Annotated in this window: 56 protein-coding genes (1 of these 56 only partly in view); 24 read left to right on the forward strand and 32 right to left on the reverse strand. The window is 62.6% G+C overall.

Translation table 11 applies throughout. From position 1 onward, the window contains the following. The 4 genes from MON38_RS20500 to MON38_RS20515 all read right to left on the reverse strand — a co-directional run. A protein-coding gene (locus tag MON38_RS20500) for a hypothetical protein (RefSeq protein WP_241938021.1) crosses the window boundary here: on the reverse strand, positions 1-144 show its beginning. Its footprint begins 336 nt before the window's first position; only the first 144 of its 480 coding nucleotides appear in the window; it begins with the start codon at positions 142-144; its stop codon lies beyond the left edge, outside the window. A 136-nt stretch (positions 145-280) separates the two neighbouring features. Continuing rightward, complete coding sequence (locus MON38_RS20505) at positions 281-1,144, reverse strand: sigma-70 family RNA polymerase sigma factor (protein WP_241938022.1); 864 nt, start codon at positions 1,142-1,144, stop codon at positions 281-283. A gap of 149 nt (positions 1,145-1,293) precedes the next feature. Beyond that, positions 1,294-1,920, reverse strand: coding sequence for an RNA polymerase sigma factor (locus tag MON38_RS20510; RefSeq protein ID WP_241938023.1), 627 nt, complete (start codon positions 1,918-1,920; stop codon positions 1,294-1,296). 281 nt (positions 1,921-2,201) lie between these two features. Further along, positions 2,202-2,513 carry a hypothetical protein gene (locus MON38_RS20515; protein WP_241938024.1) on the reverse strand — a complete coding sequence of 104 codons (312 nt, stop codon included), beginning with the start codon at positions 2,511-2,513 and terminating at the stop codon, positions 2,202-2,204. 233 nt (positions 2,514-2,746) lie between these two features. Between MON38_RS20515 and MON38_RS20520 the strand changes: the two genes are divergently transcribed. The 4 genes from MON38_RS20520 (at position 2,747) to MON38_RS20535 (ending at position 6,546) form a co-directional block, all read left to right on the forward strand. Further along, the gene (locus tag MON38_RS20520; RefSeq protein ID WP_241938025.1) at positions 2,747-3,592 is read left to right on the forward strand and encodes a chromate resistance protein ChrB domain-containing protein; all 846 of its coding nucleotides are present in this window, start codon (positions 2,747-2,749) and stop codon (positions 3,590-3,592) included. 97 nt (positions 3,593-3,689) lie between these two features. Further along, positions 3,690-4,139: a chromate resistance protein ChrB domain-containing protein gene (locus MON38_RS20525; RefSeq protein ID WP_241938026.1), complete on the forward strand. Its 450-nt coding sequence runs from the start codon at positions 3,690-3,692 to the stop codon at positions 4,137-4,139. A gap of 48 nt (positions 4,140-4,187) precedes the next feature. Next, positions 4,188-5,231, forward strand: a complete 1,044-nt coding sequence (locus MON38_RS20530; RefSeq protein WP_241938027.1) for a DUF1259 domain-containing protein — start codon at positions 4,188-4,190, stop codon at positions 5,229-5,231. A gap of 127 nt (positions 5,232-5,358) precedes the next feature. Further along, a complete protein-coding gene (locus MON38_RS20535; protein ID WP_241938028.1) occupies positions 5,359-6,546 on the forward strand; it encodes a chromate transporter in 1,188 nt (395 codons plus the stop codon). A gap of 368 nt (positions 6,547-6,914) precedes the next feature. On the opposite strand, the gene MON38_RS20540 is transcribed toward MON38_RS20535, so the two are convergent. The 3 genes from MON38_RS20540 to MON38_RS20550 all read right to left on the reverse strand — a co-directional run bounded on the left by MON38_RS20540 (position 6,915) and on the right by MON38_RS20550 (position 8,642). After that, a complete protein-coding gene (locus tag MON38_RS20540) occupies positions 6,915-7,133 on the reverse strand; it encodes an antitoxin VbhA family protein (RefSeq protein ID WP_241938029.1) in 219 nt (72 codons plus the stop codon). A gap of 174 nt (positions 7,134-7,307) precedes the next feature. Further along, positions 7,308-8,141: an alpha/beta fold hydrolase gene (locus tag MON38_RS20545; RefSeq protein WP_241938030.1), complete on the reverse strand. Its 834-nt coding sequence runs from the start codon at positions 8,139-8,141 to the stop codon at positions 7,308-7,310. 39 nt (positions 8,142-8,180) lie between these two features. After that, positions 8,181-8,642 (reverse strand): hypothetical protein, encoded by a 462-nt coding sequence (locus MON38_RS20550; protein WP_241938031.1) that lies wholly within the window; start codon positions 8,640-8,642, stop codon positions 8,181-8,183. A 277-nt stretch (positions 8,643-8,919) separates the two neighbouring features. On the opposite strand from MON38_RS20550, the gene MON38_RS20555 reads away from it, so the two are divergent. The 4 genes from MON38_RS20555 to MON38_RS20570 all read left to right on the forward strand — a co-directional run bounded on the left by MON38_RS20555 (position 8,920) and on the right by MON38_RS20570 (position 12,675). Beyond that, positions 8,920-9,213, forward strand: coding sequence for a hypothetical protein (locus MON38_RS20555; RefSeq protein ID WP_241938032.1), 294 nt, complete (start codon positions 8,920-8,922; stop codon positions 9,211-9,213). A gap of 54 nt (positions 9,214-9,267) precedes the next feature. Next, the gene (locus MON38_RS20560; RefSeq protein WP_241938033.1) at positions 9,268-11,835 is read left to right on the forward strand and encodes a PAS domain-containing sensor histidine kinase; all 2,568 of its coding nucleotides are present in this window, start codon (positions 9,268-9,270) and stop codon (positions 11,833-11,835) included. A 23-nt stretch (positions 11,836-11,858) separates the two neighbouring features. Further along, on the forward strand, positions 11,859-12,278 hold the full coding sequence (locus MON38_RS20565) for a response regulator (protein WP_241938034.1): 420 nt from the start codon (positions 11,859-11,861) through the stop codon (positions 12,276-12,278). A gap of 73 nt (positions 12,279-12,351) precedes the next feature. Then, entirely contained in the window at positions 12,352-12,675 is a 324-nt protein-coding gene (locus MON38_RS20570) for a circadian clock KaiB family protein (RefSeq protein WP_241938035.1), read from the forward strand. A 125-nt stretch (positions 12,676-12,800) separates the two neighbouring features. On the opposite strand, the gene MON38_RS20575 is transcribed toward MON38_RS20570, so the two are convergent. From MON38_RS20575 to MON38_RS20655, 18 genes are all read right to left on the reverse strand, one after another. Beyond that, a complete protein-coding gene (locus tag MON38_RS20575; RefSeq protein WP_241938036.1) occupies positions 12,801-14,078 on the reverse strand; it encodes a type II toxin-antitoxin system HipA family toxin in 1,278 nt (425 codons plus the stop codon). Between the two features lie 4 nt (positions 14,079-14,082). After that, positions 14,083-14,406 (reverse strand): helix-turn-helix domain-containing protein, encoded by a 324-nt coding sequence (locus MON38_RS20580; RefSeq protein ID WP_241938037.1) that lies wholly within the window; start codon positions 14,404-14,406, stop codon positions 14,083-14,085. Between the two features lie 450 nt (positions 14,407-14,856). Next, complete coding sequence (locus MON38_RS20585; RefSeq protein WP_241938038.1) at positions 14,857-15,117, reverse strand: hypothetical protein; 261 nt, start codon at positions 15,115-15,117, stop codon at positions 14,857-14,859. 66 nt (positions 15,118-15,183) lie between these two features. Continuing rightward, positions 15,184-15,771, reverse strand: coding sequence for a nucleotidyl transferase AbiEii/AbiGii toxin family protein (locus MON38_RS20590; RefSeq protein WP_241938039.1), 588 nt, complete (start codon positions 15,769-15,771; stop codon positions 15,184-15,186). A gap of 82 nt (positions 15,772-15,853) precedes the next feature. Further along, positions 15,854-16,630, reverse strand: a complete 777-nt coding sequence (locus tag MON38_RS20595) for a DUF6577 family protein (RefSeq protein WP_241938040.1) — start codon at positions 16,628-16,630, stop codon at positions 15,854-15,856. Between the two features lie 53 nt (positions 16,631-16,683). After that, positions 16,684-16,983, reverse strand: coding sequence for a hypothetical protein (locus tag MON38_RS20600; protein WP_241938041.1), 300 nt, complete (start codon positions 16,981-16,983; stop codon positions 16,684-16,686). Between the two features lie 395 nt (positions 16,984-17,378). After that, positions 17,379-17,963 carry an AraC family transcriptional regulator gene (locus MON38_RS20605; protein WP_241938042.1) on the reverse strand — a complete coding sequence of 195 codons (585 nt, stop codon included), beginning with the start codon at positions 17,961-17,963 and terminating at the stop codon, positions 17,379-17,381. A gap of 9 nt (positions 17,964-17,972) precedes the next feature. Continuing rightward, entirely contained in the window at positions 17,973-21,194 is a 3,222-nt protein-coding gene (locus tag MON38_RS20610) for an efflux RND transporter permease subunit (RefSeq protein WP_241938043.1), read from the reverse strand. A 3-nt stretch (positions 21,195-21,197) separates the two neighbouring features. Beyond that, entirely contained in the window at positions 21,198-21,926 is a 729-nt protein-coding gene (locus MON38_RS20615) for a hypothetical protein (protein ID WP_241938044.1), read from the reverse strand. A gap of 26 nt (positions 21,927-21,952) precedes the next feature. Then, positions 21,953-22,456: a YybH family protein gene (locus tag MON38_RS20620; RefSeq protein WP_241938045.1), complete on the reverse strand. Its 504-nt coding sequence runs from the start codon at positions 22,454-22,456 to the stop codon at positions 21,953-21,955. 18 nt (positions 22,457-22,474) lie between these two features. Further along, the gene (locus tag MON38_RS20625) at positions 22,475-23,620 is read right to left on the reverse strand and encodes an efflux RND transporter periplasmic adaptor subunit (RefSeq protein ID WP_241938046.1); all 1,146 of its coding nucleotides are present in this window, start codon (positions 23,618-23,620) and stop codon (positions 22,475-22,477) included. Positions 23,621-23,632: 12 nt separating this feature from the next. After that, on the reverse strand, positions 23,633-24,256 hold the full coding sequence (locus MON38_RS20630) for a hypothetical protein (RefSeq protein ID WP_241938047.1): 624 nt from the start codon (positions 24,254-24,256) through the stop codon (positions 23,633-23,635). A gap of 1 nt (position 24,257) precedes the next feature. Continuing rightward, positions 24,258-25,502 carry a TolC family protein gene (locus tag MON38_RS20635; protein ID WP_241938048.1) on the reverse strand — a complete coding sequence of 415 codons (1,245 nt, stop codon included), beginning with the start codon at positions 25,500-25,502 and terminating at the stop codon, positions 24,258-24,260. Positions 25,503-25,608: 106 nt separating this feature from the next. After that, a complete protein-coding gene (locus MON38_RS20640; protein WP_241938049.1) occupies positions 25,609-26,166 on the reverse strand; it encodes a heavy metal-binding domain-containing protein in 558 nt (185 codons plus the stop codon). Positions 26,167-26,252: 86 nt separating this feature from the next. Next, the gene (locus MON38_RS20645; protein ID WP_241938050.1) at positions 26,253-26,972 is read right to left on the reverse strand and encodes a DUF305 domain-containing protein; all 720 of its coding nucleotides are present in this window, start codon (positions 26,970-26,972) and stop codon (positions 26,253-26,255) included. Positions 26,973-27,025: 53 nt separating this feature from the next. Then, entirely contained in the window at positions 27,026-27,985 is a 960-nt protein-coding gene (locus tag MON38_RS20650) for a heavy metal-binding domain-containing protein (RefSeq protein WP_241938051.1), read from the reverse strand. Positions 27,986-28,050: 65 nt separating this feature from the next. Further along, positions 28,051-28,182 carry a hypothetical protein gene (locus tag MON38_RS22780; RefSeq protein WP_277881587.1) on the reverse strand — a complete coding sequence of 44 codons (132 nt, stop codon included), beginning with the start codon at positions 28,180-28,182 and terminating at the stop codon, positions 28,051-28,053. Positions 28,183-28,314: 132 nt separating this feature from the next. After that, positions 28,315-28,794: a hypothetical protein gene (locus MON38_RS20655; protein WP_241938052.1), complete on the reverse strand. Its 480-nt coding sequence runs from the start codon at positions 28,792-28,794 to the stop codon at positions 28,315-28,317. A gap of 403 nt (positions 28,795-29,197) precedes the next feature. On the opposite strand from MON38_RS20655, the gene MON38_RS20660 reads away from it, so the two are divergent. The 13 genes from MON38_RS20660 to MON38_RS23045 all read left to right on the forward strand — a co-directional run bounded on the left by MON38_RS20660 (position 29,198) and on the right by MON38_RS23045 (position 40,002). Then, on the forward strand, positions 29,198-31,543 hold the full coding sequence (locus MON38_RS20660; protein WP_277881588.1) for a heavy metal translocating P-type ATPase: 2,346 nt from the start codon (positions 29,198-29,200) through the stop codon (positions 31,541-31,543). A gap of 35 nt (positions 31,544-31,578) precedes the next feature. Further along, the gene (locus MON38_RS20665; protein WP_196956808.1) at positions 31,579-31,956 is read left to right on the forward strand and encodes a cupredoxin domain-containing protein; all 378 of its coding nucleotides are present in this window, start codon (positions 31,579-31,581) and stop codon (positions 31,954-31,956) included. A gap of 5 nt (positions 31,957-31,961) precedes the next feature. Then, positions 31,962-32,588, forward strand: coding sequence for a helix-turn-helix domain-containing protein (locus MON38_RS20670; protein ID WP_241938053.1), 627 nt, complete (start codon positions 31,962-31,964; stop codon positions 32,586-32,588). 112 nt (positions 32,589-32,700) lie between these two features. After that, the gene (locus MON38_RS20675) at positions 32,701-33,330 is read left to right on the forward strand and encodes a DUF305 domain-containing protein (RefSeq protein ID WP_198979045.1); all 630 of its coding nucleotides are present in this window, start codon (positions 32,701-32,703) and stop codon (positions 33,328-33,330) included. 72 nt (positions 33,331-33,402) lie between these two features. Further along, the gene (locus MON38_RS20680; RefSeq protein ID WP_241938054.1) at positions 33,403-33,717 is read left to right on the forward strand and encodes a DUF6122 family protein; all 315 of its coding nucleotides are present in this window, start codon (positions 33,403-33,405) and stop codon (positions 33,715-33,717) included. Between the two features lie 48 nt (positions 33,718-33,765). Further along, the gene (locus tag MON38_RS20685) at positions 33,766-34,074 is read left to right on the forward strand and encodes a phosphoribosylpyrophosphate synthetase (RefSeq protein ID WP_241938055.1); all 309 of its coding nucleotides are present in this window, start codon (positions 33,766-33,768) and stop codon (positions 34,072-34,074) included. Between the two features lie 57 nt (positions 34,075-34,131). Continuing rightward, entirely contained in the window at positions 34,132-35,151 is a 1,020-nt protein-coding gene (locus tag MON38_RS20690; RefSeq protein WP_241938056.1) for a DUF4396 domain-containing protein, read from the forward strand. Positions 35,152-35,249: 98 nt separating this feature from the next. Further along, complete coding sequence (locus MON38_RS20695; RefSeq protein WP_241938057.1) at positions 35,250-36,500, forward strand: hypothetical protein; 1,251 nt, start codon at positions 35,250-35,252, stop codon at positions 36,498-36,500. A gap of 57 nt (positions 36,501-36,557) precedes the next feature. Further along, positions 36,558-38,411: a DUF4209 domain-containing protein gene (locus MON38_RS20700; RefSeq protein ID WP_241938058.1), complete on the forward strand. Its 1,854-nt coding sequence runs from the start codon at positions 36,558-36,560 to the stop codon at positions 38,409-38,411. Continuing rightward, positions 38,412-38,984, forward strand: a complete 573-nt coding sequence (locus tag MON38_RS20705) for a hypothetical protein (RefSeq protein WP_241938059.1) — start codon at positions 38,412-38,414, stop codon at positions 38,982-38,984. 2 nt (positions 38,985-38,986) lie between these two features. Then, positions 38,987-39,331 carry a hypothetical protein gene (locus MON38_RS20710; RefSeq protein ID WP_241938060.1) on the forward strand — a complete coding sequence of 115 codons (345 nt, stop codon included), beginning with the start codon at positions 38,987-38,989 and terminating at the stop codon, positions 39,329-39,331. Positions 39,332-39,484: 153 nt separating this feature from the next. Next, a complete protein-coding gene (locus MON38_RS20715; RefSeq protein ID WP_241938061.1) occupies positions 39,485-39,793 on the forward strand; it encodes a helix-turn-helix transcriptional regulator in 309 nt (102 codons plus the stop codon). Continuing rightward, complete coding sequence (locus tag MON38_RS23045) at positions 39,787-40,002, forward strand: HipA N-terminal domain-containing protein (RefSeq protein ID WP_422388759.1); 216 nt, start codon at positions 39,787-39,789, stop codon at positions 40,000-40,002. Before MON38_RS20715 ends, MON38_RS23045 begins: the two co-directional genes overlap by 7 nt. Positions 40,003-40,210: 208 nt before the next feature. On the opposite strand, the gene MON38_RS20720 is transcribed toward MON38_RS23045, so the two are convergent. The 4 genes from MON38_RS20720 to MON38_RS20735 all read right to left on the reverse strand — a co-directional run bounded on the left by MON38_RS20720 (position 40,211) and on the right by MON38_RS20735 (position 47,535). Next, a complete protein-coding gene (locus MON38_RS20720; RefSeq protein ID WP_241938062.1) occupies positions 40,211-43,081 on the reverse strand; it encodes a T9SS type A sorting domain-containing protein in 2,871 nt (956 codons plus the stop codon). 88 nt (positions 43,082-43,169) lie between these two features. Then, positions 43,170-46,325, reverse strand: a complete 3,156-nt coding sequence (locus MON38_RS20725) for a T9SS type A sorting domain-containing protein (RefSeq protein WP_241938063.1) — start codon at positions 46,323-46,325, stop codon at positions 43,170-43,172. 254 nt (positions 46,326-46,579) lie between these two features. Further along, entirely contained in the window at positions 46,580-46,738 is a 159-nt protein-coding gene (locus MON38_RS20730; protein ID WP_241938064.1) for a hypothetical protein, read from the reverse strand. A 29-nt stretch (positions 46,739-46,767) separates the two neighbouring features. Further along, the gene (locus MON38_RS20735) at positions 46,768-47,535 is read right to left on the reverse strand and encodes a replication initiation protein (RefSeq protein WP_241938065.1); all 768 of its coding nucleotides are present in this window, start codon (positions 47,533-47,535) and stop codon (positions 46,768-46,770) included. A 1,559-nt stretch (positions 47,536-49,094) separates the two neighbouring features. On the opposite strand from MON38_RS20735, the gene MON38_RS20740 reads away from it, so the two are divergent. Then, positions 49,095-49,304: a helix-turn-helix transcriptional regulator gene (locus tag MON38_RS20740; RefSeq protein ID WP_241938066.1), complete on the forward strand. Its 210-nt coding sequence runs from the start codon at positions 49,095-49,097 to the stop codon at positions 49,302-49,304. 325 nt (positions 49,305-49,629) lie between these two features. Here the strand turns inward: MON38_RS20740 and MON38_RS20745 are convergent, their stop codons facing one another. Continuing rightward, entirely contained in the window at positions 49,630-50,877 is a 1,248-nt protein-coding gene (locus tag MON38_RS20745) for a replication initiation protein (protein ID WP_241938067.1), read from the reverse strand. A 1,545-nt stretch (positions 50,878-52,422) separates the two neighbouring features. Between MON38_RS20745 and MON38_RS20750 the strand changes: the two genes are divergently transcribed. Then, on the forward strand, positions 52,423-53,460 hold the full coding sequence (locus tag MON38_RS20750) for a replication initiation protein (RefSeq protein WP_241938068.1): 1,038 nt from the start codon (positions 52,423-52,425) through the stop codon (positions 53,458-53,460). A 120-nt stretch (positions 53,461-53,580) separates the two neighbouring features. Here MON38_RS20750 and MON38_RS23050 read toward each other — a convergent pair whose 3' ends face one another. After that, positions 53,581-53,868 carry an HNH endonuclease gene (locus MON38_RS23050; RefSeq protein ID WP_422388760.1) on the reverse strand — a complete coding sequence of 96 codons (288 nt, stop codon included), beginning with the start codon at positions 53,866-53,868 and terminating at the stop codon, positions 53,581-53,583. 851 nt (positions 53,869-54,719) lie between these two features. Here MON38_RS23050 and MON38_RS20755 point away from each other — a divergent pair. After that, complete coding sequence (locus MON38_RS20755; protein WP_241938069.1) at positions 54,720-55,904, forward strand: SH3 domain-containing protein; 1,185 nt, start codon at positions 54,720-54,722, stop codon at positions 55,902-55,904. Positions 55,905-55,949: 45 nt separating this feature from the next. Here MON38_RS20755 and MON38_RS20760 read toward each other — a convergent pair whose 3' ends face one another. Further along, positions 55,950-56,417, reverse strand: coding sequence for a 3'-5' exonuclease (locus tag MON38_RS20760; RefSeq protein WP_241938070.1), 468 nt, complete (start codon positions 56,415-56,417; stop codon positions 55,950-55,952). Positions 56,418-56,434: the final 17 nt, after the last annotated feature.

A 56,434-nucleotide genomic window follows, 5' to 3' on the forward strand; every position in this document is an offset into this window, starting at 1 on the left:
TGGCAGGCCCGGCAGGTGCAGGTGTTCGCCGCCCTCGTGCAGCTCATGGGCCGCGGCCACCGCCGGCCCCAGCAGCGCGCTCCCGAACACGACCAGCAGGGTCGTGGCGATGAGGCGGATGGAGGCGAGGTGGAAACGGAACATCGAGGCAAAGGTAAAGCCGTCTACGCGCTCCAATTTCTTTTGGTTAAATCGGCCCATCATTGCAATTAGCCAGGCCGGGTTCTTGTGCCATCGTGGAGGGCAGCGACCCCATCGGCCATCAGGCAGCCCGCCGCCGCTAGCCCAGGTACGGTTTCAGGGCCTTCGAACGCGTGGTGTGCTTGAGGCGGCGGATGGCCTTTTCCTTAATTTGGCGCACCCGCTCGCGGGTCAGGCTGAACTGCTCGCCAATCTCCTCCATCGACTGCGCGCCTTGTCCGTTCAGCCCGAAGTAGAGCGTCACGACGTCCGCTTCCCGCCGGGTCAGGGTCGAGAGGGCCCGCTGCACCTCCCGGCGCAGGGAGTCGTGCAGCAGGCCGGCATCGGGGCTGTCGGCATCCTCGTTCTCCATTACATCGAGCAGTCGGTTTTCCTCGCCCTGCACGAAGGGTGCATCTATCGAGACGTGGCGGCCCCCGACTTTCATCGTGTCCGTGACCTCGGCGGTGCTCAGCTCCAGCATTTCCGCAATTTCGTCGGCCGAAGGCTCGCGCTCGAATTTCTGCTCCAGCTCCGAGAAAGATTTGCTGATTTTATTGAGCGAGCCCACCCGGTTCAGGGGCAGGCGCACGATGCGGCTCTGCTCGGCCAGGGCTTGCAGGATGCTCTGGCGAATCCACCACACGGCGTAGGAAATGAACTTGAAGCCCTTCGTCTCATCGAAGCGCTTGGCCGCTTTAATCAGCCCCAGGTTGCCCTCGTTGATGAGGTCGCCCAGGGTCAGGCCCTGGTTCTGGTACTGTTTGGACACCGACACCACGAAGCGCAGGTTGGCCTTGGTCAGCTTTTCGAGGGCCATCTGGTCCCCTTCGCGGATGCGCTGGGCCAGCAATACTTCCTCGTCTATCGACACCAGACTCACTTTGCCAATCTCCTGGAGGTACTTGTCCAGCGACTGGCTTTCGCGGTTGGTAATCTGCTTGCTGATTTTGAGCTGTCTCATGCGCTAACGCTACTACTTATTCTGGTTTCAACGTGGGGAAGGACCCGCTCCCGGCGCTTCGCGCTGCGGCAGGGTCCAATGGGTATCAAGATGCCGGCCGGCGGAAAGGTTCACGGCGCGGGCAAAGTCCCGTTCTACTTCGGCGAGGGTTAGAGCGCGCCCTGATTTTTCTGGGCCAGGTTCAGCAGGAGCTCCCGGGCCTTATGCAGTTGGGCTTTGACTGTGCCCAGCGGGGCCTGAAGCTCCACGGCTACTTCCTCGTAGGTTAACTCGTCAAAATAGCGCAGGCGCACCAGCTTCTGGTATTTAGGGGGCAGGTGCCCGACCAGCTGCTGGACACGCTCGATGCGCTGCTGCCGGATGTAGACCTCCTGGGGATTCAGCTCCGGCGAAGCCACTTCGAGCAGCATTCCGTCGCCGTTACCCAGCTGCATCTCGGTGCTCAGGGACAGCGTTTTCAGCCGGCGCTTGCGAATAAAGTCAATGCAGTGGTTGGTGGCGATGCGGAACAGCCAGGTGCTGAAAGCGTAGTCGGCGCGGTAGCGCGCCAGGGACTGGAAGGCTTTGGCAAAGACTTCCTGCGTGAGGTCGTCGGCATCGTCGGCGTTATTGACCATCCGCAGTACCACGTGGTAGAGCGACTTGCGGTAATTAGCCAGCAGGCCCTCGTAGGCTTTGGCGCTGCCCGCCAGCGCCGCCTCAATCAGGACCAGGTCCCGTTGCGCCCGGGCTGAAAACTCGCGTTCGGTATCCGGGCTTGTTGAATCCAGGGGCATGGTCAGGAAGCGGTGAAGTGAGGATTGATTAACGTGGGCGCGTAGCTTTTCCGGCGGTTGGGAAGCCGCTGCTTGGTCGGGCGGCTGGTTACCTCACGGAGGCAGTCGGCGGGGGATATGGAGAAAGGCGCTGGTCAGCTGTTTGGGCCGCGCCAGTCCTGAGCGGGCTCAGGGGTTCAGCTCCCGCTGATTAACAGGCAGGGCAAGGGGAGGCGCTACTGCTAATGGGGATAGGGCGACCGGTTTTCGAACCACCGGGCGGAGCGCTCTCAGGAAAGTGATTACAGCGCCAGGGCGACGCCGGCGCGCAATTCATCCCCCGCGACGGACCGGGTGTACTCCGGCCGGCCGTTGCGGGACAGGGACAGCACCAGGCGCGCCGCGCCGGGCCGGGGGCAGCGGCTGGTGACTTGCAGACTGGTGCCGTTGGCAAACTCCAGGGTCAGGTTCGTGGCCTCCGCCGTGGGCCGGGGCCGGGCCACCACCCGAACCGGCGCGAACGGCCGGGCCGCTTCCAGGGCCGTGCCCAGGTAGTGGACCGCCAGGGCCTGGCAAATGGCATCGCCCGACACTTGGCTAAGCTCAGTGCGCAACTCTTGTAAAAAGGAGGTTTCGTTGGGCATAAAGGCAATGGGTGGCGTTGACGAAGTGCAAGCACAGTGCCAAAAACCGGAAAGCGTCGCGCTGAACCAGATTTCGACGGCGCTTCAGTGCGCCCAGTTGTTGCTTTTGCGGCGCCGGCCGGCCCGGGAAGTCAGCGGCAATCGTTCTACTTTAGCCCCGGGACCGGGTGAGGCCGGCCCCGGTGATTTTCGATACCCTCCCTATGCAATGGATAACCCGCGAGCGGCCCAAGATTGACCGCCTGGCCTGCCCCTGGCTCATTCTGCGGTTCATCGACCCGGCCGCCGAAATTCTCTACGTGCCCACCGCCGAGGTCGTGCCCACCGCCGAGCGCACCGGGGCCATTCCCTTCGACGTGCCGGGCGTGGAGTTCTCGCACTACGGCGCGGACTGCACCTTCGACTACTTCCTGAAAAAGTACGCCCTGACCGACCCGGCCCTGCTCGCCATGGCCCCCATCGTGCGCGGGGCCGACACCGATAACCACGCCCTGGCCCAGCAGGCGGCCGGCCTGTGGGCCATCTCGGCCGGTCTGGCTCACAACATCACCGACGACCAGCAACTGCTGCAGCAGGGCCGGGTGCTCTACGATGCCCTTTACACCTGGGCGGAGCAGCTACAGGGTCAGCCCCACACCCAGCAGCCCGAGGAGCAGCTGCTGGTGCAGGTCTACACGGCCTACCTGCAGCGCACCCAGGACAAAAATGCCCCGCCGCCGGCCTGGACGGCGCAGCTGCGCGAGCTGATTCAGGACCACCTCGATACCAACCTGAGTTTGCGCCTGACCGAGGCCGCCGACGCCCTGCAAGTGAACCCCAGCTACCTCTCGCGCGAGTTTGCGCGCTACTTTGACGACCTGAGCTTTGGGGAGTACATCCGCAAGCTGCGCATCGAAAAGGCGTTGCAGCTGCTCGACACCACCGCGTATTCCATGGGCGAAATCGCCTACCTCACCGGCTTTTCCGACCAGAGCCATTTCACGCGCATCTTCAAGCAGCACACGGGTCAAAGCCCGGCCGCTTACCGCAAAAAGCGACCGGGCAGGTAAAAATTATACCAACGGGAAAATCCGTTCTATTTTTCCGGCGGCGGGCCGCGTAGCATTGCAGTCAGCATCGGTGTCATGCCCCCGGTGCTGACAAGCCATGAAATGGATAACCCGCGAACGTCCGAAGATTGACCGCATCGCCTGCCCCTGGCTGATTCAGAACTTTGTCGACCCGGCGGCCGAATTCCTCTTTGTGCCCCCGGAGCAGGTGCTGGCCCAGGCCGCCGCGCTACCGGCCATTGCCTACGACATCGCCGGGGCCGACTACACCCATGAAGGAGAGTCCTGCACCTTCGACTACATTTTAAAAAAGCATCGGCTCACCGACCCGGCCCTGCACCAGCTGGCCCGCATCGTGCGCGGGGCCGACACCGACCGCTTCGAGCTGGCTCCGCAGGCGGCCGGGCTCTGGGCCATTTCCGCCGGCCTGAGCTACAACTGCGCCGACGACCACGAGCAGTTGGCCATCGGCCTGAAGCTTTACGACGCGCTCTACAGCTGGGCGCGGCACGTCCCCGCCGAGCGCCACACCTGGACCCCGGGGTGAGCCCGGCGGCCGGATTATTCTTAATCGCAACTACGTAACTCCCCACCCATGAACCACGCCATTTCCCGCCGCGACGCCCTGCGCGCCACCGCCCTGCTGGGCGCTACTTCCCTGCTGAGTGTCGACGACACCCTGGCCGCCGTGGCGGTCCCGGCCGCGGGTAAAACTCCCGCCCTGAGCGCGGCCGACCAGGCCGCCATCGACGCGGCGCTGGGCAAGAAGGGCACTTACAACGAGGCCCAGGCCACCCACCTCATTGGCCTGCCCCGCAACGACCTCAAAGTGAAAATCAAGGGTGAGCCGGTGCCCATTGCCTTCGGCTTCGGCGGCTGGGTGGCCATCAAGCATACGCTCGACGGCAAGTCGGCCATGCTCATGAGCGACACCGTGCTGCTGGAAGCGGAAGTGAACCCGCTGATATCGGCCGCTTTCGCCAACGGCCTCGAAATCGGGGCCATCCACAACCACTTTTTCTACGAGGAGCCGCGCATCTTCTACATGCACGTCATGGGCATGGGCAGCCCGGCCGAACTGGCCCGCAAGTTCGCGGCCACGCTCAAGGACTCGAAGCTGCTGCCAGCTAACCAGCCCGCGCCCAGCGCCCCGGCCGCCGCGCAGGCGGGCAACAACGCCACGCCGGCCGCCGGCCCGCCCACCGGCAAGGAACTGTTCGACCTGCCCGCGCTGGATGCCGTGGTGAAGTACCCCGGCGTCGTCAACGGCCCCACTTACAAGTACACCGTGGGCCGGGCCGACCTGCAGTCGGTCATGATGAACACGGAGATGACGGCGGCCATCGGCCTGAATTCGTGGGCGGCCTTCGCCGGCAAGCAGGACGACGCCCACATTGCCGGCGACATCGCCATGCTGGAGCACGAAGTGAATCCGGTGATTAAAGCCCTGCGGGCCCATAACCTGGAAGTGGTGGCCGTGCACAACCATATGCTGGGCGACACCCCGCGCATGATGTTCCTGCACTACTACGGCCGGGGGCCGGCCGCCCAGCTGGCGCAGGGCTTCCGCGCCGCGCTCGACCAGCTGGGCAAGGGCAAAGGGGCCGGCATGAGCGGCATGGAAGGCATGAAGCACTAGCCAATCTCCCTTCAGACCAGGACACTGCATCCCCCGCTTTCGGCCGGGGCTGGGAAGCTGCGTGCCGTTTTTTTGAGCCAGCTGCTTATGGCCCTGCGTTAAGATTCTGCAAGAAAAGACTTTATCTATGGAAACCGTTACTACTGCCGTTGCACCCGCTCCCGCCTACCGCCTCGGAGACTTGATTCGCTACTTCCTGCGGCTGGGCAGCCTGGGCTTCGGCGGCCCGGTGGCCCTCATCGGCTACATGCACCGCGACCTGGTGGCCGAGCGCGGCTGGATAAGCGAAGGCGAATACAAAGACGGGTTGGCGCTGGCCCAGATTGCGCCCGGTCCGCTGGCCGCGCAGCTGGCCATCTACCTGGGCTACGTGCACTACCGCCTGTTGGGTGCCACGCTCGTGGGCCTGGCTTTTGTGCTGCCTTCCTTCCTGATGGTGCTGGCCCTGAGCATCGCCTACACCGCCTACGGCGGCCTGCCGTGGATGCAGGCGGTGTTCTACGGGGTCGGGGCGGGGGTTATCGGCCTGATTACGGTCAGCGCGGTCAAGCTCACCCGCAAGTCGCTCGACCGCGACTACTGGTTGTGGGCCTACTACCTGGTGGCGGCCGCCGTCACCATCGTCACCCACGAGGAGCCGGTGCTGCTCTTTCTCGGGGCCGGGCTGGTGCAGTGGCTGCGCAAAGCGCCGCCGATGGGCTGGCTGCGCCGGTCGGGCCGGGCCCTGAGCCTGGCCCCGGTGAGCGGGCTGCTGCTTATAGCCATAGCCAGTCGCGCCCAGTCGGGCGAGCTGGCCCGGATTTTCTGGTTCTTCACTAAAGCGGGCGCGTTTGTCTTCGGCAGCGGGCTGGCCATCGTGCCGTTCCTGCACGCGGGCGTGGTGGAGCAGTACGACTGGCTCAGCGACGCGCAGTTTCTCGACGCCGTGGCCGTGGCCATGATTACGCCGGGGCCGGTAGTCATCACCGTGGCCTTCATCGGCTACCTGGTGGCGGGGCTGCCCGGCGCGTGCGTGGCGGCGCTGGCCACGTTTCTGCCCTGCTACGTGCTGACGGTGGTGCCGGCCCCGTACTTCAAGAAGTACGGCCAGCGCCCGGCCATTCAGGCGTTCGTGGCAGGCATCACGGCGGCGGCCATCGGGGCCCTGAGCGGGGCCGTGGTGGTACTGGCCCAGCGCACGCTGGTGGACGGGCCCACGGTGCTGCTGGCGGCCCTTACAGGACTGGCGCTGTGGAAAGCCCCCAAGCTCAAGGAGCCGGTGCTCATCCTGCTCGCCGCCGGCGCCGGCGTGTTGCTCACCCTGTGGTGGCCCTGATAAGACGCGGCCGAGGCAATATGAAGCGTTCGCGAGAAAGCAGTGGTGAAGCAATGACGAGGATAGTTTGGCTTCAGCAGAGTTGGTCCGATGGAGCTAGGTAGCCAGAATGTAGCCGCAGGCAAGCAGGCGTCCGCCGACTGTGAAAGCGGCCTTCAATGGCATAGCGCAGTTCCAGTAGACTCAATGCTCCTTCGATGAACAACTCGTAGAGGTCAGCGCAACGAGGCCCGTGCAACAGTCCCCTGACTTGCATACGGGCACGAGCCTGCGTTACAGCATAACGTCGCTCCAATGAGGGCGTGGTAAATAAGATAAAGGACATCGGTGCGCGCACCACAGCAGGACGTTAGCACGGTGATAACGGCTTAACAGTCCAGCTTGTTTTGCGAGGGGCGAGGAGCCAGGGCCTCCTTTTCGAGCAGGGCCTCCACTTCCGAGAGTAATAACTCGCCGGCTACGAAACGGGCCAGCAACTGACGCTCGTAAGGCCCCGGTTCCAAGGTGGTGCGCTCCGACAGGGCAAGGGCAAAATTCACCGCGTGCTGTCGATGCTCGGGTGCTTCAAACAGCAGGGAGTAATTCACCCGACAAAGTTAAAGGACATCCAGGAGAGCAAACAAGCTGAGCATTAGCCGTTTTTGCGGTGTAAATACGTGTTTTGCTAGTTTAACTACCTGCGGAGGTAGGTAAACGCGGGCAGCCGGGCCTGGCAGCGAAACGTTTTGCGAAATGACTCGGTGAGCAGGCCCGGTTAAGAGCTAAAACGTGGGCGGAGTTGGGTTCAGGTCAGAATCCAGAAAGTCGGTAATCATCGGCACGAGCCAGTCAGCCCGCTGCATCATCCCAATGTGGGTGGTGCCGGGCAGAATGGCCAGGCGGGACGGCGGCAGGCCGTGCAGGTCGCCCATCTTACCGCCGCCTTTGGCCCGGAACAGGTCCAGCGCGTGCTCGTATCGCACGCCGTCGGCGTCGCCCAGGGCCAGGAACAGCGGCGCCTCAATGGCTTTTACCGCGTCGGACCAATTATAGGGCTGCACGTCGATGGCCTTTACCTTCTGCACGAATTCCGGAAAGTGGGCGGCCTCGTTGCCCCATTCGAGGTACTGCTGTCGAATGGAGCTGCCCTCGAACATCTCGGCCGTGAATGTGGCAAAGCTGGCCTCTACGTCGGGCCACCAGCCGTCGTGCGCGTAGGCACCCGAGAGCACCACGAGCCGGCGCACCCGCGCCGGGTGGCGCACCGCGACCTGGAACGCTACCCCACCGCCCATGCTGTAGCCCAGCACGTCGGCTTGCTCGATGTTGAGGAAGCGGAGCAGCCCGGCCACGTCGTCGGCCATGGCTTCGTAGCTGATTGTCCGGTCAATGTCCCGGGTGCGGCCGTGGCCCTGCATTTCCGCCACAATCACCTGCCGGCTTTGGGCCAGCTGCGGCAGGAAGTGCGCCCAGTTCAGGGGGATGGTCATGTAGGAGCCGTGTAGCAGCACGAGGGGCTTTCCCTGGCCATGCACTTCGTAGTAAAGCCGGAGCCCGTTGACGTCGGCGTAACCGCTCCGTGCCGGCTGGGTAATCTGGTTGGCTTTCGTTTCCATGAGAGGAGTTGAGTTGCTGTAAAGCCCGGCCGGTGGCCGCTACCGGATACGTGTGTAAATGAGGTCCAAATCCGGCTCCCATTGCGCACCGTCTTTCGACATCTCCCCCTTGCTGACGATGGTATTGCCGTCGTCGGCGAACGTAAACATGTAGCGCTGAGCGAACTCTGGGCCGCTACGCCACCACTCCAGCACGTTGCCCTGAAAACTGACCTCACACTTACGCGAAACCTGCCGCTCGTCGAAGTAGAGCATGAACCATTCCTTCCGGGTGTTGTCACTGCCAAAAATGGCCACGTTCGCCGGGAAGCCCTCTTCCGCAAGGGTGGCGTGCATGAGCACAAAGGCCCCCCCTTCCAGCCACTGAAACGAAGCCTGGCCGTGCAGGGTCTTGCCGGGCAGCTGCGGGTGGGTGCCGGTTGTTTTCCATTCCCCAATCAGGGCACCGAAGGCGGTGAGCGCCGGATTGGGTATGGCGGCGCGGTGGTCAGCATTTTTCAAAGCAGGGGGTCCAAGGTGAAGGCCTATTAACGACAGATTACTACCATGACGCAGCCCTGGGGTGCTGGGTTTTTAGCTATTACCCACCATGCTAATCTACCAGAGATGCGTGGGACGAGGGAGTTAGCCTGGCGGGCGACAGTACGCTAAGGTCTATTGGCCTGAGCCAGTGTCAATCAGTAATACTTACTCTCAACGACCGGCAGCTAAATAGCAAAGAGTTACGTACGATGAGCAACTTCTGCGCCTTTGCCGGTTCCTTTTTTGCCTTTTTCTGATGTCTAAAGTACCTGTGCCGACCGTTGCCTTCACCGAGCCGCTGACCAGCCCGCCGCGGGTCCACCGCCCGGCCACGCTGGCGGAGCTGCTGGAAGTGGCCGGCACCCGCAAACGCATTGTGGAAGCCTGGGGCGTGTCGGCCCGCACCTACGACACGCGCAAGCGCAGCCCCAACACCTGCACCATCGGCGAGCTGCAGCAGCTGGCCCGGGTGCTCCACGTTTCCGAGGCGGAGCTGTTTGCCGTGGTGCGGGCCGAGGCCGCTCAGGTACCAGTGGTGCCGGCCGCCTAAGCATTATCCCCCGGTACATAGTAAAGCCTATTTCCTTGCCTTATTCCCCGCTACATGCCTGACTCCCTAGGGCTGCTTACGACCGTTGCCCCCCCTGACCAGCTGCTGCGCGACCTGTTGGCTGTTTCCCTGACCGGCGTCATTCTCTACACCCCGATGTACGACCCGGCGGGCTCGGGCGAGATAGTCGACTTCACCTTCGAGTACCTCAACCCCACGGCCCAGCGCATGATGGCCATGCCGGAGGTGCCCACCGTGACGCACAACCAGCAGTGGCCCCACAGCAAGGCGCACGGCACCTTCCAGTTCCACGTCGAGGCCTACGTGAGCGGGGAGCCGCGCGAGTACAACGTCAACTACCAGGCCGACGGCTACGACAACTACTACCGACTGGCCGCCCGCCGTTCAGGACCCGGCCTGCTGGTGAGCTTTACCGACACGGCCGACCAGCCCCGCTCCCCCGTCGAAGTGGCGCTGCGCGAGGCCCAGGCCGCCGAAAAAGCCGCCCGCGCCGATGCCGAAGCCCAGCGCCAGCTGCTGCAGGAGGTGTTTCACCAGGCGCCGGTGGCCATCGCCCTGCTCGACGGGCCCACCTACCGCATTACCTTGGCCAACCCCACCGTGTGCGAGCTCTGGACGCGGCCGGAAGAACAGCTGCTGAGCCGCCCCCTGCTCGACGCCATGCCCGAGCTGCAGGGCCAGGGCATCGACACGCTGCTCGACGGCGTGCTGCACAGCGGCCAGCCGTTTGTGGGCACTGAGCTGCCGTTCGACGTGGTGCGCCACGGCCGACGCGAAACCATCTACTTCAACTTCGTTTACCAGCCCCAGCGCAACGTTCGGGGCGAGACGACCGGCGTGCTGGTGGTGGCCACCGACGTCACTCCCGTTGTGGTCGCCCGCCAGAAGGTGGAAGCGCAGGAGCAGGAAACGGCGGCCCTGAACGAAGAGCTGGCCGCGGCCAACGAGGAAATCCAGGCCAACAACGAAGAACTACAGTCCAGCCAGACCGAGCTCCTGAGCCTCAACCAGGAACTCGAAGCCCACGTGCAGCAGCGCACCTTCGAAGTTAATGCGGCCCGCGCCGAAGCCGAGGAGCAGCGCAACCGCCTGGAGCGGCTGTTCCGGCAGGCCCCGGCCCTGATTAATCTCTTCACCGGCCCCGACCACGTGCTGACCCTGGTGCACCCGAAAACCGAGCTGCTGCTGCCCAACCGGCCCCTGCTGGGACTCCCCCGCCGCCAGGCCCTGCCCGAGCTGCCCGAAGAGCAGCACGAGCCCCTCGACCGCGTGTACCGCACCGGCGAGGCCGTGCATCAGCCCGAGCGCCTGACCCGCCTCGACCGCTTCGACACCGGCCAGCTCAGCGACGTGTACCTGGATGTGGTCTACCAGCCGCTCTTCGACGCGGCCGGCCGCATCGAGGGCGTGATGAGCTTTGCCCTGGACGTGACCGAGCGGGTGCGGGCCCGCCAGGAGCGGGAGGCGCAGCGCCAGCAGCTCTACGACCTGTTCATGCAGGCGCCGGCGGCTATCTGTATCCTGGCCGGCCCGGAGCTGGTGTACGAGCTGGTGAATCCCGGGTATCAGGACCTGTTTCCGGGCCGTGAGCTGATGGGCCGCCCCATCCTCGACGCCCTGCCCGAAATCGCCGGGCACGCCGTGTACCAGGGCTTCCGGGATGTGTACGACACCGGCGTCACGCTCGAAGCCCAGGCGCTGCTCATTCCGCTGGCCCGGCCCGGGGACGGGGAGCTCGAAGACCGCTACTTCAACTACATCCAGCAGGCCCGCCGCGGGCCCGACGGCCGGCCCGATGGCGTGCTGGTGTTTGCCTTTGAAGTCACCGAGCAGGTCCAGGCCCGCCAGCAGGCGCAGGCGCTGGCCGCCGAGCTGACCACCGCTAACCAGCAGCTCTCGCGCACCAACGTGGACCTGGACAACTTCATCTACACGGCCTCGCACGATTTGAAAGCTCCCATCAGCAACCTGGAAGGCCTCGTGCTGCTGCTGCGGGAGGAGCTGCCCGCCGCCGTGGCCCAGGACCGGCACGTGGCCCCGACGCTCACGCGCATGCTCGATTCGGTGGAGCGCTTCAAGCGCACCATCGACCACCTGACCGAAGTCAGCAAGCTGCAGCAGGCCCACGCCCCGGAAACCACCGCCGTGGACCTGGCCGCCGTGGTCGAGGACGTGCGAGAGGACCTGCACCCGCTGATTCAATCGCTGAATGCCCAGCTGGCCATCGGCGTGACCGACTTTCCACCCGTTCTTTTTTCCGAGAAAAACCTGCGGAGCGTGGTGTACAACCTGCTCAGCAACGCCCTCAAGTACCACGCCCCCGACCGCCGGCCCCACGTGGATGTGCGGGCGCACGCGCTACCGGGCTTCACCGTGCTGGAGGTCCACGACAACGGCCTGGGCATTGCGCCCGAACACCTGCCCCGGCTCTTCACCATGTTTCAGCGCTTCCACGACCACGTGGAGGGCACCGGTATTGGCCTGTACATGGTCCAGCGCATGGTCGAGAATGCCGGCGGCCGCATCGAGGTCCACAGCCAGCTCGGTTCCGGCACCACCTTCTTCGTGCACCTGCCCCACGCGCCCGTGGCCACTTCGTAGTTTTTCCGCTTACCCTTCGCTGCATGTCCGCCATTTCCTGTGCCCTGCTCGTCGACGATGACGACACCACCAACTTCCTCAATCAGCGCCTGCTGGAGCGCCTCTCCATCACTGACACCGTGCTGGTGGCCGGCAATGGTCAGGAGGCCCTGAACCTGCTGCACCAGCACTGTGAGCTGCCCACTTCGCCCACCTGCCCGGCCCTGATTCTGCTCGACATGAAGATGCCACTGATGAACGGCTTCGAGTTCCTGCAGGCCTACGCCCAGCAGCCCCAGCGCCAGAAGCCGCCCGTGGTCATCATCATGCTCACCACGTCCCTGAACCCGGGCGACGTGGAGCGGATGCAGAACCTGCCCATTGCCGGCTACCTCACCAAGCCGCTCACCACCGAAAAAATCACCCGGATTATGCAGGAGCATTTTAGCTACCTGGCTTCCTGAGCGACACGGGCCTGGGAGTGAGCTCGGCCCCATCTAAATGTATTCTTAATGCATCCACGTCAGATTTTTCTCTGTGTCCGCTGATATATCCGATTCACGTGCCCCGGCAAGCCAAGCCCCAGTAGCGGAGAGTGAGTACGAGCTGCAGCTTTTTATCGCCGGCCCCTCGCTTCGCGCCGAGGCGGCCCTGCGCAACCTGGAAGCCATTTGTGCCCGGTACCTGGTGGGCCGCCACTCCCTAACCGTCGTGGACTTGCTGGAGCACCCCGAGCGCGCCCAGCAGGACGGCATCCTCGGCGTGCCCTGCCTGGTGAAATTGCGCCCCGGGCTCATCCGCCGCCTCGTCGGCGACCTCTCGCAGACCGACCGCGTGCTCAAAGTTCTCGGTTTAGCTTGAGGAAACGGGTGGAAAGCCAGGACGCAGAGCCGTAGCAACGCCCGCACGAATCTTTTACGCAAGCCACGTCCTTCCCCATGCTTTCACCCCAGCCCGCAAGGGCATGGGGCTAGTTGCCGGGCCTTTTACCGCGCCGCCTCGAAGGCGCCCGCCATCATTTCCTGCTCGGTTCGGGACAGCTGCTGCCGGCTGGCCACTTCGGGCCACTGCCGCACCGCGTGTACGACCTGGGTCAGGACCGTGTCGGCCTGGGCGGCCGAAAGCCGGAAGTAAGGCGCCACTTCCCGGGCCAGGTCCAAATCCAGCGCGTTGTCGGTTTCGGAGATGTTGAGCTTGAGACCCTGCCCGTGGCGAATCGGGTTCAGGTCGAAGGCCGGCGAGAGGCACCAGCCCTGGGGCGTGAGCAGAAAGCCGTGGTTGCGCAGGTGGTCGTCGGTGTTGGACACGCAGATGTTGAAGACAATGCGCCGCCAAAGCTCCGTCAGGTCCTCGGCCACGCGGGCGCCCTGCTGCACGAGCAGGCCAGCCAGGTCCAGGTAGCTGGCCCCGTCCTGGTGGTCGGTGCCGTCCTGGTAGCCCAGCAGGGTCATGGCGGAGGCAAAGTGCAGCCGCTCCCCAGTGGCCGTGCGGTCAAAGCGCTGGGAGAGGTAGGTGTGGTGGCGGCTGTTGAAGCGCTGGGCGCGGCCCGTGGCCACTTGCAGGCCGGCCGCCCGGGCCAGCTCGTTCACCACGGCTTCCCAGGCGCCCACGTCGTGCTCGTCCTGGCCGCTGGGAAACTTGGCAATCCAGAGCCCGCCCTGCTCGTCCACCACGCTGGCCTTGGGCCGCGCCCCGCCCAGCGAGGAGCCGGGCGCCACCAGCATAAACAGCCACTTGAGGTAGTCCGGGTCATGAGGGGCGTCCACGCGCTCCAACTGCAGGCTGGCGTGCTCCAGTTCGCGCAGTGAAGTCCACGGCGGGGCCGCCATGGCTCGGTTGTCGTTGAGGAAGGGGCCCGCCGGGTCGGTCTTAAAGCGCAGCCCGCCCATGCGGTGCCCGTCGAAGACGCCCAGCAGGTAATCCGATTCGAGCAGCGGCCGCTCGCGGCGCTCTTCCTGCCGGGCCAGCGCCGCTTCGCGCCGGCGCAGGAGCAGCCGGCCCCAGCGGTCAGGCGAGGAATCCAGGAACAGGCCGAAGTTGGACTGGTCTTCGGGCAGGTACTGGGGGCCGGCAAACAGCTGCAGGGCGGGGTCCAGCGTCTGGGCCTGCGGCAAGGCCAGCCACTGCGCATCGTAGGCGAAGGAAAACACTTCCTTGCCCCGCACCGGCACGGCCGAGAGCGTGCCCATCCGGTGCGGCCCGGCGGGCAGCCCCTGCCAGTCGGCGTACACCAGCAGCTGGCGGCGTTCTACGGTCTTGGCCACGGCGTTACTCGTTGAGGGATTGTTTGGGGGCCCGCGCGCTCACGACCAGTTCGGCATCCTGCAGCTTGCGGCCCAGTGCGTCGTCGGCGGCCAACGCCAGAATGGTCTTTTCCAGGCCCAGGACGAACAGCACCTGCAGGTAGCCGCCCATGCTCACCGTGGCACTCCCCTGCTCGATGGCGTGTAGGGTGTTGCGGCTGATGGCCGCGCGCTCGGCCACCCGGGCCGCGCTCAGCCTGCGGCGTAGGCGGGCCAGCCGGATGTTTTCGCCCGTCTGGGTTAACAATTGCTGCAGGCGGGGCAGCAGGACAACAGGTTCTTTAGACATAATGCGCAATATAATGAGCAATATAATGAGCAATAATACGAAGTTATGCTCAATGTACTGCGCATTATCATAAATCTGATATAGCGGGTTTTATGAACGTATATAGTCCATTTAATCGACTTTTTGTGTACAATATTCCTTGTACCTGCGGAGTGCTGACAATCGGCTCGCCAAGTTGTTGATATCCTTTTTGTCCATGGTTCCCGCCTTTTTCAACGCAGAGATTTCTTGGGTCATCATCCTGTCAATAGTGTCGATTCCATCTGGAAACAAGCTGTTTAGGTCACATTGAGACTGTTCCTCAATAATTTGGAGATAGTATGGATATTGCTCTGGGGCAGACGTGTAAGATAGTTTCGTAAGCCAGTCTTGGAAGACTTCTTTGTCAAATGCCATTTGGCTACTGTTAGAATTGGGTGTGGTACATGCACGCTGAATGTCGGGAATCTATCAGCGCAGGCCGCAAATCTTCAAAAACAGGCCCCCAGGGTTCTTCGTGGCCTTCACCTTGTCGGTCTTGAGCTGGTAAGTAAACTTGAAAAGCTGGTCTAGATGCTTGGGGTCCCCAAGAATGGTGGCCACCAGTTGGGGCTGGGTGATGCCCAGCATGTCCAAGCTTTGCCGAGCCGCGTAGGCGCGGGCATCCTCAGCCGGTTGTTCAAAGGGAATGGGCAGCTGCTGGGGCTGCTGGCGAGCAATGGTGAAGCGCACCGCGTCGTAGGCCCTCCCCTTCTTGAGCAGTTGGTAGTCGATTTTGAGGTCGGTGTGCTCGCTGACCTAGCGCACGGCAATGTCGAGCACCCGGGCCTTGAGTTGGCTGATGTTCTGAAACAGCTCCGGCTCCTTGCCCTTGGGGTCTTTCAGGTGCAGCATCTGCTTGAATTCGTCCAGCGGGTAGGTGCGCGTGCTGGCCTTGTCCTTCCACTGGCTCACAAGCTGATAAATGTGCTTGGCGTACTTGCTGCTCAGCTTCAGGGCCGAGTGCAGCTGGTAGGAGGTAAAGTTTTCCTTGAGGTTGAACAGGAAGGGCCGGATGGGCGCCGCCAGCTGAGTCTGCAGGCAGCCCTTGCCCTTGATGTACTCCACCCGCTGAAACATCCACAGCTGCTGGTAGGTGCGCTCGTTTTCTACCTCGAACATGCGCGAGCCCATGTCGGCCGTGGCCTCGCGCAGCTGCTGGTAGTTCCACTGCCGCCCCGTCAGGGCCGCCTCAATGGCCGCCAGCTCGGCCTGGGTAACCAAGTCCACATCCACGGAAAAGCGCCGGGCCTGGCCCAGCACGAGCACCAGGCAGGTGCCGCCCTTAAACGTGAAGGGCAGCCCGGTTTCGACCAGCCGCTCGACCAGGGTGAGGGCCAGAATCATTTTTCCAGAATGGAAGGGTCCAGGCCGGGGCGCTGCCGGCAGTGGTCCATCATCCACTCGCGGGTAAAAGAAGTTGTCGTAATCATGTGGGAAGCAGCGAAGACAGGCCCACGGCCAGTAACAGCTCGCGGAGGGCCGGTGCTTTGCCCCGCCGCTTAGCGTAGGAAAACAGGGTGCGGGCATCGAGCCGGTACTGGCGGGCGGCCGTGCGGTAAATGGTGCGCAGCTCCTCGCCCTGGTAGGCCGCAAACAGCGTGGGGTCGCTGAGCAGGTCCACCAGCAGCTTCTCCAGGCGCGGCACGGGCACCTCGGCCACGCGCTGCACGGGCGCGCGGCTCACCAGCGGCAGCACCAGCACGGCATCGGGGGTTTCGGCCACGTACAACTCCAGCACGCGGGCATCGGGCTGCAGAAACACGCGCGCTCCCAGCCGGTCTTTCAGGGCGTAGTAGGTTGACTGCAGCGCCTCGGGCGCCACTTCTACCAGCTGCACCGTGCGCATTAGTTGGTGGGTGGTGAAGTCGTTCAGCCACTGCGTGGTCCATACGCAGCCACTGTCCAGGAATAGCTCGGTCGCCAGTGCCTGCCACAGGCTCGCCAGGTCCGGCGGCACCGTCGGGGTGAAGTCGGCAACCGAAGCCCCACCCGGTAGGGCATACACGCCCCGGCCCGCGTGCGCCAGCTGGTTGCGCTGGGTCAGCCGGTGCAGGTACACGTCGAGCGTGGCCTGCTTAAGCGTCGGGTTCAGCGTGGCCACCCGCGCCAGCAGCTCCTTGCGGGAAAGCACGGGCTGAGTTCCGAACCAATCCGGAAGCTGAGCCTCTACGGTTGCCAGGAAGTGCTCGTCAGACGAATGCATACTGCAAGATACGCCAACACACGCCAATAAGTGGCATATCTTTCATACTGCTTTTAAGCCTGTCGTCGGGTGGCCATTCTCAATGCGGTCAGGTCCAACGTGGCCAGGGGTAGGGGAGCGGCCAGGCCTGCCCCGTGAATCAAATCGCGGGCCCAGGCCGCCAGGTCAGTAGCGTAAATCATTGGCCGGCCGGTTTCATCCGCATACCCGGTTATGCCGCGCAGGAAGGCCGCCAACTCGGGCTGCAGGGCCATGGGTGCCTCCGCCAGGGGCTGGTCGGGGCAGGTGGGCAGGAGCAGCGAGTTCAGATAATCCCGCAACGTTTGGTAAGCAGCTTGGCTGGCAGAGGTCATCGATTGAAGGCAGGCAGCAGGTGGCTGAAGTAATTGCAAAAAAGTGACAAATGGAGCGCTATTACTCATGGTGAGCGATGGGTTGACGACTGCATCCGAAGGGCAGTTGGGCGAACCCCTCCGGGCCGGGCTGGCGGGGCTTCGGCCGAGCCTACGCCCCCAGTTGGAAATTCTGTTCCACGTCGCGCCCCTTGACCCCGTCGTTGGACATGGACTCCAGTACGGAGTGGGGAATGAGGTGGGAGCCGGTGGCGTCGGCTTCCCGGAGGGTACAAATTAGGCAAAGCATAAGGAGGTAAAGAGAAGCGTTAGTAGCAAGGTAAACCGCCTTTCCATGGGCATGCGGCTCCTTGCCAAGTATAACACTCCCTTCATGCTCCTCGTTACTTAGCGGGTTACTTAGCGGGTGTCGCAGCATCTTGCACGCCTGTTAATTGCTCGCGCCGGTACTCGCTCGGCGAAGTGCCGGTTTCGCGCTGGAACTGCCGCGACAAGTGCCCCAGGTTGCTGTAGCCCAGCTCCCGGGCCACCCGGCCCACGGGCAGGGTGCTTTCACGCAGCAGGCACCGGGCCGCTTCCACGCGCTGCCGGATGACGTAGTGCTCCAAACTCAGGCCCTCGGTGGCCGAAAACACGTCGCTCAGGTAGGCAAACCGCCGCTGCAGCCGCTCGCTAAGTTGCCGCGAAAAGTGGCCGCTGCGCAGCGCCGCCGGCTCGGTGGCCAGCAGGTGGGCAATGATTTCCTTGATTTGCGCCACTAGCCGCTGCTGCGGGGAAAGCTGGTCCAGGATTTCAAAGCCTTCTGCTTCCAGGCACTGCCGCAGCCGGGGCCAGTCGATGGTGGCGGCGTCGTCGCGCAGCTCCACCTCCCCCAGCTCTACGCGCAGCGGCACCAGCCCAAGCTCCACGAGCTGCTCGCGCACTACCAGGATGCACTTTACGCAGACCATGTGCCGGATATAAAGGAGTGTGGAGGCCATGGGTGGGGATTACAGGGCCGGCGATAAATCGTTCTGGTCGGCGGGCGGCGTTAGCGGCTGCGCGTCCAGTTCCTGGGGGTGGTCGTCCAGGCCCACTTCCCGGTGGGAGGCGAAGTATTGGGCCAGGGCCTTCTCCCCTACCAGCCAGAAGACGACCGGCGTGACGATGATGTCGAGAAAAGTGGAGCTGAGCAGGCCGCCGAGGATGACGGTGGCCACCGGATACAGAATTTCCTTGCCCGGCGCGTCCTTGGCCAGCGTAAGCGGCACCAGGGCCAGCGCCGCCACCAGGGCCGTCATCAGTACCGGCACCAGCCGTTCGAGCGAGCCGCGGATAATCATGGGGATGCCAAACTTCTCCCCTTCGTGCTCCACGAGGTGGATGTAGTGCGAAATCATCATGATACCGTTGCGCGAGGCAATGCCAGTCAGGGTGATGAAGCCCACCAGCGAGGCAATGCTGAAGGTGCCGCCCGTGAGCAGCACGGCCACCACCGAGCCGATGAGGGCCAGCGGGATGTTGAGCATAATCTGCCCCACCATGTAGCTGGACTTGAAGTGCGAGAACAAGACCAGGAAGATGCCAGCCAGCGAAAACAGGCTAAGCCAGAGAATCTTCTGCGAGGCCGACTGCTGGCTTTCGAACTGCCCGCCGTAGGTGAGGTAATACCCGGGCGGCAGCTTCACCTGCGCATTCACTTTGGCCTGAATCTCCTTCACCGTGGAGCCCAGGTCGCGCTCGGCCACGTTGAGCGAGATGGTGATGCGGCGCTGTGTGTTTTCGTGGTTGACGGTATTCGGACCCGGTTCATAAACGATGTCGGCCACTTGGCTCACGGGTATCATGGCCCCGGTCGGCGTTTCAATCCTGGTTTGGCCGATGGCGGCGATGTCGTTGCGCTGGGCTTCGGGCAGCTTTACCACCAAGTCAAAGCGCTTCTGCCCATCCAGCATCTGCGAGACCACGGCGCCCTGAAACAGCGTTTCCAGGTCGCGCACCACTTCGCCGCGCTTCATGCCGTAGGCCCGCAGGGCATCATCCTTGGGGCGAATGAGCAGCTGCGGAATCTGGACCTGCTTTTCCACCTGCAGGTCCACCACGCCGGGCACGGTGCCGGCGGCCGCGCGCACCTCGTTGGCGTAGCGGCGCAGCTCCAGCAAATCATTGCCGAACACCTTGATGGCTACCTGCGCCCGCACCCCGCTCAGCAGGTGGTCGAGGCGGTGGGAAATGGGCTGGCCGATGTTCACGTTCACGCCCGTTATCAGGCTGAGCTTCTCGCGCATGTCGGCCAGGATTTCGTCGCGGCTGCGCATGGTCTTGCCCTCCTTCTCCAGCTCCGCTTTGGTCTTGAAGGCCACCTCGATTTCCGAGTTGTTCACCGACTCGGCGTGCTCATCCAGCTCGGCGCGGCCGGTGCGGCGGGCGGTGTAGGCCACTTCCGGAATCTTGAGCATCTGCTGCTCGCCCAGGCTGCCCAGGCGGTTGGACTCGGTGAGCGAGGTGCCCGCGGGCGCGGAAAAGTTGACCGTGAGCGAGCCTTCGTTGAAGGGGGGCAGAAACTCGGTGCCGAAGAAGGGCACCAGGGCCGCGGCCATCACAAAAAGCAGGGCCGTCGAGGTCAAAATCAGCTTGGGGTGCCGCAGGCCCCAGCCCAGCAGGCGGGTGTCTTTTTTCTTGAGCCAGCGCACCAGCCCGCCGTCGGTTTCGGGATGGTCCATCTGCTTCATCTTGGGCAGCAGGTAGTAGCAGAGCACCGGCGTGACGGTGAGCGACACGAACAGCGAGGCCACGATGCTCGTGATGTAGGCAATGCCCAGCGGCGCGAAAATGCGGCCTTCCATGCCCTCCAGCGCGAACAGCGGCAGGAACACCAGCACCACGATGATGGTGGCGTACACGATGGAGTTGCGCACCTCCGAGCTGGCGGCATAGATGACCTTTAAGACCGGCTGCGGATTCGTCCGCTGCTTGTTTTCGCGCAGGCGCCGGTACACGTTTTCCACGTCCACGATGGCGTCGTCGACCAGCTCGCCGATGGCAATGGCCAAGCCGCCCAGCGTCATGGTGTTGATGCTGATGCCGGCCGCGCGGAACACCAGGGCCGTGACCAGCAGCGAGAGCGGAATGGCCACCAGCGAAATGAAGGTGGTGCGCACGTTCAGCAGGAAGGCAAACAGCACGATGACCACCAGAATGGCCCCGTCGCGCAGGGCCTCCTCCACGTTGGAAATCGAGGACTCGATAAACTCCGACTGCTTGAACAGGCGGGTATTCACCTGCACGTCCTTGGGCAGCGAGGGCTTCAGCTCGACGAGGGCTTTTTCCACGGCTGCGGTCAGGCCCACGGTGGCGGCCCCGGGCTGCTTCTCAATACTGAGAATGACCGCCGGCTGGCCATTGACGCTGCCGTCACCGCGCTTGAAGCGGGCCCCGAACTCCACCTTGGCCACGTCGGCCACGCGGATGGGCGACTGCTCGCGGTAGCCGACGATGATATTTTCAATGTCGGCAACCGAGCGCAGCCGGCCCAGGTTGCGAATGAGGACTTCCGAGCCGTTGCGGTCGAAAAAGTTGCCGGTAGTATTCAGGTTGGACTTGCGCAGGGACTCTTCCACTTGGTTCACCGTCAGGCCGGTGGCATTCAGCCGCGGCATGTCGAGCAGCACCTGGTACTGCAGGTTGTCGCCGCCGATGGGAATTACCTGAGCCACCCCGGGGATGCTGAGCAGGCGCTGGCGCACGGTGTAGTTGGCCAGGGTGCGCAGGTCGGCGGCGTTCGTCTCCTTGCCTCCCGAGAGCCCCACCAGCATAATCTGGCCCATGACCGAGGAGATGGGCCCCAGCACCGGCGTAATGCCTTGCGGCAGCTGCTCGCCGGTGGTTTGCAGCTTCTCGCTCACAATCTGGCGGGCGGTGAAGATGTCGGTGCCGTAGTCGAACTCCACGAACACCATCCCGAGGCCAATGGCCGAGTTGGAGCGCACGGCCGACACGCCGGTGGCCCCGTTCAAAGCGGTTTCCACGGGCAGGGTCACCAGGGCTTCCACTTCTTCGGGGGCCATGCCCGGGGCTTCCAGGAACACGGTCACGCGGGGACGGTCCAGGTCGGGTAGCACGTCCACCGGCAGCTGTTTGGCCGTGTAGGTGCCGGCAATAATAAGGCCCACGGCGAAGGCCAGCATCAGCAGGCGGTTCTGCAGCGCAAAGCGAATTATCTTGTCAAGCATGAGTTATTGGGGAAGTGCAGGTAAGAGAAGGCGCAGCCCCGGGCCGGGCCGTAGGCTGTCCACGTGCGCCACAAAGGGCTGAGCGCCGGGGCGCCCGTGCAGGTGCAGCCGCTTGGGGGCACGGCGTGGGGCCGGCGGCAGCAGGAAGCCCACCAGCTCCAGGGGCCCGCGGGCAAACCGGCCGTGGGCTCCCAGCTCGGGAGCCGCTTCGTCGGCCGGGCCGGCGGTGGGATAAGCGGCCACGTGCCACCACACCGCCAGCGGCTCGCCCAGCAGCCGAAAGGGCTGCGCCCCGCGCGCCTTAAGGCCGGCCCGCGAGGCCGTGGCGTGAATGAATTTGGCCAGCTGCCCCGGCGTGGTAAGCGTGGCCGGCACCGGGCCGGCGTCCCGCCACTGCGTCACCCGGCTCTGCAGCAGCCAGGTGGCCCGGCCCCGAAAGCCGGCCGTGGTTTCGGTGGCCCCATCGGGCCGCAGCTGGGTGGTGTAGGCCTGGCCGGCCACGACCAGTATTTCGCCGCCCCCTTCGGCCTCCCCTACCGCGTAAAGCAGGGGGCGGGCCGTGAGCGTGTCCAGCGCCACCATACACCGGGCACTACCCGGCGGCGACGAACGCAGGCGCCCACTCGCCCGCTGGTGCTGAGCGGCCAGGGGCAGCGTCAGACCAAGCAGCAGGCCCAGGCCGATTCCGCCGCCTTGCAGCGCGGGCCGGCCCCCCGGAAGGCGACGAAACAAGTAATTGTACATGCGCGAGCAGGCGGCTACTTGCGCGCCGAGTTGTGGTTGCTCACGAATTGCCACTGGCCGGCCGCGTTCTTGCGCAGCACGCTCGTGGCTACCCCGCGCCGCTTGATGGGGGCCGGCGTGGCAGCATCCTTGGGCCCTTTTTTTAGCCCGATGGTGTAGGTGTAGCTCTCCGTGGCGAAGGCGTAGGGGCCGTCCACCGTCACGTCGGCCTTGTAGTCACTGTAAGTAAACGAGCTGAACTCCTTGAGCTCGGGCCCGAGGTGATGGTCCCGGTAGTGGGCGTAGGTGCCTTCCCGGCTGCCCGATTCCAGCACCACGGAGTTGGCCGCGAACAGCCGGGTGGTACCGGTGATGTCGAGTTTTTGCACGGCCTGCTGGTACTGCTTGAGCACGGCCCGCACGGCGACTTCGTCGGCCGAAACGAGCGGAGTAGTCGCGGCAGTGGGCGCGGCGGTTTGGGCGAGGGCCGGGGCCGCGAAAGCGGGCACGGCGAGCAGGGCAACGAGAAAACGACGCATAGCTGGCAGGGACAGAAATTACTGATTGAGGTAAATGGACTTGAGCTGGTAGGTGCCGGTCGTGACCACCCGGTCGTTTTCGTTGACCTGGCCCTGCACCAGCACGGTTTGCTGCCCGTTCACGGCCCCGGGCTGCACGAAGCGAATCTTGAAGCGCTCTGGCTCGGTGTGCACGAAGACCACCGGCTTTCCGTTGAGGTCGGTGATGGCGGAGGTGGGCACGGTCAGCTGCGGCTTCCCGCCGCCGGTCTGGCCCACCACCTGCACGTTTACGGCCTGACCGGCGCGGTACTCGTTGCCTTCGGGGGCGTCGAGCTCCAGCACCAGTTGCCGCGCCTGGTTGACAGGGTTCACCACGTTTGAGAACACCACGAGCCGGGCGGGCACCCCGGCCTGGCCCTGCAGGCCTTCAACCCGGAACACGGCGCCGGGCGTGACCTTGGCCAAATCCTGGGCAAACACCTGCGCTTCCACGCGCAGCTTGCCGGGGTTGATGACCCGGAACAGCTCGTCGCCCTGGCTCACCTGCTGGCCCACGGCGAGGTTGAACACGTCCACGGTGCCGCTCACCGGGGAGGTGATGCTGACGCGGCGCTGGCCGGCTTGCCCGTTTTGGATGCCGGCGTTCTGGCGGGCCTGACGCAGGCGCAGCTCGGCGGCCACCACGTCCTTGCGGGCGGCGATGTCGGCGATGCTCTGCAGGCGGGCGTAGTCCTGCTGGGCGGCGCGCAGCTCGGCCTGGGCATTGGCCCGCTCGGTACTGAGCCCGATTTGTTGGGTGGCGTCCAGGGTTTGCTCGATGACGGCCAGCGTCTGCCCGGCCCGCACGGGTTGGCCCACTTTCGCGGCCAAACTCACAATGCGGCCCCCCTGCGGCACCACGATGCGGCCTTCGCCCCCTGCCGCGGCCGACACCGTGCCGTACAGCGTGGCGCGGCTATACGTCGTCGAGAAAGCGGCCAGGGTGGTCTGCACCTGAAACAGGAACTGGCTTTCCTTGGGCAGCAGCACCTCGTCGGTCAGGGCCACGCCGGTGCTGGCCTTGGCGGTGCCGCCGTGGTCTTCGCCTCCGTGCGCCTGCACCAGGGCCGGGGGCGGCAGCAGCACGGTCAGGACCAAGCCAGCCGCGGCCGTGACGGCCAGGATTTTATGAGTGGTTTTCATGTTCGTTGAGCTTTAAGGAAAGGGGGTGCGGCGGCTGGCCGTCAGGGCCTGCTCGGAGGTTTGCATCGCGGGCTCCGGCCGCCGGCGGCGCATGAGCAGGGCCGTCAGCACAATGCCGAGCACGAAGGCGCCGACCAGCGCCAGAATGGTTTTCCAGGAGGAGAAAAGCGAGCCGTCGGCGTGGGCGACCTCGGCCGCTACGGGCAGCTTCTCTCCCACTTTAATGCCTTCGAGCAGCATTAAATCGGCCTTGTCGCCGGCCACGATGTTGGCGGCGAAGCTGTAGGCTTTGTTGGCCGGAAACTGGCCCTCCACGAGGTAAATGCCCGGCTCTTTTTCCGTCACCGCCCATTTCAGATTCGCATCCTCCGGGTTGGTGAGCGTCAGCTTGGCCCCTTTAATGGGGGTGTTGGTGGCGTAGTCGGACAGGAACAGGCGCAGGTCGGCGGGCTTGCCCCCTTCCAGCGGCTCGTAGCGCAGCAGCACCTCGAACTGTTCCGAGAGCGCCGCCACCGAGAAGGAGGTCGCGCCGGCCGGGGTCGACGCCTTGGGCGCGCCGTGGTCTTCGCCCCCGTGGGCGTAGGCTCCGACGCTGAGCACAAGCAGGCCCAGCAGCAAAATCAGGAGTTGTTTCATGTTATTCACCCCGCAGGTAGTTAAGTTCGATGAGGGCCTGACGGTAGTCGCGGATGGTGGTCAGGTAGGTATTCTGAATGGTAAAGGCCTGGTTGAGGCTCTGAATCAGCACGAGGTAGCTGATTTCGCCGGCCTTAAAAAGTCGTTGGGATTGGCTGATGATGGCCCGCGACTGCGGCACGCCGGTCTGCTCGTAGTAGCCCAGCGAAGCCGAGAACTTGCGCGTGTCGGCCAGGGACTGCTGGTAAAGGGTGCTCAGCTCCAGGCGCTGGGTTTGCAGCTGGTAGCCGGCGGCCTGCGAGCGGGCCGTGGCCGCCTGCAGCTGCGAGCGGTAGGTCCAGAACCAGATGGGCACCGACACGCCAAACTGGAAGCGATACTTGAGGGCCGAGTTTTCAAAGGCCTGATTCTGATAGCCCACGGTCAGGGCCGGGGTGCGCCGGGCCCGCACCAGGCTGATGCCCGACTGGCTCAGGGCCACGTTTTGGGTGGCGGCGGCCAGCGTGGGGCTGCGCACCAGGGCCGTGCTGTCCTCGGTGGGCAGACCCGCGAGCAGTGCCCCGCCCGTCTGCACCAGCTCGGGGCCGCTGCGGCGCAGGTCAGTGCTGGTGGTCAGGGCGGCCGTGGGCTGGCCCAGCAGCAAGCCCAAGCGGCGCTGGGCGGCCTGCCGGTCGGCAGCGGCCTGCTGCAGCTGCACGCTCACCTGCCGGGCTTCGGCGTCGGTGCTGATGCGCTGCAGGGAGGTGACTTCGCCGGCGGCAAACAAGCGCTCAGTGGCCACGCGCAAGGCGCGGAACAGGCTGTCCTGGTAGGTGAGTTGCCGCACCTGCGCTTCGGCGAACTGCAGGCTCAGATACGCCAGGCGGGTGTCGCGCAGCACCGAGGCCCGGCTTACATCGCGGTTGCGCTCGGCCAGCGTGATGCCCGCCTCGGCCAACTGGCGCTGGCGCCGGTACACGTTGGGCAGGTCGATGGTTTGCACCACGCCCGGCGCCCACCGCTCGCCCGTGGGGGCCGAGAACAGAAAGTCCGGGTTGGCCGGGGCGAAGGAGCCCCGCTTGAGGGCGCGCTGCTCCTCGATTTCTTGGTTTGACTGCCGCAGCCGCGGATGCCGCCGCAACGTCAGGGCTTCGGCGCTGTCCAGGCGGATGGCGGTTTGGGCCCGCGCGGCTTCCGGGAGCAGCCCGAGTAGCAGCGCCAGCACCAGCAGCACTTGCGCCGCCCATTTGATTTTAATGTACTTCATGTTATCCGATTAGAGCCCGTCAAGGGGCCGCCCACCGTTGCAGCAGCGGACGGCCCGAGACGGAGGAGAGGGTCCGGACGCACTGCGTCCGAAAAACAGGCTCCGCCTACGCCTTTTTCACGAGGGCCATGCCGCACTTGGGGCAGCTGCCCGGCTTGGTGCTGGCGCTGCCTTCGCACTTCATGGGGCACTCGTACGCCGCGCCGACGGCCTTGCTGCCCGGGGCGGCGGCGTCGAGCTTGTCGAAGCGGGTGTTGATGGCCTTGCCGTCGGCTTTCAGGCTGACGATGGCCGTGCGCACTTTGGCCCCGGCGGGCAGCTTGGCCACCAGGTGGTCGTCGCCCCAGGCTGTCAGTGCCACCGTGGTGGTTTTGTTGTCGGTTGTTTGCACCATCACCGTGCCCGAAAGCGACTTATTGGGCACCGGGGCCATCTTGGCCGCCAGCAGGTATATGTGCAGCTCGCCGGCCTGCTGCACCAGCTCCATGTGGTAGGGGCTGGCCGAGCGTACCACCCCGCCGTGCGGGGCCACGTGGGCGTGGGTTTCGCCGGGGGCCATGTGGGCGTCCGCCTTGCCATCGGCGTGGGAATGCTGGGCCTGCGAGGCCAGCGGCGTCAGGGCGAAAAGGGCCGCAACGGCCAGGGAAATTCCAAAAAGCTTCATGGGAAACGGGTAAATGGGGGTATGGTGAGGGGGGAGAATAAGGCGCCGGCAACGGCCATTTCGGGCGTCGCCGCCGGCTGCCCGGATTACATCTTGTCGGCGTTCTTGTCGTGCCAGGCTTTGAATTCGGCGATTTCCTTCTGCTGGGCGTCAATCATCTTCTGGGCCATCTCCTTGAGCTTGGTGTCCTTGCCGTGAGCCAGCTCGGCCTTGGCCATGTCCACGGCGCTCTGGTGGTGCACCGTCATCATCATGTTGAAGTTCATGTCCGGGTCCGCCACCATTTTGGGCATGTTCTGCATCATGCCGTCCATCGAAGCCTTCATCTGGCTGGTGAAAGGGTCGGCCGGGTCCATGGGCTTGTAGTTGTTGGGGGCGGAGTCCAGGCGCTCGGCAATGGGCTCCATCTCGCCGATTTCCTTCTGCTGGTCGGCCTTGATTTTCTCGGCCATCTGCTTCATGGTGGCGTCCTTGCCGTCGCGCAGCTCGATGTCGGCCATGGCCACCGCGCCCTTGTGGTGCTCCAGCATCATGTGGGTGAAGTCGTGGTCGGTGTTGCCCTTCATCTTCATGGCGCTCATCTTGCCCATCATGTCGTTCATCGACGCCATCAGGGGCGAGTCGCCGGCCGTGCCGCTCTCAGTCATTTTGGAATGGTCCATGCCGGCCATGTCCCCCGTAGCGGGTTCCGTGGTGGCCGTGGTGGTTTCCGTGGTCGTGGTATCAGCGGTTTTGTCGCTGCTGCAGCTGCCGAGCAGCAGGGTGCCCGAACAGAGGGCGGCGAGGAAAAAAGCGGACTTTTTCATGCGTTTTAGATTGATTGAGGGTTGGGAATTGGAATTGAAAAACGGGGGGCACCTTAGCTGGCGGCCGGGCCCTTCACGTTGATGGTGAAGTCGCCGGTGTGAATCTTGCCGGCGTGGTTGAACTGCAGAAAAACGCGGTACAGGCCGGGGGCTTCGAAGTTGGTGTTGAAGCCAATGGCGGGGCCTTTGTCGGCCTGGTCGTTGGGGTGCACGTGCAGGTAGCGCTCGGTGTCCTCGCTGATGACCACGACGTGGCCCAGGGCCCCGAGGTAGTTGTCCAGGTCGGTCACGGGCTTACCGTCCTTGCTGATGGTGATTTTCATGCCCAGCAGCTGGCCGGTGTTCAGGGGCTTGTCAAACGCCAGGGTGGCCGAGTAGCCGTCCTTTTCCCATTGCATGTCGTCGTTCTTGAACTTTACTGGCGCGTAGGCCGGGCCCTTTACCGAGATGGGCTGGCGGCCCAGCTGGTGGCCCGAGCCCGTGGGCGTGTAGTCCTGAAACAGCACGTAGTCGCCGCCCTTGGGGAAGGTGTAGGCGGCCTTGTAGTTGCCCTGCGCGGTGTATTCGGGGTGCTCGTGGTAGAACTGGCCCAGGTCATTGCTCACGATGATGAGATGAATCTTCTTTTCGTGCACCACCGCCAGCGGCACGGGGGCGGCCTCGTTGCCCACTTCCTGCGGCGTGAAGACGAGCTGCGAGGGCCGGCCAGCGGTGAGCTGCACGGGCTGCGGCTCGAACTTCATGGCGTAGGTCTTGCCGTTGGCCACTTGGTCGTTGTGTTCGAGCTTCATGCCGCACTTGGGGCACTTCTCCCCTTCCTTGGTGCTGGTCACCTCGGGGTGCATGGGGCAGGCGTAGGTGTGGCCGCTGGCGTGGTCGGCGGTGCCTTCGGCCAGTCCATCCGTAGGCGTCGTAACGGTGTTGGTGGCGCTGCTCGACGTAGAATCGGTCGAGCAGCTGGCCACGGTAAGCAGGCTGGCTACGGCCAGCAAGGAAATGGGTAAGCGGAACATAAAAGGGGGTATGGGTAAGGAAATGGGCGCGCCAGCAGTGGCGGCCCGGGGTCAGTGGCGCCGGCTCAGGTCTGCCACTGCTGCCAGAGCACAAAGCCCAGGGCCGCGGCCAGCACGGCGTAGAGCAAGCCCGTGAGCAGGCGACGGAGCGGGCCGCGGGGTGGCGGGCCGGCGGCCGGTTCGCAGCAATCTTTCATTGCGGAGCAGGGTAAACCCGGAAGATGGAGAGGGAGGAAAAAGCCGTTTTAAACGGCGCGACGGGCAAACGAAAAGGCCCGCCCCGGACACAGCATAGCTGTGCCGGCGCGAGCCTTAGCGCGTCGGGGCAATCAGACAGTCAGAGACTGAATGAAAATGCGGATGTCGGGTATTTTGGGTTTTAGCTGCCGGCGAGCCACCAGCAGGACGGGCCGCGTGCGGTCCCATTGTTGAAAACGGACCACCAGGGCCAGCGGGGCCGGGGGCAGGGCCACCGGCATAAACGCCATCTTCTCAATGCCGGCTTTGGGCGGGTGCGCCAGCGAGGCCCACACGGCGGCGGCATCGTCCTGGCAGCAGGCTCCTTTGGGGCCGTGCTTATGCGAACCCGGCGTTTCGTGCTCGTCGTGGTGGTGCTTGGCGGTGGCGCCGTGCTCCTTCCCGTGGGAATGGGGCGCCTGGTGCTCGTGCCCATGCTTATGCCCGTGCGCCGGCGTACCGGCCGGGTGCTCGTGCTCGTGCCCAACGGCCGGTGCAGTGGGCATGGCCAGCGCGCAGACGACCTGCCCAAAGAACACGTTGAGGAAGACCACCAGCAAGGAGGCCGCCATCGTGCGTCGGGAATGGGTCTTGAGTCGGAACATTGGTACGAAGCAACGACAAAATTATTGGAAAGGTTTGAAAGCCGCGCTACTCGTAGGAAAGGATTCCCTTGGGTGGCTGCCGGCGGCACTCCCAGCCTATCCGGTTGTAAATGCGGATTTTAGGCCGTCAATAGGGGTTGCCGCTCGCTAGCCGAGCCCTTGCCAAATTGGTCAGTTGGAACCCACCTCTGGTAATCTTACAAGCCCGGCGGCTTAATCATGTACAACCGCCGCTGAATAATGGCGGGGCGCGCGAATGTTGCAAGCGCTAAGCTCAATTCTACACATCTATTGCCAACGGAAAGGAGTTTAGCAAGTGTTGATAAGTCAGCCGCGGATTCCCGCGGCTGCGCACTGTACCTTACCTGTTATGGAAACCACCCAGCATCACCATCCGGCTCCTGCCGCGCCCGTGGGGCCGCCCCCGGCCCCCATTGCCGGGACCGAAACGGCGACCCTCAACATCGAGGGCATGACCTGCGCTTCCTGCTCCAACTTCGTGGAGAAGGCCCTGAGCCGCACGCCCGGCGTCAAAAGAGCCACCGTCAACCTGGCCAGTGAAAAGGCCACCATCGAGTACCTGCCGGGCCAGATTGACCGCGCCGGCCTACGCGCCGCCGTGGAGCAGGCCGGCTACGGCGTGCACGAGGCCAGCCCCGCCGTGGCCGCCAACGTGCTGGCCTCCGACGAGGAGCTCGACGCCCGCAAAGCGGCCGCCTACGAGAACCTGAAGCGCCGCTTCCAGGTGGCCGTGGCCCTGGCGGTTGTGGTGATGGGTTTGAGCATGCTCATGCTCTGGCCCGCCATGATGAGCCGCGTGTCGATGCCCGTGCTCAACTACGTGCTGCTGGCCCTGACCCTGCCCGTGCTGCTCTACAGCGGCCGCGAGTTTTTCGTATCCGCCTGGAACGGCTTCCTGCACCGCACGGCCAGCATGGATACCCTCATTGCCGTGGGCACCGGCGCGGCCTTCCTCTACAGCCTGGCCGCCACGCTGACTCCGGGCTGGTTCCGGCAGCACGGCATCATGCCGGAGGTCTACTATGATACCACGGCCACCATCATTGCCCTGATTCTGCTCGGCAAGGTGCTCGAAAGCCGGGCCAAGTCCAAGACCTCGGCCGCCATCAAAGCCCTAATGGGGCTGCAGGCCAAAACGGCCCGTGTAGTGCGGGGCGGCCAGGAGCTGGACGTGCCCATTGAGCAGGTGCTGGTGGGCGACGAAGTGCTGGTGCGCCCTGGCGAGAAGGTGGCCACCGACGGGCTGATTCTCACCGGCAGCTCGGCCGTGGACGAGAGCATGCTCACCGGCGAGAGCCTGCCCGTGGAGAAAAAGGAAGGCGACAACGTGTTTGGCGCCACGCTCAACAAAACCGGCTCCTTCCGCTTTCGCGTGAGCAAGGTGGGCGCCGAAACCATGCTGGCCCAGATTGTGAAGCTGGTGGAGGAAGCGCAGGGCAGCCGCGCGCCCATTCAGCAGCTGGCCGACAAGGTCAGTGCCGTGTTCGTGCCCGTGGTCATCATGATTGCCATTGCCACGTTCGTGGTCTGGTTTGACTTCGCCCCCGAAGCCAGCCGCGTGCCGCTGGCCCTCGTGGGCTTCGTAGCCGTGCTCATCATCGCCTGCCCCTGCGCGTTGGGGCTCGCCACGCCCACGGCCATCATGGTCGGCACCGGCAAGGGCGCCGAGCACGGCGTGCTGATTCGCAACGCCGAGGCGCTGGAGAAAGCCGAGAAAGTGACCACGGTGCTGCTCGATAAAACCGGCACCATCACCCGCGGCGAGCCCGCCGTGACGGATTTTGTGCCCACCAACGGCGACACGCCCGCCCACCTACTGCCCCTGCTGGCGGCCGTGGAGCGGCAGAGCGAGCACCCGCTGGCCGAAGCCGTGGTGCGCTACGCTGATGCGCAGGGGGCCGCCGCTGGCACCACGCCGCTGACCGCCACCGCGTTTCAGGCCTACGAGGGCCGGGGGGCCGGCGCCACTGTCGACGGACAGGTTATTCTGCTCGGCAACCGGCGCTTGCTAAGCGAAAACAACGTGGTGCTTTCCTCGGAAACGGAGCAGGCCGCGGCCCAGCTGCTGAGCCAGGCCAAAACGGTACTCTACGCCGCCATCGGCGGGCACGTGGCGGCCCTCATCGGGGTGGCCGATACGGTGCGCGAATCCAGCCTGGCGGCCATCCAGGCGCTGCAGGCGGACGGCATTGAGGTGGTGATGATGACCGGCGACAACCAGCAAACGGCCGCCAAGGTGGCCGAGCAGGTGGGCATCAAGCGCTTCTTTGCCGAGGTGCTGCCGGCCGACAAAGCCAGCAAGGTGAAGGAGCTGCAGGCCGAGGGCCGCGTGGTGGCCATGGTGGGCGACGGCATCAACGACGCCCCCGCCCTGGCCCAGGCCGACATCGGCCTGGCCATGGGCGGCGGTACCGACGTGGCCATGGAAGCCGCCGGCATCACCCTGATGCGCTCCGACCTGCAGGGGGTGGTGACGGCCATCGACCTGTCGCGCCAAACCATGCGCACCATCAAGCAGAATCTGTTTTTTGCCTTTATCTATAATACGCTCGGCATTCCCATTGCCGCCGGGCTGCTCTACCCCTTCACGGGCTGGCTGCTTTCCCCTATGATAGCCGCCGCGGCCATGGCCCTGAGCTCGGTGTCGGTGCTCACCAACTCGCTGCGCCTGCGCGGCTACCAGGCCAAGGCCTAAGCCGGGCTATTTCTCTCCCTTTTGTTCTCGTTCTCATGGATACTTCTCAGATAATCGTGACCCTGGTGGGCGTGGGCCTGCTGGCGTTTGTCGGCTGGTTTTTCTTTCTGGCCCCGCACCGGGTGGCGGCGGCCGTGTCCTCGTCGGCGGGCGTGCAGCAGGTCGACATCGTGGTCAAGGGCGGCTACTCGCCCAACGTCATCGAGGTGGAGCATGGCAAGCCCGTGCAGCTCAACTTCTACCGCGACGAGGAAGGCACCTGCTCGGAGGAGCTGCTGCTGCCCGACTTCAACATCCGGCGCGACCTGGCCCCATTTAAAACCACGGCCATTGAGTTTTTGCCCAAGCAAGCCGGTACCTTTGAGTTCACCTGCGGCATGCACATGCTGCGGGGCAGCCTGGTCGTTAAATAAGGGTGATGCTACAGTCCGCTACTTCGGTGTTGCCGGCCCCCGTGGCCGGCGCTACCCGCCTCTCCATTCGCAACATGGTGTGCCCCCGCTGCCTGCGGGTAGTGCAGCGCGAGCTGGAGAAGGCCGGGCTGGTGGTGGACAACGTGGCCCTGGGCGCCGCCAACGTGCGCACGGCCGATGGCAGTCCGGTGGACATGCCGGCGGTGGAAGCCGCGCTGCAGGCGTTCGGCTTCGCGCTCGTCGACGACCCGCGCGACCAGCTGGTGGAGCAGGTCAAGGCCCTGGTGGTGGAGCTCATTCACTACACCCCGGCCGAGCAGCAGCCCTACCAGACCTACTCCCACTTCATCAGCGAGCGGCTGGGCCGGTCCTATGCTTACCTCTCGCACCAGTTTTCGCTGCGCGAGGGTCTGACGCTGGAGAAGTACATCATCCGCCAGAAGGTGGAGCGCGCCAAGGAGCTGCTCAGCTACCAGGACGCCAAAGTGGCCGAGGTGGCCCGCCTGCTGGGCTACAGCAGCGCGGCGCACCTGACCAACCAGTTTCGGCAGGTCACGGGCATGTCGCCGTCCGACTTTCAGGCCCTGGGGCCCGGCAGCGCGGGCCGGCTGAGCCTGCATAATTTGGCCTAAAGCTGGAAACTTTACAACGCCGGAGGACGAATTGTGCGCATACAGGGTGGGGCTTAGTTCGTTAAGAAGAAGGAGCATTTGCTCCATCATTCCGACTAAAAATCCTTTTCCCATGCTACGTTCCCTCCGCCTCCCCTTGCTGGCTTCCCTGTTCGCCTTTGGTGCCCTGACTTCCTGTAAAAAAGACGACGCCGATGGCCTGATGGTCATCGCCCACGACGACAGCGTGTACATGCGCAATATGCACGAAGCCATGACCATGATGGAGGCCATGCCCAAAACCCAGGACCCCGACAACGACTACTCCTCCATGATGATTATGCACCACCAGGTGGCCATCAAAAACAGCCAGGAGGAGCTTAAAAGTGGTAAAAGCGCCGAGATGAAGGCCATGGCCCAGTCGATTATCGACAAGCAGCAGGCGGAAATTGCCCAGTTCAACGCCTTCCTGTCGAGCCACCCAGCGCACGCCCCGGCCGTGCCTGATTTCAACACCCTGCAAATGATGAACATGATGCAGATGATGAAAGCCGTGGATTTGCGCCCCTTGACCGGTGACCCGGACTTCGACTTTGCGCAACTCATGATTGACCACCACCAGGCCGCCGTGGAGAACTCCGACGCCCTGCTCAAGTACGGCCGGGAAAACACCACCAAGGCGCTGGCCCAGCAAATCATCACGGACCAGAAGATGGAAATCAAGATGCTCCAGGATTTTCTGCTAGCCAATAAAAAGTACTAAGCAGCGGTTTGTTCACCTCCACAAGAGCGGCTTCACAGGAGCCGCTCTTGTGCGTTTTACCAGCTGCTATTTATGGTGCATGCCTTACTCCACATTTTGGTGCCCGGCGTGGTGGCGTTGCTGTTCTATCGGCCGCGCTGGCAGCGGGCGTGGCTGATTCTGGCCGCCGCCCTGCTGCTTGACGTGGACCACCTCTGGGCAACCCCAATGTTCGACCCCAATCGGTGCAGCATCAATTTCCATCCGCTGCACACCTACTGGGCCATGGGCAACTACGTCTTTATGTTGTTCCCGACCATGACGCGGGTGTGGGCCGTGGGCTTTCTGCTGCACATGGTCCTCGACTACGCCGAGTGCCTGCAGTTGGGCGTGCTGCTGCCGGGGTGAGTCACCGAGTAAAAAGCATTATTTCCTTGCCCAACGCCCCCAACGCTTATGGAATCCTACGACACGCTGACCGAAGCCCTGCAAGCCCTGCGCCGCCAAGGCTACACCGAAGATTTTAACCTGCGTCCCGACTGCCTGTACTGCGCGGCCTACGACGTGCAGCTGCCGCCGGAAGGCTTTCGGGTCGATTCCGTGTTCCGCTTTGAAGGCGAAACCGACCCGGCCGACCAGTCCATCCTGTATGCCATCAGTGCCACCGGCCTCGACCTGCGCGGGGTGCTGGTCAACGCCTACGGCGTGTACGCCGATTCGGTCACGGCTGCCATGGAAGCCAAGCTGCGCCTGCCGGCCGCCTGAGCCAGCGGCCCGTTCTCCTCGTCCCTTACTTTTCTCCCCACTGCCCCTATGAAGGACATGCCTACTCCTCCCCCGCTGTTTCCGGACTACCTGTTATGGGTATGGTTTGGCCTGACGGCCCTATCGGTCGCTTACGTAGCCTGGGACCTGTTCACCCGCACCCCGGAGATGAAGGTCATGAAGTGGGGCTGGGTGCTGGTTATGCTCTACACCGGGCCCGTGGGTTTGCTGATTTACTGGTTTTCCTGCCGCGAGCCCTCCCCGGGCACCCATGAGCAGTTTATCGCGCCGCTCTGGAAGCAGGCGGTGGGCTCCACCATCCACTGCGCGGCGGGCGACGCCACCGGCATCATCGTGGCGGCGGTTATCACCGGCTTTTTCAGTTTGCGCATGGGCGTGGACATCTGGCTGGAATACGCGGCCGGGTTCGCCTTTGGCCTGCTCATCTTTCAGGCGCTGTTCATGAAGGATATGATGGGCGTAAGCTACGGCGAGGCCCTGCGCAGCTCGTTTCTGCCGGAATGGATGTCGATGAATGCCATGATGGCCGGCATGCTGCCCACCATGGTGATTCTGATGACGCGGGACATGCGCGCCATGCAGGCCACGTCGCCCTGGTTCTGGGCCGCCATGTCGGCGGCCACGCTGGTGGGCGTGGTGGTGGCCTACCCCGTGAATTACTGGCTGGTGAAGAACAAGCTCAAGCACGGCATGGGCACCGAGCGCGCCCTGGGCCACGGCGGCGCGCCCCTGCCGGAAGCGCCCGCTACCGCGCATGCGGGCCACGATATGGCGATGATGGGCATGGCCGGCATGAGTCACGGTGAACCAGCGGCTACTCTGGCGCCTGCCCCGGCTGCCGCGCACTCCGGCCACAACATGGCCGCGATGCCGGGCATGGACATGGGGGATGCCGCACAGGTTTCGGGGCTTCGTAAAGCTGTTGTTACCCTGCTCACGCTGCTCATGCTGGCGGCGGGCTACTACCTGGCCGACCGCTACGGCGACTTGTCGATGCGGCCGGGGGAGGCCATGGGCGACATGCCCGGCATGCCCATGCCGGGCCACCGGATGTAGCCGGTCCGGGTGGGGCAGGCGTCAGCTCACGACGGCAGGATGGTGATTGGGGCGCGAGTTCTGTGCAACTTAGCTGCTTTATTAGCCCTGCGCCTTTTATGTCTGCTACCCTGCCGCCTCTTATTCAGCAATACAAAGCTGATTCCGAGTCCGTTTACAACACCTGGTTCATCAATAACGAGGAGCGCCTGAAGGCGTTTCGCTCCATCCGGCGCGGGGTGCAGCAGGTGGTCAAGGACATCAAAGCCGGCAGCTTCGGCAACGATTTTAAGGGCACCTCGCTCGAATTTGTGCTCAGCGTCATCAGCGAGCAGAAGCAGGTATTTCAGGGCGCGGCCCACCCCTTCTACTGGAAGCCCAAGCTGCGCATTCCCGACATCTACGAACACGAGGACAACAAGCGGGCCTTCGGCCAGTTTCTGGAAAGCTGCCTGGCGGCCACCACCGAGCAGCAGCTGCTCAAGGAAATCGATATTCTGGACCGCCGCAAAATCAAGGGCCTCGGCCCGGCGGTGGCCAGCATCCTGTATTTCCTGCATCCTACCCTGATGCCGCCCTGCAACACGGCCATCGTAAACGGGTTCAACGCCTTGTTCGGGGAAAAAATCAAGCTCGGCTCCTGGTCGGAGTACCTGCGGATGCGCGACCGGCTGCGCGACCTCAACCAGGAGCACCGCCAGCACCTGAGCCTCGACTACGGCGCGCTGAGCGGCCTGCTCTTCGACGTGGGGGTGAAGAAGATGATTGCCGGCGACCAGCAGTTTGCCACCGACGAGGACCGCGACAAATACCAGCAGCAGGCCCAGAAGCGCCACAAGGAGGTGCAGACCGAAGCCCAGGAGGAAAACCAGCACACCGAGATGCAGCACCACCTGCTGCGCGTGGGCAAGGCCCTGGGCTGCGACGTGACCACGGCCATCAACGACCGCAACCGCCTGTGCGGCGGGCAGAAGCTCTCGTTTCTCTGCCTTGACCAGCACCCCGAGCTGCCCGTGCCCGCTGAGGTGGCCAGCACCATCCGCCTCATCGACATCGTGTGGTTTGCCCCCGGCACCAGCCGCGTGGTGGCCGCCTTCGAGGTAGAAAAGAGCACCAGCATCTACAGCGGCATCCTGCGGCTGACGGACCTGGCGTTTTCCATGCCGGAGAACGAGACGGCTCTGTATCTGGTCGTGCCCGATGCCCGCGAGAAGGAGGTGCAGGCCCAGCTCTCGCGGCCGGCCATCCGGGCGGCGGGCGCCACCATCCACTACATCCTGTTCTCGGAGCTGCGCCAGCACTGCGAGGCCCTGTGCAAGTTTGGCGACTCGCCGGCGGCCATGCGCAAGATTGCCCGTAGCATCGGGTAGTTTTTTTGGAACTTTAACCCCCATTGTTGTCGGTTTATACTTGTCAACCCGTTTTGTATGCAGGATTTAGAACAGTATTTAACCTATTTGGATGAGGCCAGTGAGGATGTTAAAGATGTTCATGCGATTACCGAACACCTGAAAGAAATCGCGCAATACTTTGAGCAGGATGGCCAACCCGAGCCAGCCTGGCAAGCGCGCATCAACCAAGAGGTCATTGCGGCCGGAAAATCCCTGACCCAAGGCATCGGGTATCACATCAGCTTCACTCAGCGAGATGAAAATGGGGTGGAGCGTGAATTTGGCTGGCCGGATACTACTGCCTACGGCACCCGCGAATACACTTACATCCGGGAGCGATATGATGTTTGGCGCAACCTTTACTTCAGGAGCGAATACGGGTTGTTTCTGTTTCTGCGCAAGCAGCTTCGCACCAACGAAGAGGTGAAAGAGCTAGCCGATGCTTTTTTCCGGCTAGGAAAACTTTACCAGGAAAAAAACGCCGTGGACGATGGGGCCAAACATTACATGGTGCACGCGCTGGAAGCGTATCAACGCGCCTTTTACTTAGCTAACGCCCGGAAAAATGATGCGGCCGTGGGCCAGCTGCTGCGCATTATTGTCAGCCATCTGGTGGCCGTGCATGCTAATTGGAATTTAACGACTTCGCTTACTCTGATGGTGTTGGCCCGCCTGACGGAGCTGTTCACTGAACACTTCAAGGCGCTGGCAACTGCTGACCAGGCGCACGAGCTTTTGGCGCAAAACTGGCGGGGCGTGCACCAACTGGCCCTTACCTATCGGCACGGGGCCATTGAACTGGCAGAGCTGTCCTCGGAACTGGCCGCGAAAGCCGGTAGCGACCGGGACCGGTGGGCCGTATTTCAGGCCCAGCAGTACGAGTTATTGGCACAGGAGGCCGAGCAGCAGCCTAATTTAACGGCCGTGACCTTCGTCGAGCGGGCCCTGCGCATCTATCGGCGCCTGAAAGACGAGCCGAATAGCCGCCGACTGGAACAGGAATACCAGCGCCTGCGCACCGCTTTTTCCCTAACCAAGACCAGCACTCCCCTGCCCGATGATGCCAACCAGCAGCTTCTGCAGTACATCGAGGAGACGATAGCGGAGCGAGATGCCCTTGGCATTTTGCAGGAAGTGGCGATGACCCCCATGTTCCGCCGCTTGGACAATGTGGCCGAAGTCGCCCGAACCCAGCGCGACAGCTTCATGGCGATGTTCCCCAGCGTTATCGCCGACAAGCATGGCAATACCGTACAAACCTTTACCACGGCCGAAGAAAAAGAGCAGTTTCAGTTCCTTTCCACCTACGGCTTGCTGGCGCAAATATCAACCAGCGTGCTGGTCAAACTCATCCTGGAAGCATTCAAGGCCGACAAGCTGCATGCGACCGACGTTGAGTCCTATTTACGTGCCAGTTGGGTAGGTCAGCCCCGGTGGGTGGAGTCTACCGGCGAGCGGGAACTGACCCACCCCCTGCGGCTCATTATGTCCGGTGTCAACATATTGTTCCAAGAGTTGGAGCGGTGGCGCCAGGAGCCCGATTACGAGCCTGATTTCATCGCCTGCACGGACTCCCTAACCCTGAAGGTGGAATACCTGCTGCGCTACATTTGCGCCCGGCTGGGCCTGCCCACGTTCAAGCTGCGGGAAGGCTCGGAGGTCATTATGGAGAAACTGCTGGATGAGTTGCTGGCCGACCTGAAGAGCAAACTTGATGAAGAGGACCGGTTTTTTATCAAGTTTTTCCTCAGCGAAAAGGTGGGCCAAAACCTGCGCAACCGGGTTGCGCACGGCCTCATGGACGATACCGAGTATGGCGTGCAAAATGCTTTTATCGTACTTGCCATGATTCTAAAATTGGCTTCTTACGAATTTCAACCTGCTCAGTAAATGGAAACGCTAGTGAAACGGGCGCTCCCAGCGGCTGCCCCCAGCCGCTCCGTGAAGGCCATTGAGCGATACGCCCAGGCTTTTGAAGCCCGGATTGAAGTGGTGTTGAGCCACCGCCAAAAGAAGAAAAGCCAGCGGTCGACTCAACCCCTGGTTCAACTTATTGCGGCTGCCTCCGGCCGGATTAACCTGCAATCTCCCTTGGCTCTGCGCGTGTTTAGCCTGGAGCGGCAGGTGGAAGCGTTTCGTGCTTTGCAGCCGGATTGGGATACTTATGGCGCCCTGCCCATTCAGGAGGTGGCTATTCGTCAGGCGCGGCGTCTGCTGCACTTGTTATCCATGCAATTGACCGGTGCCCGGCCGCTCAGCATTCACGTTTTTCCGATGCGCGACGGTGGCGTGCAGATTGAGATTGACGGGGACGAGATGGAGATGGAAGTCGAGGTCCACCCCGATGGCACGGAGGATTACCTCGTGTTCAACCCGGAAGGGCAGCTGCTGCCCACCAGAAATACCCTTACCAGTGCTTTGCGCCAGTTTGCCAACCCTTTACAAATGTTTCAGGTCGGGTAAGTATGTCCTATACCATCACAGGCTCGGATGACCTGTTACGAAGAATTATTCGGCAGCCTCAGTTCTTCAAGGAGGTTGATGGCATTCGGAAGGCGTCCAGTGCAGCTTTTAAGCTGAAAAGTGGTGAAGACGGTTTATCGGTCGACATCATGGCATTGACGTCTTTGGGAAAAGCCATTGCTAGTCCGGTTACGCACACCGGCGCGGTGTTGTCCGCTCAGGTGCCGCTCACCTTAAGCCTGCCTTGTGTACATGACCCCATCACCGGGAATGAGGCGCACGCGTTGATTAAGAATGTCACCTCTTCTCTAGCTAAGCAATTAGCCAAGAACGCCGTTTTGATTTAGTAGTCCTGGTAAGCTGCGTAGCCTTGTGCTATTAGATAGTATCAGGGAAGATAAGCGGGGTCTTTGGGAGATGTTGTGTAGACGCAACAAACCTGCTATATCTGGTCATCTTTGTTGCGTCTACACAACATGAACTGATACATTCTTTCTGATTTGGCCATCCTGCGCGAGCTGGGTAGCAGCCTGCGCCGGGTGCGCCTGAACCGTAACCAGTCCCAGCAAGCGGTGGCGGATGCCGCCGGCATCGAACGGGCCACGTTGAGCCAGATTGAGCACGGCCGGCCCACCTCCCTGCTCACCTTTGTGCAGCTGCTGCGCACCTTGGAGCAGCTCGATGCGCTGGATGCCCTGGTGACCCGGGCAGAAATCAGCCCCCTGGCCATTGCCCGTCTGGCCAAAAAGCAGCGCCGCAACGCTTCGCTCTCCTCCCCCACCCCACCGCCCGCCTCCACGGAATGGTAGACCTCGCCCTTGTTCGCCTGTGGGGCCAGTTAGTGGGCGCCGTACGCTGGGACTCCGGCCGGGCTCTGGCCACCTTTGCCTACGACCCCGCCTTTGCCAAGTCTGGCCTGCGCGTATCGCCGCTGATGATGGAGAGCATCAAAAAGTGTGGGGCAGTCGGAGGTAGTTGTAACCGTAGTTGTTCCGCCGGCCTTGGCTCAAGAGCGTAGTGACCGCGATTGCCCCACACTTTTTGATGCTCTCTCATTCCTGGCTTCGGTTAAAAGTTTGGTACAAATGTTACAGGCCTGCTAGGCTTGGTAGGCACCAATAGCTGGAGCTGAACGGGTGCCACTTCAGCGGCTGGCAGTGCGTAAGCTGTTGGCCGCGGTCAGCAGATTGGTTCAAAAGTCGCCTGTGGAAGGGGTGAGGTGTCCCTTACTGCCCAATAACTACCTGAGTGGCGACCGGAGGCTGGGTAGCCGTTAACACGCGCACCACGTAGAGCCCCGCCGGCAGCCCTTGCACGGGAATAGCCTGCGTCCCGCCGCCCAGGGTTTGCCGCCACACCACGCGCCCGGTTATGTCCAGTAGCTGCGCCGTGGCGGGTGGTGCGCCCGCCGGACGTTCCAGCCAGAGGGTGCCATGGGCCGGGTTGGGGTAGAGAGCCACCTGGCCGGCCAGCGCCGCTGGCGCCGTCGCCAGCACTTGGGTACGGGTGAGCTTGAGGGCGAAGCGCGCCGAAGCGACGGCCCCCGTCTGGGTGAAGGCGTAGCTGGGTTGCCGGGCCAGGTCCGTGGCGGTGCCGGTTTGCGCGTCGAGCAGGTAAGCGTACGTGCCGGCCGGCAGGTTGAGCAGGCGCGTGGCCGTGAGCGTGCCGGCCCCGGCGGCGGGCAGCGCCACACTCAGGGGCAGCGTGACGTCGGCCGCTGTCAGGGCCGGGCGGCCGCTGATGGCCAGCGCCTGCGCATCGGCCCAGGCCAGGGCGGGGCCGCCGGCCGTGGGCAGGCGGGCCGCGTCGTAGCCCGCGTCGTAGCCGGCCGTGGCCCCGGCCTGGAAATACACCGTGGCCTCGTCGGCCGGGCCGCTGGCGGTGGCCAGCGTGAGCTGCACCAGCGGCCGGGTTTCGGCCGGGGCCGCCGGGGGGCTGGCGGGGGCGTAGTAGTCGCCGTAGCGCATGGCCTGGGTAAACGACACGCTGGCCGGCACCCGCGCCGAGCTGACGCGCACCAGGAAGCCCTGCCCCGGCAGCAGGTAGCGCGAGCCGCCCACCCCGTTCACGTAGGGCCGGTAGCGGCCGGCACCCACCCCAGCCGGCTCGTAGGCATACACCGCCGCGTCGAGGCCGGTGGTGGTGGCCGCCGCCGTCACCGCGTTCCAGTCCAGCACCCCGGCGTAGGGGTTGCCCAGCAGGTGGTAGCCCGACTGCGGCAGGGTGCCCCGCGTGAGCAACGTCCGGTTCACGGTGTTCACCGTCAGCAGCCCGGTCAGGGTGAGCGTGGCCGGGCCGGGGACATCCAGGCGCAGGCCCACGCCGGGCGGGAGCGCGTCGGTGAGGGCATCGGGCGAGTAGAAGCCGGTCTCGAAGTCGGCCAGGGCCGTGGTGTTGGTGCTAACCAGGCTCTGGTCGTAGCCAAACACCGTGGGCTGGGGCAGCACCGTGCCGGGGGTGGGGCTGGTGTTGTAGGCCGGATTCACCACCGGTGCGTAGCCCGGGCTGGCCGCCAGCCCGCCCACCGTGGCCGCCCGCACGGGCGGGGCGTAGAGCGTGCGCCCGGCCGGTACGGCCCGCTCCACCGTCACGGGGCCGGTCACGAAGGCGTTCGGGTCGCGCACCACCTGCGCCCCGGCCAGCAGGCGCAACGAGCCGCCCGTGGCCGGCACCGTCATAGCCGCGCCATCCTCGGTGCGCAGCAGGCGCTGCACCTGCACGGCGGCGGCCACGGCCAGGTCGGTGTACACGGTCTGGTTGCCCACGGTCAGGTTTTGAAACGTGGTGGGGGCGGTGCCGCCCAGCGTGACGGCCCCGTCGCCATCGAGCACGACGGTACTGCCCGCGTCGAGCGTGAGCGTGGCTCCGTTGTTGAGCCAGTCACCGTTCAAAGCCAGGGTGCTGCCGGCGGCCTGTTCCAAAGCGGCCCCGCTGCCCAGCGTGACGCGGCCGACGCGGGCGCTGCCGTTCAGCAGCGGGGCGCGGGTGGCGGAGCCAATGGTCACGTCGGTGGTCGGCGTGGGCACGAGGGCGGGGCTCCAGTTGCCGGCCGTGGCCCAGTCGCGGCTCATGGTCCCGGTCCAGGTGGCCATGGTGTTGGGCACGGGCGGGGTGAAGAAATAGAGGCCCGCCGGGCTGGCCGAGAAGTAGTTGGGGCCACAGCTGCCGTAGATAAGCACGCTGTACGTGGTATTGGGCAGCAGCCCCGTCAGCAGCACCGGCGAGGCGGTGCCCGTCAGCGTCTGCGGGGTGGTGCCGACCGTGGTCGGGCCGTACACCAGCACGGTGCCGGCCGTGCCGGCTCCCGGCGTGAAGCTCACTGTGGCCGTGGTGGGCGAGGTGGCCGTGGCCGCAAGGCCCGCTGGGGCCGGGCAGGGCGCGGGCGACGTAAAGGTGTACACCTGCCCGGTCGCGGGCCGCTGGGTAATGGTGCTGGTGCGTATTGTGCTGCTGGCCACCGGCGCGGCCGAGGCATCGCCGAGCGAAAGAAAACTGGTGCTGCCATCCGTCAGGCCAATGAACGCCCCAAGGTTGGTGAGCGGAGCCGGTACGGCGGCTTCCTGTCGGTACATGTACTGTACCACGTTGGTGGTTTCGTAGAGCTTGACCTGGAAGGAGATGGACGGCGTACCGGGTGGGTTACCTCCCCCCAGGTAGCGCGGCCAGCGCCAGTTGCGCCACTCCATGATGAACGTTCGGTTCGGGGCCGTGCCGAAGTAGGTATACGAAGCCTCGCCCGTGTCGCCGTTCAACTCCGGGTCGGAGAACGGGGACAGAGTTGGGCCAGCTATCCCGGCGGCTATTCCAAACTGCAGTGCGCCGTTGGAGGTCACGCTGAAGTGGGTGTAGGTGCCGTCGCCACACCGGAACGAAAACGGGAGGGCGTACAGCCGCGAGTCGTTCTCGTCCTGCTCGATGTCGCGCACCCGCACCGAACCCAACCCCTGGGCCGCGATGGTGGTAAAGGTGCCCTGACTGGCGGTGAAGCGGTAGGCGCTGATGGGTGAAGTCTGAGCCTGGCTCTGAAAGCTTAGCATCAGTAGCACGCTCAACAGGGCGGAGAGGCGGCGGGCAGCAGAAGGAAAACAGGAACGCATGGCGAAAAGAAAAGAGATGAACGTTGCAGGAGAAGGGCATGGCGTAAGTCCCCTGGTCGTGTCGAGGGCTTCCGATGCGAGGGGGCGGCTAGTGCTCCACCACTATCCGAACCACGGCCGGTGGGCCGGTGGACGTTTGCAGGCGCACTAAGTAAAGCCCGGCCGGCACCTGCTGCACCGGCAAGGCGGAGGTGCCCGCCCCGACCGTGCCCTGCCAGACGACGCGCCCGGTCACGTCGAGCAGCCGCACGGTGGCCGCCAGCGCGCCCGTTGGCCGTTCCAGCCACAACGTCGTGCGGGCCGGGTTGGGGTACAGGTGCAACTCTTGCGCCGTGCTGGCCGTCGCAGTGGCCAGCACCACGGCCAGCGGAGCCGAGGCCGGCGACGCGCAACCATTCACAGTCGCTACCACGGTGTAGATGCCCGCTGGGGCCGCGCCCGTGGCAGGGTAAGTGGCCCCAGTCGCGCCCGGAATCGGTCCAGTGGGGAGTGCCCATTGATAGGCCGCGCCGGTGACGGGGGCACTTACGCGAAGCGGCCCACCGGGCACCTGCTGCACCACGGGCTGCGCGGGCAGCGGCACCACCGTAACCGTAATAGGAGTTGAGGGCGGCCCCAGGCAGCCCACCGCCGAGGCCCCGCGCACGGTGTAGGTGCCGGCCGTGCCCACGGTGATGCTGCGCGTCGTCGCGCCGGTGCTCCACTGGTACTGGACCAGATTAGCCGGCGCGCTCAACGAGACGGTACTCCCTTGGCACACATTCAGGGAGGGGCCAGCTGGGGCGATGCTGGCCGTGACCAGGGCATTTACCGTCAGGTCGCGCTCGTTGTCGCCGCCGAGTACCGAACTGTCGGCCACGATGACGCGCACCCGGTAGCGCGTCCCGGTGGCCAGTGAGGCGGGCAGGGTGACGTTGAGCTGGCGGGTGGTGCTGGTCACGGTGGGGGTGAGGGTGAGGGTTTCGCCTTTGCGGAAGCGCCCCATCCGGTTGGACACCTGCACCCGGTAGTCGGCCGGGAGTTGGCTCAGGCTGCCTTCGGTGGTGAAAGCCAGCGCGAGCGCGCCGCCCGCGCAGTAACTTAAGGCTTGGGTGCGGGACGTATCGGCTTGAATAAACTTCTCCGAGTAGTGCAGGATGCGGCCATTGTAGCCCACCAGCCAGGCGTTATAGGAATCGGCCAGCGTGCCGCCGCTCATGGCCACGCCTACAACGTCGCCCAGCTCCGGCATCTTGGTCCAGGTCAGCCCCGCATCGGTGGTCCGAAAGCTGTCGTCGCCAAAATACCAGCCTTCCCGCGGCGAGCGGAAGTACAGGTTCAGGGAATTTGCGTCGCGTTGGCCATTGCCGCGCATGGAGCTGCGGGAGGACAGGTGCGTGGTGCTGGCCCAGGTGCGGCCCCCGTTGGTGGTTTTGGCCACGCCGTTGCTGTAAGGCATGTAGCCTACTTCGGGTGAGGTAAACACAATGCCGCGCACGGGCGTGCCGGCTGAGAAGGCGGCGGGCCAGAACTGGCTGGGAGTAATCATAAACGAGGCGCTGTCGACGCGGACCAGCCGCCAGGTCTGGCCCCCATCGTCGGAGCGGCACAGGGTCGCCGAGTCGCCGCTTGCGTACACGGTGCGGCCGACCGGCCCGGCCCAGGCCACGTCGGTGAGGCGGTGACGGGTGGGGCTGGCCCGGCGCGTCCAGTTCAGACCGCCGTCCTGGGTGGCGAAGATGGTGCCGCTGTCGCCCACCAGCACCGCCTGCCGGGGTGTACCAAAGCGCAGGGCCTGCACCCCGCCTTGGTCGGCAGACAAGCCGTAGGGCTGCTGCGGGACCTGCGGCAGTGAAAGCCGCGGGGTCCAGTGCTGGCCGCCGTCGGTGGTGCGCACCACGACTGCCTGTAGTCGGTTGCGGATGCCGTTGTAGAGGCTGGACTGTACCACCACGCAGCCCGTGTCGCGGTCCGGGAAATCGGCGGCCCGCACGGAGCCGTAGGTCAAGGGATTGCCCGAAATTGAATCCGGCTTAAAGAAGTCCCACTGCGCGCCCCGGCTGGCGGTGCGCAGCAGCTGGCGCGGCCCCCATGCCCAGCCGTGCGTGGCATCCAGCAGCCGGACTTGCTTGAGGAGGTTGCCGCCATAATCATCGAGGCCCGCGCTCTGGTTGCGGGTGCGGTTGGCCCAGGTGCGCCCGTCGGTGGCCGACACGTTGACCCGGCCGGCGCTGCCCACGTTCCAGTAGCTGTGGCCGCCGGCGGTGGTCCACAACGGGCCGGAAACGCCGGGGCCCCGGTAGGTCACCGCGTCCTGGCCTTCGGTCCAGGTGCGGCCCCCGTCGGCCGTCGCCACCACCTCGCTCCCCGACAGCGTGGCCACGCCGTGCAGGCTATCGGCAAAAGCCAGGCCCAGAATGGCCCTTTCCGGGTTCAGGAAATCGGCGCGGGCGTGCTGTTCCGTCCAGGTGCGGCCGCCGTCCTGGGTGCGGTACAGGTTGGGCGGGTAAATGAAGTACAGCGTGTTGCTCGCGACCCAGCCGTGCAGCGAATCCACGAACACGGGCGTGCTGAAGTACCGGTTCTGCTGCACCACCGGGGTGATGTCGCGGAAGGTCTGGCCGCCGTCGCGGGTGCGCAGCACCATGTTGTGGCCCTGCACTTCCCGGGTGGTCACGGCCATGCCCGGCGCCACGAAGTTCAGCAGCGGGTTAGCGGTGTTCACCAGCGGCCACGACTGCCCGCCGTCGGTGGTGTGGCGCAGGCGGGGCGTGGCGGGGCCGCCGCAGGACAAGTTGGGGTTGGTGCAAATCAGCTCTTCGTAGCTCACGTAGGCCTCGGTGGCCGAAAGGGCTTTGAGGGTGCGAATCTGGCTGCCACTGTTTTCAATCTGCTGACGCGTCCACGTCAGGCCGCCGTCGGTGGTGCGGCGCACCTCCCCAATGCCGCCGTAGGGCCGGGTAATGGGGTACACATCGGTGGGGGGCGTGAGCACGGCTACCCAGCCCACCAGCGCATTGGCGAAGCTGACGTGGGTGAGCCGGTCAGTAGTGCCCACATGAAGGGCCTGCCAGGTGCGGCCCCCGTCGCGGGTTTTGAGCGCCGTGCCGTGGCCGCCCACCACAATGGCCGTCGAGTCGTTGAAGACGTGCGCCGCCACCAGGTCGTAACCGGTAGGCAACGGGTTTTGCCATTTCCAGAAGGGCAGGCCTTGAATGGGCGCTTGCGCGTGGGCCAAGCTGGCTACGAGCAGCAGCCCGGACACCAACAGCCAATGGTGAAAACGGGCGGCGCCAGCAGCTACGGAACGCGCAAAATATGTCGGATAGGGAGAGAAAGAAGGGGTAATAGTCAGCAACATAGGCACGGTGAGGCGGGTAGTACCAGCCGCTTCTCACCACCAAGGTAAGGCGATTGTCGCGTTTTGGTGGGGGGCTTCGGGTTGCCATCAAATAGTGGCCCATTGCTGACCTTTTTGATGCCTAAAATAGTCAGCAACGGCCCTGAAAGGGAGTGTGATTAAGCGTGTGTGCCCACTTTCAGGTCGTGAGCAAATTTGTTGCAGGCGGCGACGTGGGCCGCGCTGCTGAGAATTTGCGCTGCTAACTCGGGCGTGGTGATGCTCAACGGCGCGAAAAGCCGGCCGGCGTTCTCGACCTGATGCGGAGCAGTAGGCACAGGAGCTGCGTCGGGCACCAAGTCAAAAGCTATTGTTGTGGCCGGGATTTGGCATCATCGGCCGGCAACTCAATGGGTATCAGCAGTTGCTTGGGCTCCTGTGCGTTGACGTAAAACTTAATCCGGTCATAGGCGCGGCTCGACTTCAGCAGCTCGTAGCTGACCCGCAAATCGGTGTGCTCATTGATTTGGCTCATGGCTACCTTGAGCACGTCGCGCTGAAAGTTGGCAATCGCTACGTATTGCTCCGGCTCTTTTCCTTTTGGGTCTTTCAGGTTGAGCATGTACTTGAACTCATCCAGGGTGTAGGTTTTTGTGTGGCCCACGTCCTTCCACTGCGAAACGAGCTGATAGATGCGCTTGGCAAACTTGCTCGTCAGGCTGAGCGCCGCCTGCAGGTGGTAGCTGGTGAAGTTGCTTTTTAGGTCGATGAGGTAGGGCCGCATCTTCTCCGAGATTTCCAGCTCAATCACGCCCTTGCCTTTCAGGTACTCGGCCGAGGCCAGCAGACTTATTTGGAGCACTTTGGCCTTGTCCTCGATGTGGTATATGCGGCGGTTAAGCTGTTCCGTGGAATTCAGCAGCTGCTTGTCGTTCCACTGGCGTCCGGTCAACAGTTCCAGCTCCCGCACCCGGACCAAGTACATCGTGCCGGGCTTGTCGTGGCTGCTTAGCTTGGAGAGTAGGGCAAAGACAATGTCCATCTCGCAGGCGCTCATTTCATAGCGGGCGTCGGTAATGGCATTGTGTTGCCACACCTGAACGGAGGCAACATTTTCAGCAGCAGCGGCGGACATGGCGGGGAGGGAAGGTTCGACGTTTCAAACATACATCAAAAACCCCAGGTAGGAGGAAAGTAAAAAGTTCTCCTACTTAGCTCATAAAACCTCCCTTTTGTACCAATTAAGACACTGTTGAACAATTATTCACAGCCTCACCTCGGGTTTTTGTTCGCCTTCTTCTTATCGGTTTTGAGCTGGTATGTAAGCTTAAAGAGCTGGTCTAGGTGCTTGGAATCCCCAAGGATGGTGGCCACCAGCTGGGACTGGCTGATGCCCAGCCTATCCAGACTCTGCCGGGCTGCATAGGCGCGGGCGTCCTCGGCCGGTTGCTCGAAAGGAATGGGCAGCCGCTGGGGCTGCTGACGGGCAATGGGGAAGGCAGCAGATAACGCAAGAAGTGTCCGCCCAAACGGGGCTGATGCTGGCCAACAGGATACTCACGGTGGCGCAAAAGAATTTCTAGTTAACTCGCTGACAATAAGCCTAAAAAGGCACAAACGCCGCAATGGTTTATACTTTTTTAGACCGAACCCTCTAGGTTCTGGAAGCGACTTTGAGAAACTGAGGGGTTTTGTACATAAATAACTGAAAATCAAAGTATAAACTAATATTTTTCCGAGTTTTGTACTAATTAAAACCTTATACGTCACCCCCCATTTGCACCGGGACGCTATTCACCTAACTTTCCGGACCTTAGAACTAATGCAAGATGCTCTTCGCCGGACGCCGGAACCGAATTTTCCGTTTTTTTCTCTTCTTCTCCTCTGCCTCCGCTTAGATGTCTAATATGACGTTTAGCGGATTTTCTTGCATCGCCTCGGCCAGCGCCACTACCGCATTCAGCGGTTTCCGGGCTGCCGGCCCGGGTTATCCCGGGCTTCCGCCAGCGAAGCGGTACTGATGCGCAGCAGGGTGCACAATTCGCGCACGGTAAATCCGACCCTGCCCTCTGGCCGCGGGTGATGCCGGACAATGTCGCGAAACGTCCGTCAGGTCGGCGGCTTGCCCCTTTATCCGTAGCGCGGGGTGCCAGGGGCAGAGAGGGCAAGAAGCCGGACTCCTCCCCTGCCCCATCCGCCGAATCAGCGGTACTCTCGGCCGGACCTGGCGCTGGCACGAGTTGTTCACCGGCTCGCGGGCAGAATGTATCCGCCGGTTGCGGCCGCGCTTGCTGGGTTGGTTCGCTGAAGTGTGGGGCCGCCCCGTGGCCCTGGGCCAGTTTCGTCAGCAATGCGTAAGCAAGGGAACTACGCATTCCCACATTTTCGGGCAGTTCGGCCAGCGCTAAAACGGCTTGCTGTTGATAGTCCCATAAGCAGTTGACCAATGCCGGGGCCGCCGGCCCATCCAAGGACTGGTCCGGCACGGGAAACTCCGGGAACGTTGCTAAGCCTTGCACCCGGCGCGCGAAGCCGGGCCAATCGAAGGTGGCCACGCTCCCTACCACCAACACATCTGGGTTGTAGTTGCCGAAGGAGTTCGCTCCACGTCGCCGAACTTAAGGCAGGAAAGTGGTGGTGCTCCAAGCGCGCGTTGGCATCCGTTAGCGCCTGCGCCACCAGCAGCGTAGAAGCGTGCGCGAAGATAAGGCGCGTGGGGCCGGCTATTCCCAGAAGAAGCTGGCCGACATTGCCAACGTGGAGCAGTCCACCATCAAACGCATTGAACTCCGCCAACTGGCCCCCACCCTGGACCTGCTCATTTCCCTGAGCCGGGCCCTGGCCTTGGAAGTCCGGGACTTGGTCGACGACCTGGGCATTACCAACTCCGACCCGGAAGTATAGAGGGACCACTGGAGCCAATCTCTACCCCGGCCAGTGAAAGGGCAGCTGGCTGTTGGGCAACGTTGGCAGTGGGGAAAATGAATGAGGTATCGCGCGCCAAATGCCCCAGGCTCCTCCGGCAACATCGTCCTATTGGCATCAGAAAACAGGACGGGTTTCCGCCCATACCGGTGCTGTTAACGGTTGTTTCAGCACGAGCAATTATCCCCTATCCTACCGGGCTCGGTTAAGGAGAGTTGTTCGCAAGCCCATCCCCAGCGATAAGATGGTATGCAGGAAAGCCGGTTATCCTACGCAATGAAGCCGTGCGAGTTCCCTCACCCTATTAGGTTGGGGTCCGCAAAACAAGCACCTGCTGCCCACTCCTGGTCTCGAGCACAAAACCTTGACTGAGATATATGCGCTCAATGTGTTGGTCAAAAGTTGGGGCCCGTTCGGCATGCTTAGCAAATGGCCCGGGAGTCTCATACATTTCCCGTACTTCCTCGAGTTGATAGACTGTTTCGGCCGGAACCACAGCAACCGGTTTGACCGCGGATTTGCGAACGGGATTTGCGGCAGCAACCGGCGGTGCTTCTTGGCTTCGACGAAACTCTTCCAACAGTAATTTGCCCGTAATGCACTTATACGCGTAATCAGCGGGCTTGCGAATCTTGGATTTACGGGGGCGCCTGAGTACTTCCAAAACGTAGTCCAGGTACTCAACGGAATACTGGCCCTCGGCCAAGTGCCGCCGAATAACTTCACAGCCTGCTTCTGCTACCCCCACTGCCAGTAGGTTCATTGCCCAAGGCTCCACTGCGGTAGCAGGTTTGACGACTTCAAACGGCAATTTGGTAGCAGATGGCTCCAACACCAATGGTCCCGCATTGAACGTAAAGCGGATTTGCTGCACTGCTTTGCCGACTCGCAAAAGCTCCATTTCAAACCGCAAGTCCGTATCCGCCAGTTCTTCCTGCGCTTTGTCCAATACTTTGGCTTTGAAGTTATTGAAACGGTCCGTGTATTCGTCAGGCCGGATTCCCAATCGAAAGCGCAGGTCTTCTACCGTGAACGTGCGCGCACCAAAGGTGCGGTACTCCGACAGCAACCAGTAAATCTTGAAGGAGTGGCTGCTATGCAGGCTCTTAAGCTCTGCCGTCAGACTTTTTGTGAAGTTTCCGCGCTGCGTAAGCTGCAGTAAGTAAGGAACAAAATCAGGGTTGACCTTGACAAAAAGGCCTCCACGCTGCCGCACGTACCGTGCCTTGGTGATGAATGAGATGTATTCGTAGTCCGGTTTGGTGACGCGCTCCCCGTTCGGGCCAAGCAACTCCACATACAACGTGCGGTCCAGCAAGCGCTTAGCCAAGCTCTTAATCTGCGAGTAAGCACTCCCGCCCGATTCATCGCCCACCAGTTCGGGCGCAGGTATAAAGTACTCCTTGAACTCCTCGTCGTCCGGATGGATACGGGCCAGAATCGCAGTAAAAGCTCGCCATTCAAGTGTATTTAAGACGAACGAGCTATTAATCAGCGCATTGTGCTGGCGAACTTCCGGACGAGGGGTGATGACGGTTAGCTGGTTATCCACGAAACGGCAATTTGGTAGCAGATGAGGCTTCAAGATACAAACTCCCCTAATAGCAGTCGGCAATTTAGTAGCAGATAGGGGCAATCGACAGGGCAAACAAACGGCAATTTGGTAGCAGATAGCGGCAATTTGGTAGCAAAGGCAGCACTCGCCAAACGGCAATCCGGTAGTCGCCAAACGGCAATCCGGTAGTCGTCAAACGGCAATTTGGTAGCAGATAACGGCAAAACAGTAGCAGATGTGGCTATTAAGCATCTCTTAATCAAATAGTTACAGGGCCTATAAGACTTATAAGTTTAATAAATAAGTAAAGACTAGCTAGTCTTTTTTTTTTAATTAACCTGTTAAAATTGCCAATAGCTGCGGCCGCTGAAAGCCAACGAAAAGTTTGGCTCCGCGCACCCGGGGGGCCGCCGCGGCTGGAGAAAGAAGGCTGTGGGGCAGTTTAGTTAGCAAGGCCGGGCATGAGCACCAGACCGAAGTAATCTAGCAATGACGGACAGAAGCAGGACCCATAATTCTTCTGTCATGGCAACCAAAGCCAGCGGGACGTCGCCCGACCAACGATGTAAGGAGAGCATCAAAAAGTGAGAGCTTCGAAAAGTGTGGGGCAGTAGGGGTCAGCAAGTTCCTAACCATTGCCGGCGGGACGTCTACCGATGCCGCTCAACCTAACTGCTCCACACTTTTTGAAGCTCTCCCCTACTCCAGTATGCACTAGGAACCATTACCACAGTTGTCGGAACCTTTACCATACATCGGCGGAACCTCTACCATTCTTGAGCGGAACCCCTACCACAGTTGGCGGAAGTGTTACCATTTAAGAGCGGAACTATTATCACTTTTTAGCGGAACCTTTACCAGAAATGAGCCTGCAACTAGTTCATCTCCAGTCAGTATGGCGCCCTAGAAGATAGAAGATAGAAAATTAAAGAAAAGAGAAGATGGGGCTTCGCCCATCTTTTTTTTTAGAATTAAAAAAGGGTGCGCCAGCCCACATTTTCAAACAAAGGCTTTTAAAGAAAAAGAATCGGCGGGTCCCGCATAAACGAAGCTCCGCAAGCTGACCGACCGATGTACATACATTGATTCATGCTCTGAAGTTTGGTCTTCTGGTTGTTAATCTCCTGCAAAATGACCCTAACGGACACCGGACGAAGCATATATGGTAACGGTTCCTCTAACTATGGTAACGGTTCCTCTAACTATGATAAAGGTTCCGTCAACTGTGGTAACGGTTCCGCTAGCTGTGGTAACCGTATTCTATGTATGGTAAAGGTTCCGTCAACTGTGGTAATGGTTCCGCTTACCGTGACGGATAAAGAGTAGGCGTATATATGGTAAAGGTTCCGCCAACTGTGGTAGGAGTTCCGCTTACCGTAACGGATAAAAAGTGAGCCTATGTATGATAAAGGTTCCGACAAGTATGGTAAGAACTCGGATGAAAAAGGCCAATGCGCATCATGTATGGTAATTGATTGTTTAATTACCATAGTTGGAAGACTCTTGTTATCTTTACTCTTATTAGCCTGACAACTCCGCATAATGGATACTACCCCAGCGCGCAACGACGTTATATTCCAGCACAACAACCTCATTCGCACCAACCTTCACATGGGCGAGTTGGAAGCCCGCATCATGGTCATGGCTCTCCAGGGTATCCATCAGAATGACGAGGGACCGCTCCCGCCCATACGCTTGAAGATTACCGATATCTACCCTGATGCCGGTGGCAAGGCCTACCGCTTAGTGGGCGCCGCGTGCAAGGCTCTTTACGAGCATGACCTGCGGCTGGTGCCGGTGGGTTCTAACCCTCAGAACAGTGAGTACCGCACCCGTATTGTTTCCGATATCGGTATCGACGCCGGCACGGGCTTGGTAACCGGCAACTTCGCCCCGAAGATTCGCCCTTACCTCATGGAAATCACCAAGGTAGTTGAAGGCAGCAAGCCCGGTTTCACCTCGGCCGATGTGAAGAAGCTGCTCGTCATCAAGAATGCTAACTCCCAGCGGCTCTACTGGATTCTCAAATCTTATCAGTCGCTGGGTTCCAAAGAAATCGCGCTCGACAAACTCCAGGACTATCTTTTTGAAGGCAACAGCCCCTACGGGAAATGGGGCGACTTCAACCGTTATGTGCTGGAAGTCGCCGTCAAGCAACTCGGGGCCGAGGACGTAGGCTTTCCCTTCTCCTACGAGGCCGTCAAAACAGGGAAGAAGGTTACGGCTATCAAGTTTGCCCTCCCACCGCCGGAGCGGCCCGAAAAGTCCGAGCGCACCAAAAACCGTCTTGGCCAGGGCCTGCCGGTACAGGACGACGCTGGCTTTGAAGCTTTCCTGGCGCAGTTCGACGACCGCCGTAAACTAACCTATGGCTTGCTGCTTGAGGACGGCATCGACAAGCCAATGGCCCAGCGCATTTTACAACTCGTGGGGCCCAACGACGATGCCCTGAAAAAGGTCGTCGCTGCCCGTAAAGCCGGCAACTTGGCCAAGCAGGCTGGCAAACTTACGTGCCCGCTTCCGGCCTTCATCATAACCGAACTTCAGGGCAGCTTCCCAGGTCTAAAGTCGAAGAAGTAACACGTGGAAAGCTACTCTGAGAACGGAAAGTGCCCTTGGTGATTTTTAAAATGGCGTATAGGAGCGCCTCAAAAAGTGTGGGGCAACGGGGCGCAGTATCTTAACTACCGCACAGCAAAATTAACCAAGTCTGGCCCCATCCAGGCCCTGGTGTGCGAGGGCGGCCGCTAACAGCTGCCCTTTCAAAAGATTTTTCCTCGGACTGCAGTGCCGCACTTCATCTCTTGATTTAAGCTGATGACAGGGTAAGCAAAGGATTTGAAAATTGCGCTGTTCGTTAGTACCCCCGTAGACACGGGGGATGATGTGGTCGAGGGTAAGCGCTTCCGTAGCTCCGCAGCGCACGCACACCTGCGGCAGCGCGGCCCGGATGCGTTTGCGTTTGCGGCTCTTGGGACGGCAGCTCATGGTTTAAGAATTTGGCCCTGGTGGAAACGCTCTGGCACCAAAGTTATCAAAAGACTTCCGCCGGCAGGGCTTATTTTGCTTCGGGCATGCGGGCCCTTCTCGGTGCCGCGCGGTCCGCACGCGAATTTTGGCGGCCGCACTTGGTGCGGCCGCCCCTCCTACCCTACTGCGGTGCTAGGGCAGCTGCCGGGGCCATGGTCCAAGCATCAAATTGGGTAGATAAAGGTGTATTACTAATATTACCCGTATTACTAATATTAACCATATTACTAATGTTGACTAGTAATGTTTCCTTTTCAAGAAGTGCTGCCAGACTGCGCCTAATTTATTGCCTGAGAGCATTGCCACTATTTTCTTCCATCCACTGCACGAAATCAACTGATGCGTATGGAAAAAGACCAAAGGCCCGAGACCATCAGCATGAAGTAAGGCGTCGCGCGACGGAACCCGCTACTTGGCCGGAACTTCAAATGACCACGATGAGGCGCGGGCGTTGAATTTGACCAAGCTCCGGGCAATTCTAGGGCCACGGCGCAGGCCACGTTTGATTTGCGGCGGCCGAATTTTCTGGAGCGGCAGCGGGGTGAGATTACCAAATGCGTCGTGGGGGCGGGCTGCGCCAGGACAGCAAGTACAGCCCGGCGGCCACCCCCGCTTCAAGGCCTGGCTGAGCGACGAGTTCTTTCGCCAGGCGTACCTGCCGCCGGGGCAGTGAGGAAAAGAGTTGGGGCCGTTAGGTAATAATTTGGCAGTTCATTTCGATACAGGCTATCAAGAATCAATCGCCGCGCGACCAAGAGCGGAAACCTGTCTCCTTGCTGTTCCGCTCAACCAGCTACCGCTGAATCATTATGTCGCTTAACTACCCAAGCAATCACCTCGAAGGCCTGATGGGCCTGAGTGAAAAATACGAAAAGCTGCTTCGTCCCGCAACGCGATTTTCTGAATCGGCACTGACCAAGAGCGCAGCCCGGGCGTTGAAAGCCGCTAATCCTTTTCTGGAGGTGCAGGAGCGCATCAATGCCAAGCTACCCCAGCCAACGGGATTTTTTGCGCTGCTCGAATCCACGCAACACGCGCGGTCCATTGCGGGCCAGCTACAATCTCTTTCTGCCCTCACCCGCCCATTTGAACCCCCGCTTGCCGCGCTCCGAACGCCCATGAGCGAGTGGGCCGCGCTGCGTCAGCCCCTGGTGGATATGACCCCCTTTCGGGCATTGCACCAGCAACAGCAGACGCAGCTAGCTACCTTTAGCCAGCAACTGGCCGAGAGCGTCCGCAGTGTGCAACACTTCGCGGACCTTATGCGGCCCGGCCTCGAAGTGCTGACCCCCGGCGGCTTATGGTCGAGCCGGCTCATGGAGTGGGCCGACAAGTTCGACGCGGCCGCGGCCGAGTTCGATGGCCAACCAGCGCTGGGCGGGGAAGATGCGGGCGTCGCTGAGCAGGACGGGGCGGGCATGGCCAGTATACTGGAGCCGCTGGGCAACCGGTTGGACGCGCTCGAAGTGGTGAGTGCCGCTGATGTCGCGGCCCTGCGCGAGTACCTGGAGGAAGTTTACGCGGCCATCACTACCACCATCGGTCTGGCCGTTTTAAAGATGCTGCGCACCGGGCACGGGGCCGCCGCTGGCTTGATGCTGTACGCTGGCACAATGGGCGGATTTCTGACGCTGGTGGGCCTGCCCATTGTGGTCGATTCCTACATTACCCGGATTGATGCCCTTCTCCACCCGGAGCACGCCGCCGCGACTAAGGAAGATTTGCGCCAGCTCAAGGCGGACATGCTGGCCAGCATCAAACAGATGGCCGCCGAGCAGGGGCAACTGCGTACCGTGGGCCGCCGGTTACGGGTGCGGGCCAAGCCGACCGAGCGTGCGCTATGCCTGGGAACCGTTCGGGCCGGTCAGCAAGTGGTGGTGCTGGGCCTGGCTGGCAAACGGGCGTATATCTCGTACCAGGACGTGGACCAGCTGCCCATGCACGGCTGGGTGCTGAAAAAGTATCTCAATCGTCGTTCCAGTAGCGGGCAGTAGGCCCCTCCCCTACCGGCTGGCCCCTCCCTTATCAACGCATTTTTGCTACATCGCGGCATCCAGGCGGCTTTGCAACGATTGCAATTGCGGGGCGACGGGCGTTGAGGCCAGGTAATCATGGGCGTGCGGTGAGCGGCTGGCCGACGCGGGCGGCGAAGGAGGCGGTGGGGGAGTAAATAGTGGGGTTCCCCCGTGAATGGGCGTGATACCTGCTCCCCCCGCGAATTCATGCGGCACGCGCGAGGCCGGCATGTAGAGCACGTTTTTAGCGCGGGTCAGCGCCACGTACAGCAAGTTGACTTCTTCCATCACCTGGGCCAGCAAGCTGGGCTCCACTGGCCGAAGGGCCAGTTCCCGTACCAGCCGGTCGATGGATTCGGGCCCGATGAAGTCATCGGTCAGTTGCACAGCATCGTATTCGAGTCCCTTGCTCTTGTGCACCGTCGAAAAACAGATTTGGGCCTGGTGGCGCGCCCCGTCGGCTACTTGCCGGCGCTTGAGCTCCTTAATCAAAGCGGGCAATTCGTTGC

The organism is Hymenobacter cyanobacteriorum (genome assembly GCF_022631375.1).
GTDB classification, from domain to species: Bacteria; Bacteroidota; Bacteroidia; order Cytophagales; family Hymenobacteraceae; genus Hymenobacter; species Hymenobacter cyanobacteriorum.

What these genes read in the sequence shown, in the direction of transcription:
- MON38_RS20735 (WP_241938065.1), bottom strand. Translation starts at nt 47,535, where the DNA reads ATGTCCGCCGCTGCTGCTGAAAATGTTGCCTCCGTTCAGGTGTGGCAA.
- MON38_RS20625 (WP_241938046.1), bottom strand. Translation starts at nt 23,620, where the DNA reads ATGAAAACCACTCATAAAATCCTGGCCGTCACGGCCGCGGCTGGCTTG.
- MON38_RS20750 (WP_241938068.1), top strand. Translation starts at nt 52,423, where the DNA reads ATGGATACTACCCCAGCGCGCAACGACGTTATATTCCAGCACAACAAC.
- MON38_RS20580 (WP_241938037.1), bottom strand. Translation starts at nt 14,406, where the DNA reads ATGTCTAAAGAACCTGTTGTCCTGCTGCCCCGCCTGCAGCAATTGTTA.
- MON38_RS20720 (WP_241938062.1), bottom strand. Translation starts at nt 43,081, where the DNA reads ATGCGTTCCTGTTTTCCTTCTGCTGCCCGCCGCCTCTCCGCCCTGTTG.
- MON38_RS20700 (WP_241938058.1), top strand. Translation starts at nt 36,558, where the DNA reads ATGCAGGATTTAGAACAGTATTTAACCTATTTGGATGAGGCCAGTGAG.
- MON38_RS20600 (WP_241938041.1), bottom strand. Translation starts at nt 16,983, where the DNA reads ATGACCTCTGCCAGCCAAGCTGCTTACCAAACGTTGCGGGATTATCTG.
- MON38_RS20640 (WP_241938049.1), bottom strand. Translation starts at nt 26,166, where the DNA reads ATGAAGCTTTTTGGAATTTCCCTGGCCGTTGCGGCCCTTTTCGCCCTG.
- MON38_RS20565 (WP_241938034.1), top strand. Translation starts at nt 11,859, where the DNA reads ATGTCCGCCATTTCCTGTGCCCTGCTCGTCGACGATGACGACACCACC.
- MON38_RS20555 (WP_241938032.1), top strand. Translation starts at nt 8,920, where the DNA reads ATGTCTAAAGTACCTGTGCCGACCGTTGCCTTCACCGAGCCGCTGACC.
- MON38_RS20665 (WP_196956808.1), top strand. Translation starts at nt 31,579, where the DNA reads ATGGATACTTCTCAGATAATCGTGACCCTGGTGGGCGTGGGCCTGCTG.
- MON38_RS23045 (WP_422388759.1), top strand. Translation starts at nt 39,787, where the DNA reads ATGGTAGACCTCGCCCTTGTTCGCCTGTGGGGCCAGTTAGTGGGCGCC.
- MON38_RS20530 (WP_241938027.1), top strand. Translation starts at nt 4,188, where the DNA reads ATGAACCACGCCATTTCCCGCCGCGACGCCCTGCGCGCCACCGCCCTG.
- MON38_RS20660 (WP_277881588.1), top strand. Translation starts at nt 29,198, where the DNA reads ATGGAAACCACCCAGCATCACCATCCGGCTCCTGCCGCGCCCGTGGGG.
- MON38_RS20695 (WP_241938057.1), top strand. Translation starts at nt 35,250, where the DNA reads ATGTCTGCTACCCTGCCGCCTCTTATTCAGCAATACAAAGCTGATTCC.
- MON38_RS20675 (WP_198979045.1), top strand. Translation starts at nt 32,701, where the DNA reads ATGCTACGTTCCCTCCGCCTCCCCTTGCTGGCTTCCCTGTTCGCCTTT.
- MON38_RS20685 (WP_241938055.1), top strand. Translation starts at nt 33,766, where the DNA reads ATGGAATCCTACGACACGCTGACCGAAGCCCTGCAAGCCCTGCGCCGC.
- MON38_RS20525 (WP_241938026.1), top strand. Translation starts at nt 3,690, where the DNA reads ATGAAATGGATAACCCGCGAACGTCCGAAGATTGACCGCATCGCCTGC.
- MON38_RS20690 (WP_241938056.1), top strand. Translation starts at nt 34,132, where the DNA reads ATGCCTACTCCTCCCCCGCTGTTTCCGGACTACCTGTTATGGGTATGG.
- MON38_RS20510 (WP_241938023.1), bottom strand. Translation starts at nt 1,920, where the DNA reads ATGCCCCTGGATTCAACAAGCCCGGATACCGAACGCGAGTTTTCAGCC.
- MON38_RS20635 (WP_241938048.1), bottom strand. Translation starts at nt 25,502, where the DNA reads ATGAAGTACATTAAAATCAAATGGGCGGCGCAAGTGCTGCTGGTGCTG.
- MON38_RS20620 (WP_241938045.1), bottom strand. Translation starts at nt 22,456, where the DNA reads ATGCGTCGTTTTCTCGTTGCCCTGCTCGCCGTGCCCGCTTTCGCGGCC.
- MON38_RS20520 (WP_241938025.1), top strand. Translation starts at nt 2,747, where the DNA reads ATGCAATGGATAACCCGCGAGCGGCCCAAGATTGACCGCCTGGCCTGC.
- MON38_RS20630 (WP_241938047.1), bottom strand. Translation starts at nt 24,256, where the DNA reads ATGAAACAACTCCTGATTTTGCTGCTGGGCCTGCTTGTGCTCAGCGTC.
- MON38_RS20545 (WP_241938030.1), bottom strand. Translation starts at nt 8,141, where the DNA reads ATGGAAACGAAAGCCAACCAGATTACCCAGCCGGCACGGAGCGGTTAC.
- MON38_RS20560 (WP_241938033.1), top strand. Translation starts at nt 9,268, where the DNA reads ATGCCTGACTCCCTAGGGCTGCTTACGACCGTTGCCCCCCCTGACCAG.
- MON38_RS20505 (WP_241938022.1), bottom strand. Translation starts at nt 1,144, where the DNA reads ATGAGACAGCTCAAAATCAGCAAGCAGATTACCAACCGCGAAAGCCAG.
- MON38_RS20605 (WP_241938042.1), bottom strand. Translation starts at nt 17,963, where the DNA reads ATGGCCTCCACACTCCTTTATATCCGGCACATGGTCTGCGTAAAGTGC.
- MON38_RS20535 (WP_241938028.1), top strand. Translation starts at nt 5,359, where the DNA reads ATGGAAACCGTTACTACTGCCGTTGCACCCGCTCCCGCCTACCGCCTC.
- MON38_RS20705 (WP_241938059.1), top strand. Translation starts at nt 38,412, where the DNA reads ATGGAAACGCTAGTGAAACGGGCGCTCCCAGCGGCTGCCCCCAGCCGC.
- MON38_RS22780 (WP_277881587.1), bottom strand. Translation starts at nt 28,182, where the DNA reads ATGAAAGATTGCTGCGAACCGGCCGCCGGCCCGCCACCCCGCGGCCCG.
- MON38_RS20590 (WP_241938039.1), bottom strand. Translation starts at nt 15,771, where the DNA reads ATGATTCTGGCCCTCACCCTGGTCGAGCGGCTGGTCGAAACCGGGCTG.
- MON38_RS20680 (WP_241938054.1), top strand. Translation starts at nt 33,403, where the DNA reads ATGGTGCATGCCTTACTCCACATTTTGGTGCCCGGCGTGGTGGCGTTG.
- MON38_RS20650 (WP_241938051.1), bottom strand. Translation starts at nt 27,985, where the DNA reads ATGTTCCGCTTACCCATTTCCTTGCTGGCCGTAGCCAGCCTGCTTACC.
- MON38_RS20610 (WP_241938043.1), bottom strand. Translation starts at nt 21,194, where the DNA reads ATGCTTGACAAGATAATTCGCTTTGCGCTGCAGAACCGCCTGCTGATG.
- MON38_RS20670 (WP_241938053.1), top strand. Translation starts at nt 31,962, where the DNA reads ATGCTACAGTCCGCTACTTCGGTGTTGCCGGCCCCCGTGGCCGGCGCT.
- MON38_RS20755 (WP_241938069.1), top strand. Translation starts at nt 54,720, where the DNA reads ATGTCGCTTAACTACCCAAGCAATCACCTCGAAGGCCTGATGGGCCTG.
- MON38_RS20595 (WP_241938040.1), bottom strand. Translation starts at nt 16,630, where the DNA reads ATGCATTCGTCTGACGAGCACTTCCTGGCAACCGTAGAGGCTCAGCTT.
- MON38_RS20710 (WP_241938060.1), top strand. Translation starts at nt 38,987, where the DNA reads ATGTCCTATACCATCACAGGCTCGGATGACCTGTTACGAAGAATTATT.
- MON38_RS20645 (WP_241938050.1), bottom strand. Translation starts at nt 26,972, where the DNA reads ATGAAAAAGTCCGCTTTTTTCCTCGCCGCCCTCTGTTCGGGCACCCTG.
- MON38_RS23050 (WP_422388760.1), bottom strand. Translation starts at nt 53,868, where the DNA reads ATGAGCTGCCGTCCCAAGAGCCGCAAACGCAAACGCATCCGGGCCGCG.
- MON38_RS20655 (WP_241938052.1), bottom strand. Translation starts at nt 28,794, where the DNA reads ATGGCGGCCTCCTTGCTGGTGGTCTTCCTCAACGTGTTCTTTGGGCAG.